Source organism: Pseudomonas sp. 7P_10.2_Bac1, assembly GCF_025465935.1.
GTDB lineage: Bacteria > Pseudomonadota > Gammaproteobacteria > Pseudomonadales > Pseudomonadaceae > Aquipseudomonas.
The window spans coordinates 230,685-288,355 of record NZ_JANLNV010000058.1; the positions used below are offsets into that span (position 1 = coordinate 230,685).

The following is a 57,671-nucleotide window of genomic DNA, read 5'->3' on the forward strand; positions in this document are numbered from 1 at the left end:
GGCTGGGATATTTTGCTGGCCGGCACTGCCTGGCCTGGCAAACCGATCGGCAAGGATCTGGGGCACTTGATGCGCCAGACCCTGGCCGCGGGCCATGAAGTGGGCTTGCACGCGTGGGATCACCACGGCTGGCAGGCCAACACCGGGCGCTGGAGCGAAGCACAACTGATCGAGCAGATTCGCAAGGGTGTCGACACCCTGAGCGACATCACCGGCCAGGCCGTCGAATGTTCGGCCGCCGCCGGCTGGCGCGCAGATGAGCGCGTAGTCCAGGCCAAAGAAACCTTTGGCTTTCGCTATAACAGTGATTGCCGCGGGCACAGTCTGTTTCGGCCAAGGTTGGCCGACGGCAGACTGGGCGCGCCGCAGATCCCTGTTGATTTGCCCACATTCGATGAAGTGGTCGGACCTGAGCTCAGCGCTGCCGATTTCAATTCATACATTCTTGATCGCTTCAGCCCACACAAGCTGAATGCGTACACCATTCATGCAGAAGTAGAAGGGATTCTAATGGCCAATGACTTTCGTCAATTGCTGACGCAGGCCCGTGCCCGCGACATTCACTTTCAGCCCCTGCGGGACTTGCTTCCCGCTGACCTCGACAGCCTGCCCGCCGGCCAATTGAGCCGTGGCGTACTGGAAGGCCGTGAAGGCTGGCTGGGAGTGCAAAAGCCATGACTCAACGCTGGATGATTCCCCTGCTGGTTCTGGCATTCATTGCCTTCTACCTGTTACCCCTGGGTACCCATGGTCTATGGATCCCTGACGAAACACGTTATGCGCAAATCGGTCAGCAGATCCTGGTCGACGGTAACTGGGTTACCCCGCATTTCATGGACATTCGTTACTTCGAGAAGCCGATTGCCGGCTACTGGATGATCGCTATCGGGCAAGCCATTTTTGGCGAAAACCTGTTTGGCGTTCGAATTGCCTCGGCAATCGCCACTGGCCTCAGCGTACTGCTGGCCTACTTGGTTGCTCGCCGCCTGTGGAATGACCCGCGCAAAAGCTTTGCTTGCGCGCTGGTGTACATGACTTTCGGCCTCATCGCCGGTCAAGCCGGGTACTCCAACCTCGATCCGCAGTTCACGTTGTGGGTTAACCTGAGCCTGGTCTCGCTGTGGTTTGCAGTCGACACCCAGGATTCACGTCAGCGTCTGTTCTGCTGGGCACTGCTGGGCTTTGCCTGTGGCATGGGCTTTATGACCAAGGGCTTCCTGGCCCTGCTGCTGCCGGTGCTGATCGCCCTGCCCTACATGATCTGGCAAAAGCGCTTCCTGGAACTGGTCAAATACGGCCTGGTTGCCATGCTGGTCGCCGCCATCGTGTCGTTGCCTTGGGTACTGGCTGTCCACGCCCAGGAGCCGGACTACTGGCGCTTCTTCTTCTGGCACGAGCACATCCGCCGCTTTGCTGGTGAAGATGCTCAGCACGGTCGTCCTTGGTGGTTCTACTTGCCGCTGATCGTAGTCTCCAGCTTGCCATGGGCTGCCCTGCTGCCTGCCACGCTCAAAGATGCCTGGGGCCAGAAGCGCCAGGTGAGCGTGATCTTCGTGCTGATGTGGCTGCTGCTGCCGCTGGGCTTGTTCAGCCTGAGCAAAGGCAAACTCCCGACCTACATCATGCCGTGCATGCTGCCGCTGGCCCTGTTGCTGGGCCATGCCCTGATGGAGCGCGTGGAGCACACCAAAACCTTGTCGCTGCGTTTGAACGGCCTGGTCAACCTGTTGCTCGGCGCCGGTGCCTTGCTTGCCTTGATCTTCTTCCAGATCAAAAAACCGTTTTACGACAACGAACCGCTGCATATCTCGCTGCTGGTCGTAGTGCTGCTGACCTGGATCGTCACTGGGCTGCTGGTTATGTACCGTCCGGTCAAAATGTGGGGCGCTCCAGCCATCGCCATGGGTGTTCTGGTATTGGTCTTGCCAGCCAGCATGCCGAGCAGCGTAGTGCACAACAAAATGCCTGATCAGTTTGTGCTGCATCATCTGGATGCGTTGAAGCCTGCCACCGCGCTGCTGAGTAACGATCTGGGCGCAGCTTCTGCCCTGTCGTGGCGCCTGCGCCGCCCGGACGTGACGCTGTACAACACTCAGGGCGAGGTCAAATACGGCCTGACCTATGACGATGCCAAGGGCAAGAGCATTGGCCTGGATGACATTCAGGCCTGGCTTGCCGACGCGCGCCTCAAAGGCCCGGTCGGTGTCGTCATGCGCGTCAAGGACAGCGACGAAACCCATGAAATGGACATGCTGCCAAAAGACGCCCAACGTTTTGACGAAGGCAACATGGTGATCCTGATTTACCCGCAGACCACTCCATGACCCTGACCCTGCTGTTCATGGCCTGCCTGCTCACATGCGCAGGCCAAGTGGCCCAGAAGTACGCCGTCGAAAGCTGGCGAGGGCCACAATCGGGGATCGCAGACAAACTGCGCTCCCCCTGGTTGTGGTTGGCCCTGCTGTGTCTGGGCCTCGGTTTGCTGGTGTGGTTGCTGGTCTTGCAACGGCTTGAAGTGGGTATCGCGTATCCGATGCTCAGCCTCAACTTTGTATTGATCACTCTGGTAGCACGTTATTTGTTCAAGGAAACCATCGACCTGCGCCACTGGTGCGGGGTTGGCCTGGTGATCGCAGGTGTCGCGCTGCTGGGGCAACACGCATGAGCCTGCGTCGCGGTTTTCTCTTTGCCTCTGGCAGCGTATTGCTGGTCAGCAGTGCCCAACTGGGCATGCGCTGGAGCATGACGCGTCTGCCGGAGCCTACACAATGGCTGAACGCAATCAGCCAGAGTGACGTTTCATTGCCCGCACTGGCAGTCGTGTTTGGCTCGATCATGGCTTACGCGCTGTCGATGCTCTGCTGGCTGCTGGCCTTGCGTGACCTGCCGCTGGGGCGGGCCTATTCGCTGCTCAGTTTCAGCTACGCTTTGGTCTACTTGCTGGCCGCCAGCCTGCCGGTATTCCATGAAAGCTTCACCCTTTCAAAAACCCTAGGAGTGGCCTTGGTCATTCTGGGGGTGCTGACGATCAACTCTCGACGTACCCCAAGTTCCAGGAACAGCGCATGAAAATCAGTGTATTCGGTAGTGGTTATGTAGGCCTGGTGCAGGCAACGGTATTGGCGGAAGTCGGCCACGACGTGATTTGCATGGACATTGATCAGAAAAAGGTCGAGCTGTTACAGCAAGGTCACGTCAGTATTTATGAGCCGGGCCTCTCCAGCCTGGTGCGTGAAAACCTCGAAAACAAACGCCTGCGTTTCACCAGCGACGAAAAACTCGCCGTTGAGCATGGCCAGGTACTGTTTATCGCAGTGGGCACCCCGCCAAGCGAAGATGGCTCGGCCGACCTTAAAGCCGTGTTCTCGGTAGGCGAGGCCGTGGCCCGTCACCGTATCGAGCCGGTAATTCTGGTCGAGAAATCCACCGTACCGGTAGGCACCGGTGACGCACTGACTGCGCACATCAACGAGGCCCTGAGCAAAACCGGTCGTTCTCTGCAGTTCGATGTGGTTTCAAACCCCGAATTTCTCAAGGAAGGCTCGGCGGTCAGCGACTGCCGCCGTCCGGACCGCATCATCATTGGCTGCGCGCGTGAAGAAGTACGTGATGTCATGCGTGACCTGTACGCCCCGTTCAACCGCAACCATGACCGCATCATCAACATGGACCTGCGCAGCGCTGAACTGACCAAGTACGCGGCCAACTGCATGCTGGCGACCAAAATCAGCTTCATCAACCAGATCGCTGAACTGGCCGAACACCTGGGCGCTGACATTGAGTCGGTACGTCTGGGCATCGGTGCCGACACCCGTATCGGCTACCACTTCATCTACCCTGGCTGCGGCTACGGGGGTTCGTGCTTCCCTAAAGACATGCGCGCATTGATCCACAGCGCCCAGCAAGTCAATTGCTCCAGCGACCTGCTGCAAGCCGTTGAAGCGATCAACGAACGTCAAAAACACAAACTGTTTGATCGTATCAATGCCTTCTTCAAGGGTGACCTAAAGGGCAAGACCTTTGCCTTGTGGGGCCTGGCGTTCAAGCCCAACACTGACGACATGCGCGATGCACCTAGCCGCGTGCTGATGGAAGCCCTGTGGGCCGCCGGTGCCGACGTGCGCGCCTTCGACCCCGAAGCCATGCAGGAAACCCAGCGCTTGTACGGTGACGAACCGCGTCTGAGCCTGATGGGCACCCCCGAGTCCACACTGCAGGGCGCCGACGCCTTGATCGTGTGCACTGAATGGCAGCAGTTCAAAGCGCCAGACTTTGACCTGATCAAGCAGCGCCTCAAGACTCCGGTGATTTTCGACGGCCGTAACCTGTACGACGGCGAACGCCTGAGCCGCGTTGGCTTGCAGTACTTCCCTATGGGGCGTGGTGAGTCCATCAACTTGCCGGTCTCCAAAGGCTCAACCGCCGCTTAACGCTTCAACAGCGCCGCCATTGGCAACAATGGCGGCGTTTTTTATGGATGAAATTCGACTGATTACTGTGTAAGTGCGTGTTCGCGATCTTTCAAAAGATCAAAAGCTTGCGCCTACTTGCCCCCTTATTGAGTCAAGGAAACTCGACATGCCGGCTTTCTCTTCTCCCAGCGCTTTACGTGCATTGCACCGACAGTCTCTGCTGCTTGGTGCGTTGACATTACTGCTGTTTATTCTGGGCGACATGCATCAGGCCGCGATCGGCTTTGACTCGCGCTTCGTGCTGTTTGCCAAGGAAATGCTGCGCCATGGCCCGAGCTTTTTCCCGACCACCTATGGCGAGCCATACGCCGACTACAACGCGACCACCACGGTGTTTACCTGGTTACTGTCCCTGCCCTTTGGCGAAGTCAACAGCCTGACCGCCTGGCTGCCCACGGCCATTGCCAGTGCATTGATTGTGATGCTGGTTTATCGGCTGGTTGCCCCGCAGTCCACCACCTGGGCCCTGCTCAGCGTGGCACTGCTGTTGTTGAGCATGACCTTCATCACTGAAACCCGCGCCGTGTCACTCGACCAAATGCTGGCCGCAGTCAGCCTGGGGGCGTTCTATCAGGCATATGCCCACGACCACTTCGATACGCCGCGCCGACATGGTTGGCTACTAGTTTTGCTGGTCCTGGGTTTCGCCATCCGCGGCCCGATTGGCCTGGTGATTCCAACGGGCATGCTGTGCAGCTATTTCCTGCTCAGCGGCCAATGGCGGCGCATGATCAGCGTGGGCTTGCAGGCACTGGTGATCCTGGTGCTGTGCATTGGCCTGCTGCTGTTTTTGGCCTGGCTCAGTGGCGGACACGCTTTTGTCCAGGACGTAATCCGTATGCAGGTCACCGGCCGTATCGACGGCACCGAAGGGGCCAGCAGCACGTTCTATTACTTCACCAGTTCCATGGGCAACTATGCCCTCGCCTATCCGCTGGCCGTGCTAGTACTGGTGGCTATCCTCATCGCCGGGCGTAAACCTTCGACCCCAGCTTTGCATCTGGTCAAATACTGCGCCGCAGCAGGCTTGATCGTGATGATAGGCCTGTCGATTCCGCAAGCGAAAAAGGCCCGTTATGTGCTGCCGATGCTGCCCATGGCAGCGATCATTGCGGCGTATCCATTCCAGGTTGCACACAACCGGGTATTCGCCGTGTTGCGCGTGATTATCCAGGCGATTCTGTTGGCGCTGCCCTCACTGCTCATCGCAGGCCTGGTTGTCGCGAACAAACGCCTGGGCGATCAACTGCCGCCCTTGAACATCATCTACGTCATCCTCGGCGTGTTGCAGGTCATTGCAGTGGGGCTGTTGTTCAAAGCCCACCTGCGGGCCGTTGGCTTGGGTGCCTGTGCGGTACTGGCGATGTGGAGCAGCTACATCCTGGTGCTGGAACCCGCTGAACAAAATGCTTACAACACCCGCGATTTCACCGTCAACGCGCTGCACCTGATCGACCAGGCGCCCGCCCCGCTGGTACTGCATGGCATGGGTAAAGACGCCAAGGCCATCAAATTCATGGTTAACGTGGATCGCGACTTGCTACCGGTATTCACCCAGTCAGCGGTTGAATTGACGGCCTTGCAAGCCCCTGTGTGGATCGTCATGGATCGCAAGGACTACCAGGCACTGCAAGGCACCGAACTGGGCAATATCGTCCCGGCACTGAGCGGCAGTTTCGACAAAAACGACTATGTGTTGTTGCATTTGCCCTGAGCCTTGGGTGAGCACAAAGGCTGCGGCGTTTACGCCGCAGCCTCGAACACCCTGTGGTTATTGACCCGCTGAACGCGCCTGATAGTCGTCGATCAACTTGCGGGTCAACTCAAACGACGACAATTCAGCGGTGCGGCCCGGGCTCAACGGGAATGCCTGCCCAGCCCACAGGTTGATGAAATCCCCAGAGCCGGCGGGCTCAGATTTGGCCTTCAGGGGCAGCAACACTCCGCCAGCCAACGGAAACGCGGGGGCTTGCGGGTTGATCGGCCCAACCTCACGCATTACCCGGTTAAGAATCCCGCGAGCCGGTCGACCGGTAAACAGGTTGGTCAGGGCCGTATCACTTGAGCTGGCTTCGCGCAGCGCGCGGTGATGAGGCCTGGAGATTTTCGACTGCGGGCAAAACAGGTACGCGGTACCGATTTGTACGGCGCTTGCAGCCAAGGCAAAGGCTGCTGCGATACCACGCGCATCGGCGATCCCGCCTGCGGCGATCACCGGCACTGAAACCGCATCAGCGATTTGTGGCACCAATGCAAAGGTGCCGATCTGGCTAGTCCACTCAGTGGTTAAAAACATCGCTCGATGGCCACCCGCTTCATTGCCCATGGCAATAATGGCATCGCAACCATGGCGTTCGAGCCACTGCGCTTCTTCGACAGTGGTTGCCGAACTGAGAATCTTCGCCCCCGTGGCCTTGACCCGCGCCATCAATGCTGGGGCTGGCAGCGCAAAATGGAAGCTCACCACTGCAGGTCGCAGCTCCTCAACCAGCGCACACGTGGCCTCGTCAAAAGGCGCTCGAACGGAAACCGGAGTTGGAGCATCAAAGTCAGCGCCGAGTTCGTCGTAATAATCTTTAAACAATGCCTTCCAGCGCTGAATGTGCGCCTCGTCGTATGCCGGGGCCTGGTGACAAAAGAAGTTCAAATTGAACGGCTGGTCAGTGGCTGCACGAAAGGCTGCGACCTCTTCACGAATCGCGTCATGACTCAACGTTGCACATGCCAGAGAGCCCAGACCACCCGCCTTTGCCACACCGATCATGACATCAGCACCGGCACCGAGCATGGGTGCCTGAATGATCGGGACGCTAATGCCAACCAGGTCGATAAAACGCGAGTCAGGCCATTGAGCCATGGGGATTCTCTCTACGGTCAATAATCGGAATCTGGATAGTAACGTGTACGAGCGAGCTTGCCTCCCGATCTTTTAAAGCAGCAAAAGATCGCGAGGCAAGCTCGCTACCGTTGTGGTCAGCGCTTGCTGCTGAGCGCCGTTATCAGGGCCGGGTCACGGTTGTAGATGTCCGGGGTGTAAATCACTTTGCCGGTTTTATCGGCTTGGGCCGTCCAGTAGGTCATCAGGATCGGCTTGGGGTTGGACAAGCGAAACTCATGGGTTTTACCGGTGCTTAGCAGGTCTTCGGTGCGGCTTTTTTCCGCTGGGGTGACCAGTACGTCGCGCAGCTGGAAGACCGACTCAACGCGCACACACCCCGAACTGAATGCTCGCGGGCCTTTGCTGAACAGCGCCTGGCTTGGCGTGTCGTGCAGGTACACCGAAAACGGATTGGGGAAGCGCAATACAATCTTGCCCAACGGGTTTCTCGGCCCGGCGCCCTGGCGCAGCAAGATATTGCCGGGGCGATCCCAATCGATACTCTGCGGCGAGACTGGCTGCCCGTTGCTGTCAATAACCTGCAAGTCATGCCGGCTCAGGAAAGATGAGTCGCGGCGAATTTGCGGCAGTTTGTCTTCTTTGAAAATCGTCGGCGGGATGGTCCAGGTCGGGTTCAGGGTCAGGCGCGTGACCCGTGACTTGAGCAGCGGCGTCTGCCGGTCTGCACGACCTACCTGAGTACGGGTTTGCCACACCGGCTGGCCATTTTCATAGACCGTCAACTTCGCCGCCGGCACGTTTACCAGCAACATGGATGGCTCTACATCCTGGGCCATCCAGCGAAAACGTTCCAGGTTGACACGCAATTGTTCACGTCGCACCGCCGGGCTGACATTCAGCTCCTTGACCGTGCCTGCACCGATGATCCCGTCCGCCTGCAATGAATGGTTGAGCTGGAAGCTTTTGACCGCTGACGCTAATTCATTGGTGTAGAGGTTGTCGGGGGTTGCGAGTTTGTGGTCCAGATAACCCTCGCCCAACAAGCGCTGGACCAGTACTGGAACTCGAGGGTCCTGCATCCCGGGGCGTAACACTTGGCCATCCGGGATAGTCGGCCATTTGGGTAATGGCTGCAGACGCTCGCGGGCATACACCTGGCGCAAATTCTTATAGAGCTCAAACCCCGGGCGGGCCTGGGCGAACGCTTGCTCAATCGTGTTCAGACCCGATTCGGCAATTGGCAAAATCTGGCTTCTGTCAGGCGGTACTTCATTGGCATGCCAGACTGGCTCGAAGCGGGCTTGGGGCAAGCGGCCAAAGTGCAGGTCCTGCAGGGCTTGCAGGTACTGGCGGCTGGTTTCGATATCGGCGCACAGGTCCTGAGCCTTGGGCAAGGTGTAGTGCTGCGGATCCAGGCCATCGTCCGCTAAGCTCGGCAATGCCGCCTGCAAAGCCGCCAAACGCCCTTTGTCGGCCCAGATTGGCTGGTAATTCTGGCTCTGGTAAAAAGCCTCAAGCAGCGCCTGTGTCGGTTCGTCGATACGGCCTGCCAGGCTCGGGCACGCTTGTGGCAGTTGCGTCAACGCCACTTGCACCGGGCTTGAGAGCTCGACTGGCTGGTCATCCGCCAGTGCGACCAGTGGCGCAGCGAGCAAGGCAAGGGTCAAGTAACATGCGTGTTTTTTGATCAACTGCTTAACTCCAGTCCGTGGCCTTTAGGTGAGGGTCACTGTGTTGCTTGTCGCGTTATACATTCAGGCTAGCATCTAAATCGCGGCTGCTATTGGATCAGCTCAATGTCTTAAGTCTATTTAATGTGGAAACCCTCTTTATATGCTGATTTTCATGCGACGACTTTTTCTGGTCGCCGCGACCCTGGGCACTCTCTGCAGCCCAGCGTTCGCCGCCAACCCTTCCAGTCCGGTGCTTTACAACAGCCTTGCCCAGGCAGCCCCGGAGCTCAATCCCCAAGTTCTTGAAAGCGCTCTTAGCGCCATGCAATGCGCCGTCAGCAATGGCGCCACCCAGGCTCGGCACCTGGCGGTCATCGATTACTCCCTGCCCTCAACCGCCCGACGCTTATGGATTTTCGACCTGACCTCAAAGAAGCTGGTAATGCGTGAACTGGTCGCTCATGGTCAAAACTCAGGTGAAAATTTTGCCACCCGCTTCTCCAACAGCGAGGGCAGCTTTCAGTCCAGCCTGGGGCTGTTTCGTACTCAAGAAAGCTACCAGGGCGCAAACGGTTACTCCTTGCGTATGGATGGTCTTGAGCCGGGCATCAACGATCGGGCCCGTGATCGCGACATCGTGATCCATGGTGCCAGTTATGTGAACCCGCTCTGGAGCCAGCGCCAAGGCCGTATCGGTCGTAGCCAGGGTTGCCCGGCCGTACGTCCACAAGTGGCGCGCCAAGTAGTGGACAACCTGAAGAACGGACAGTTCATGTTTGCCTGGTATCCCGATAAGCGCTGGTTGAAGTCCTCGGCATATCTGAACTGCAAGCCGCAGCTGGTGGCGAGCATCGTTTCGACTAAGTAAAAACTGCCTCTACTACGACGCCTGATCCTCGCGATCTTTTAAAAGATCGCGAGGCAAGCGCCTACAGCCATATCCATTCCCGACCCCATTTCTCTGAAAACGACACCTCACTCGGTCGATGGTTGACTGAGCCTGCGCACATCTATTTATTACTATTTATCCGCATTAATACGATAAATAGAAAACATGCTTAACCGCCCAATTCGCCGCAAACGCCAGAAGCTGTCCGATGTGATTGTCGAGTCGGTGAAGCGTTCGATTGTCACTGACGCTCTCAAGCCCGGCGATCGCCTGCCCACTGAACGCGAGTTGATGGAGAGCTTTCAGTGCTCCAAGGGCTCTGCACGGGAAGCACTCAAGGCGCTGGAGGTCGAGGGCCTGGTCAGTACGCGCACCGGTCCCAGCGGCGGTGCATATCTGAATCAGGCCGGGACAGAGCCCGCCAGTCGTGCCTTGCGCAATTACTTGCACTTCCAGCATCTGGATGGCGAGCAGGTCTATCAGTTGCGCAAGGTGATTGAAGTCGAGTTGGCGGTGTCCGTGATCGGACGTTTGAGCGCCGAGGACTATCAAGCCCTACAGGCCAACGTAGATTTTTGCAGCACCCCTGAAGACAGCGAGGCTGGTCAGCGCGAGCAGCGTCTGGCCGAACTTGAGTTTCATAACCTGCTAGCCCGCGCATGCCCCAACCCGCTGTTAAGTTTCATGGCGCAGTTTCTCAACGACTTGCTGCGCGATCTGGTGGTCCTGAAAAAGGCCTACAAACCAAAGCGCAAGCAGTTCGATGCCGCCAACCTCGATTATCACAAGCAATTGCTGATGGCCTTTCGCGCTGAAGATGAAGCGAAGGTGCGCAGTTTGATGCATGAGCATATGTGCGACGCCGAACACCACATGAGCGCCCTCGAAGGCCAGGTCAATCCGCACTTTTTGCTGGAGTTCGATCACCACCACTGACCCGTTCAGCCATAACCGTGCAATAGATCCCATCCAATAAAAGGCCTGCCCACAGGACCTGATCCGCCGTTTGCCATTGCTACTCCTGCCAATAATTAAACCAGGGAGTTACCCCATGCAACGTCGTACTTTGTTGAAAGCTGGCCTGGCTGCTGCCAGCGCTTTAAGCCTTCCGCTTGGCATACGCCAGGCTTTTGCCGCAGAGCCCTTTACCTTCTATGGGTTGAAGTCCATGTCCGGAGCCTTTGCCAGTTATGGCAAATTTGCCGACATGGGCTCGCGTCTGGCCGTCGATCAATACCCGCAGCTGTTAGGCAGGCCATTGGTCTACAAGGTCATCGATACCGAAGGCAATGCCGGCAAGGCAGTACGCAAGGTTCAGGAAGCAATCGGCCAGGACGGCGCACGTTTTTTCCAGGGTTGTACGCTGTCGTCGTCTGCCCTGGCCGTGGCTAAGGAAGTCAACAAGAGCGGCGGTGTCTTCATGACCCCGGTGGGCGCCGACGAGGTCACCGGCAAGGACTGCAACAGCTCAACGTTTCGCTGGTCGGTGCCCACCTACGGCGCGGTGCGTGAAACCCTGGTACCACTGATCAAACGTCTACCGGAGGCCAAACGCTGGTACACCATTACGCCGCAATACGTGTTTGGTGAAGCTCTGCTCGATGGCACCCGCGAAGTGCTCAAGGAGCATGGCCTGGAGCTTGTCGGCAACAGCTACCACTCGCTGCAAGAGCAGGAGTTCTCCGGGTATTTGACCAACGCCATTTCTGCAAAGCCCGACGTGCTGGTGCTGCTGAATTTTGGCAGCCAATCGAACAATACCCTGCGTCAGGCCGTGAATTTCGGCATGAAAGAGCGAATGAAGATCTTGCTAGTGTGGTCAGCCGGGCTGGATCAATTTCAAGAGCTGGGCAGTGATGTGCTCGAAGGCGTGTACCTCGGCGCCCAATACTGGCACCAGGTCGACTCCCCGCTCAATCGCGAACTGGTTAAAGCCACCCAGGCCAAATACGGTATCAACCCCAATTACCCGCTGGCAGCAGACTTCATCAGCACCAAGGTCATGCTCGACACCATCTCAGCCACGGGCAGCTTCGATGGTCCAACGGTAGCCAAGGCCATGCAGGGCCTGACGTACGAAGGCCCGACCGGCAAAGAAACCATCCGCGCCGGCGACCATCAAGTGATCAAGGATTACTACCTGATGCTGGGCAAACCGGAGAGCGAAATGAGTGACAAGGACGATCTGGCCATGGTGGTCAGCTCCGGTCAGTCGTTTACCCCGCTCGCCGACACCGGCTGTGTGATGCGCTAACCCCCGATTATTTTGCGATTGCTACACGCAGCCGGTCAGACACGACCGCCTGCAGAGGGTATCTGCATGCTCGAACTCTATCTGTTCCAGATTCTCAATGGCCTGGGCCTGGGAATGATCTACTTTCTGATTGCCGTCGGACTGACCATCATTTTTGGCCTGCTGAACTTCGTCAACTTCGCCCATGGTGCGTTTTTCCTATTGGGCGCCTACCTCTGCTACACCGCCGTCAGCCTGACCGGTAACTTCTGGCTGTCACTGCTGATCGCACCATTGCTGGTCGCGGCCCTCGCCTGGGTCATTGAACGAGTGCTGATTCAGCGGATTTACAACCTGCCCCACATGTTCCAGATCCTGGTAACGCTGGGTATTGCGCTGATTATTCAGGAAGCCAGTGTGATGATCTGGGGTCCGGTGGGCAAAAGCGTCGCGGTCCCGCCGTTACTGCGCGGCGTAGTTGAAATCGGCGACTTTATCTACCCCTACTACCGTTTGTTCCTGATCGTTTTCTCGGCGCTGGTGGGTGTTGCCTTGTGGCTACTGCTGGAGCGGACGCGCTTCGGAGCGCTGGTGCGCGCCGGTAGCGAAAGCACCGAGACCGTGTCGTTGCTGGGCACCAACATCTTCCGTCTGTTTTCCATGACCTTCGCCTTGGGCGCAGGGCTGGCCGGCATTGCCGGGGTGTTATTCGCCCCTTTGCGCGGTGCGCAGCCTTTTGTCGGCCCGGAGATTCTCGGCGTGGCCTTCGTAGTGGTGGTCATCGGCGGCATGGGTTCGTTCAGCGGCGCCCTGGTGGGTGGTTTGCTGGTGGGTGTGGTGCAAAGCCTGATGACAACTATATGGCCTCAAGGTGCGAGTCTTATGATCTACGGCGCTATGGCCGTGGTGATTCTGCTGCGACCTTATGGCCTGTTTGGGAGAGCCTGACATGAGCGAGAAAAATCCCCTTCCCTTTGCCAAGACTCAGTCCCGCTCCATGCTGTTATTGGTGATTGCGGTCTTGATCGGCCTGCCGTTGGTGTTGCCATCCGCCACTCTGGCCACTGAAATTCTGATCTTCGCCATGGCCGCGCTGGCCTGTAACCTGCTGTTGGGTTACACCGGGTTGCTGTCGTTCGGGCAAGGCATTTTCTTTGGTGCCGGCTCTTACTGCGCCGCGTTGCTGATGATTCATCTGCAATGGGGCCTGTTCAGCGCGCTGTTGGGCGCTGCCATCGCCGGAGCCTTGCTGGCGTTCCTGGTGGGCGCCCTGGCGATTCGCCGCACCGGCATCTACTTCGTGATGCTGACCCTGGCGTTCAGCCAGATGGCGTATTTTCTGACCTACACCCTGAGCGACTGGACCGGCGGGGACAACGGCTTGCTCGATGTACCACGGCCTGAAATCCGCATCGGTGACACGCTGTTGATGTCACTCAGTGATGCGCGCTACTTCTACGGCTTTGTCGCGGTGCTGTTTCTGCTGATTTTCATAGGCGCACGCCGGGTGATCACCTCGCCCTTTGGCAGCACGCTGATGGCGATCCGCGAGAACGAAACCCGCGCGGCCGCCATCGGCTACGACACCCGTCACTTCAAGATCCTGGTGTTCATGCTCTCGGGCGCTGTCACCGGTATTGCCGGTGCCCTGTACGCCATGCTGCTGCACTTTGTGCCGCTGTCCAACATCGACCTGATGATGTCGGAAAACATTCTGATCATGACCATTGTCGGCGGTACCGGGTCGCTGTTCGGTTCATTGCTGGGCGCCGGGTCAATCGTGCTGCTGGGTGACGTCCTGTCTGATTTGTGGCCGCGCTGGCTGATGCTGCTCGGGCTGATTTTGATCGTGGTCGTGGTGTTTATGCGCGGCGGATTGTGGGGTGGCTTTGCCAGCCTGTTCGAGCGCATCAAAGGTTCGCGCAAACAAAGCCTGCCGATTCAGGAGGAACAGCCATGAGCACCCATACCCCTTATTTGCTGGAAACCGAGAACCTGAAGCTCTCCTACGGCGCCTTCAATGCCGTGAACGGGGTCAATCTGAAGGTCGAGCAAGGCACGATCCACACCGTGATCGGCCCCAACGGCGCGGGCAAGACCAGCCTGTTCCACTGTTTGACCGGCGAACGCCGGGCCACCGACGGGACGATTATGTTTGGCGGCAAAAACATTATCAAAAAGCCGTCCCATGGCCGTGTTGCTTTGGGCATGGCGCGTTCCTTTCAACTCACCAGCCTTTTCCAGAACCTCAGCGTGCGAGAAAACCTGCGCCTCGCCGCACAGGGCCGTGACGGACTGGCCGCACTGAACTTCTGGCGTCGCGTAGACAGCCGCCGCGAGCACGTGGACATGGCAGACCAAGTGCTTGAGCGTCTGCAATTGACCCAACGCGCCAACACCCTGGCGGGCGAGTTGTCCCACGGCCAGCAACGGGTACTGGAGGTGGGCATGTCAATTTGCTCCAAACCCAAACTGTTGATGCTCGATGAGCCGACCTCCGGGATGGGCATTGACGATATTCCGATCATGACCCAACTGATCAGCGACCTGGGTCGCGATCACACCGTGCTGCTGATCGAGCACAACATGAGCATCGTGATGTCCATCAGCCAACGCATCACGGTGATGAGCCACGGCCAGATCCTGGTCGAAGGCACCCCTGAATTCGTGCGCGCCGATGAGCGTGTGCGCACCGCCTACCTGGGAGAAGCCGCCTGATGCTGATCGTCGACGATATCCACTCTTATTACGACAAAAGCCACGTCCTCGAAGGCGTCACGTTGCAGGTCAATCCCGGCGAACTGGTGACCTTGCTGGGCCGCAACGGCGCGGGCAAGACCACCACATTGCGCAGTATTCTGGGCGTTGTCTGCCCGCGCAAAGGGCAGATCCGCTTTAACGGCCAGGACATGGTCGGGCGCAAGATATTCGAAATCGCCCGCGAAGGCCTTGCACTGGTGCCGGAGCATCGCGGCATTTTCCGTTTGCTGAGCGTGGAAGAGAACTTGCGTATTGCCCAGCGCAAAAGCAGCCGCTGGCAATTGGAAGACGTATACGGGATGTTCCCACGCCTCAAGGAACGTCGCAAAAACGCCGGCCATGCCTTGTCCGGTGGTGAGCAGCAAATGCTCGCCATCGCCCGCGCCCTGCTCAATGATCCCAAGCTGCTGATTCTCGATGAACCCACAGAAGGCCTTGCGCCGGTCATCGTCGATGAACTGGTGAAGATCCTGCGCAAGATCAAGGACGACGGTCTGCCCGTGCTGCTGGTGGAACAAAACCTGATGGTCTGCGACAAGCTTGCCGATCGCCATTACGTGCTCGAACAAGGCCGCGTGGTGTACGAAGGCAGCGCCGCCGATTTCCGTGCCAATCCAACGATCAAGAACCGCTACCTGGCCCTTAGCGCCTGAAGGGAGACTCGTGCCCCATGAACAGCCCAATCGTGTTATCCGACCTTTTCAACAGCAACGCAGCGCTGATCAACCGCGACCGCTTGTGGCAATCGCTGATGGATCTGGCCCAGCTTGGTGCCACGGCCAAGGGCGGTGTCTGCCGCCTGGCCCTGACCGACCTCGACCGCCAGGCCCGCGACTTGTTTGTGCGCTGGTGTGAAGAAGCTGGCTGCAGCGTCACCATTGACGGCATCGGCAATATTTTTGCCCGCCGCGCGGGGCGCCAAGCGGATTTACCACCGGTCATGACCGGCAGCCACATCGACACCCAGCCCACCGGCGGCAAGTTCGACGGCTGCTTTGGGGTCATGGCCGGCCTGGAAGTCATCCGTACCCTCAACGATCTGCAACTGACCACTGAAGCCCCGATCGAAGTAGTGGTGTGGACCAACGAGGAAGGCTCGCGGTTTCCGCCCTGCATGATGGGATCCGGGGTCTTTGCCGGTAAATTCGATCTGGACGAAACGCTGAACAAGGTTGATGAGCAGGGCCTGTCGGTCGGTGCCGAGTTGCAGCGTATTGGCTATGCAGGTAGCCGCCCGGTACTCGGGCACCCGGTGGGTGCTTATTTTGAGGCGCATATCGAGCAAGGGCCGGTGCTGGAAGATCGTGACACCACCATTGGCGTGGTCATGGGCTGCCTCGGCCAGAAATGGTTCGACCTGACACTGACCGGCGTCGAGGCGCACGCAGGCCCTACCCCCATGCACTTGCGCAAGGACGCACTGGTGGGCGCCGCACAGGTGATCAGCGCCGTCAACCGGACCGCGCTTGAGCACCAACCCCATGCCTGCGGCACCGTCGGCTGTCTGAACCTGCACCCGGGTTCGCGCAACGTGATCCCCGGTCAGGTGCACATGACCATCGATCTGCGGCACCTGCACGCTGATCAGTTACAAGCCATGGTGGATGAGGTACGTCATGCCATTGAAGTGGCTTGTGCAGAGCACGGCTTGAGTTTTGAGCTGACCCCGACCGCGGATTTCCCGCCGCTGGACTTTAACCCTGGGTGTGTCGAGGCGGTGCGCCAGGGCGCACAACAATTGGGCTTGAGCCATATGGATATCGTCAGCGGCGCCGGGCATGACGCGATTTTTGTGGCCGAACTGGGCCCAGCCGGGATGATATTTGTGCCGTGTGAAGGCGGTATCAGCCACAACGAAATCGAAAACGCAGCCCCTCAGGACCTGGCCGATGGCTGCGCGGTACTGCTGCGGGCCATGGTCAATGCCGCGCAAGGGGTGAAAAAACCATGAGTACAACACCCGACATCGGCCAGATGAACGCCGTCGAACTACTAGCCCGCTACCGCGATAAAAGCCTGTCGCCGGTGGACGTGACAGAAGATGCCCTGCTGCGCATCGAACGCTTCAACCCAGCAGTCAATGCGTATTGCCATGTGGACCCGGAAGGTGCATTGCAGGCCGCGCGCGCATCTGAGCAACGCTGGCTTAAAGGCGCACCGTGCGGAGCGCTAGATGGCGTGCCCGCTTCGATCAAAGACCTGACTCTCACCCAAGGCATGCCCACCCGCAAAGGCTCACGCACGACATCGAGCCAAGGGCCTTGGGAGGTTGACGCGCCATTTAGTGCATTCATGCGTAAGGCCGGCGCGGTATTACTGGGCAAAACCACTACCCCGGAGTTTGGCTGGAAAGGCGTCACCGACAACCCGCTGTATGGCATTACCCGCAACCCGTGGGACACCCGGCTGACCGCGGGTGGCTCCTCCGGCGGAGCTGCAGCCGCTGCTTCGCTCAACCTCGGCGTGTTGCATCAGGGCAGCGATGCAGGCGGCTCGATTCGTATCCCGTGTGCCTTGACCGGGACCTTCGGTATCAAGCCGACCTTTGGCTACGTGCCGCAATGGCCGGCCAGCGCCATGACCATCCTGTCGCATTTGGGGCCGATGACCCGCACCGTTGAAGATGCCGTCCTGATGCTGCAAACCGTGGCGCGGCCCGATGCTCGCGACGGTTTGATCGGTGCCCCGCGCAACACGCCCTGGCTGCACCACAGCGATGACCTCAAAGGCTTGCGCATTGCCTACAGCCCGAACTTCGGCTATGTCGATGTCGACCCGCAGGTCGCCCTGGTCGTGGCCCGCGCGGTTGAACGACTGGCCGAGCTGGGCGCTCACGTCGAGTTGGTTGACCCGGGCTTCAGCGATCCGTTGGCAACCTTCAATACCCTATGGTTCGCCGGTGCCGCACGTTTGGCCAGCCAGCTCAGCAGTGCCCAGCGCGAAATGATGGACCCGGGCTTGCAGCGCATCGCGGGGTTGGGCGAACGCATCACTCTCGAGCAATACAGCAGCGCACTGGAAGCACGGGCGGCGCTGGTTGCGCACATGAACGCGTTCCATGAGCGCTATGACATTCTGGTTTCGCCCATGCTGCCAATCACCGCATTTACCGCCGGGCATAACGTACCGCCCGAGTCCTCAATGACCGACTGGATGCAATGGACCCCGTTCACCTACCCGTTCAACCTGACCCAACAACCGGCGGCATCGGTGCCGTGCGGTCTGGCCGAAAATGGCCTGCCGGTTGGCCTGCACGTGGTCGGCGCCCGATTTGCCGACGATCACGTGCTGCGGGTTTGTCGGGCTTATGAAAAGCACTTTGCACAAAGCCACCCGCAAGCGCCCATAACGCCCGTATAAAACGGTTACCCCTTGTAGGAGCCCACTTGCCTCGCGATCTTTTAAACGATCAAAAAATCGCGAGACAAGCTCCTACAGATCAATAATCGTCAGCCATGGCCAACGCTGCTGATAACTTCTGGCCTTCTGAATAAACAGGTCAGGCTGCGGGTTATTCGGATTAGGGCGTAGCAGCCCCTGCCCGATATCCTCCAGACCATATGGCGCATAGACCTCGCCGGTTTCAGTGCAAAGGCCGACGCAGGTCCCAGCCACCAGATATCGATCAACACCGTCCCGGGCTGTAAGCAACTGCGGATAAGGCCTGCCGAATCGCTCGTGGTACCAGAGATGCACCCGTGCCTGGTTCTTGATATCGACGTTCACTCCAAGGTCTTCAAACAACCGCCGCGACTTGATAATGACCTCGTTCTCTGCCTCCCAGGACAAGTCTTGATCAAAGTAGAAAACGTCATAATCCTTGACCCCAAACGCCGGAGGCAGGTTCGACTGGTGATTCCAGACCGCCTGAAACAGGCTGCCTGCTGTCAGCAAGCACTGGTCAACGCCCAGCTTAGGCAAGCGATCCAAGAGTTCAGCGTTAATCGGGTTGCTCATCGCCAGGCTGATAAAGTGTTCAGGTGTCAAATTCATTGGCAGTCCTTCACTCCAGAGGTCCAGTTGGGAACAACTCTATCCGGGTTCCATGACAGGTTCTATCGACAAGGAGCCAGGTGATTCTGACCGGTGGCCGTCATATGCCGTTACCTATGCCTCACTATAACCACCATGCCTATACGCCCTGCACAACTCGCCCCTGTTTATGAGTACCCTGACCACCTGCGCGCTCAAGTCGATGCGGCACCGCGGGCTCCTGGGGTTTATTTGTTTTATGCGCAAGACGACTCGATGCCACTGTATATCGGTAAAAGCGTGGATATTCGCAGTCGGCTTCTGGCTCACCTGCGAACCCCTGAAGAAGCCCGCATGCTGCGGCAAGCGCAGCGGATCGAATATGTACAAACAGCCGGAGAAATCGGTGCGCTGCTGCTGGAGTCGCGCCTGATCAAAGAGCTGCAACCTTTAAAGAACAAACGGTTGCGCAAGCAGCGGCGCCTGTGCTCGATACGCGTCAGCAACGGAATTGCAGAGATCATCGATACCACCACGCTGAGTGGTCAGGTGCCGCTGTACGGGCTATTTCGTAACAGGCGCACGGCCATCGAAGCGCTGATGCTCATCGCTGACGAGCATCGGCTGTGTCACCACCTGCTAGGCATTGAAAAATCCGCGGGGCGCAGTTGCTTCAGAGCCCAGATCGGTAAGTGTGCGGGGGCGTGTCGAGGTGATGAAAGCCATGACGCTCATTCCGAACGCTTGCTTGAAGCCCTTGCCCAGTGGGCGGTGCACCGCTGGCCATTTCCTGGCGCGATAGCGCTGTACGAACGCTACGGCGAACTGGAGGAATATCACGTAGTGGACGGCTGGCACTACATTGGCACCTATGCCACGCAAGCCGAGGCCAGGCTGGCGCCCAGAATGAGTGCCCAGGCATTCGACGCCGACTGCTACAAGATCCTGGTGCGTCCGGTACTGTTCGAAAGCAGTGTCGTGATCATCCTCAGTTAGCCGGCTGAACGCTCGCTGCACCTGGCGCCTTGACATCACCACTAGCCCCCTGCACATTGGCCGCCCATTCTTTTTCGGCCTCTCTTCAGTGCACCGCCCAGGCGTTAATTCGCGAAGCGGGCATACATGACGCCGGCTCTTAATCATCGGTCGCCAATCACAGGCGCCCCGTACCCAGACCTCAAGAGAAGAAGGATGATTTCATGATCATTCGCAAGGGCCATGCTGCGGACACTGCGCAGTTGCTCAACCTTTGGCTCCGCGCCGTTCGCGCGAGTCATCATTTTTTGCAGGCTTCGGATATCGACGCATTGATCCCTCAGTTGCGAGACATGTATCTGCCCGCTGTCGAACTGTGGATTGCAGTAGATGCTCGAAATTGCCCTCAAGGTTTCATCGGCCTCAGTGAAAACCACGTGGAAATGTTGTTCGTCGACCCAGACCTGCAGGGCCAAGGCATCGGACGCGCCCTCCTGGACTTTGCCCGCACGTCACGGACAACCCTGAGCGTTGATGTCAATGAGCAGAATCCGCAAGCCGTTGGGTTTTATCAGCGCTACGGGTTTATTCAAACCGGCCGTTCCCCTCTGGACGGTGAAGGAAGGCCCTTCCCGCTTTTACACATGAACCTGCCTGACTAAAACGGGCGCCTGGGGACTGTCGGTGTGCATTGATCAAACGAATAGCACCTATAGTTCCCAGGGATATAATTATCCGTGCCAGCAATTTGATATCAACTTGAAAAGTTCCTCATACATTGTCATTAATTATAAAGCGATAGCTCCCACTTCACGGGCGGACGTATATCGGTCGATACGCCGGAGTTAGCGCATGAGATCATCCACGCCATACCCCCGCTGTCATTGATCGCGACACCGTATTTATCGTTCATTGAATTATCCATATTCGCAATCCCGCCAATTTGAGAAGCCATAGTCTAGCCACGAGTATTCAAAAATCTAATTTTTTTTAATACTTGCATTTTGTACAAACGCCTTCTTAACTCACCGCGGCTTCAGGAGTACATCTAAACGTCACACAGGAGATACACCATGAAACGGATAGCCTTCGTTATCGCTGCTACATTCCCTGTTATGGCTTTTGCGGCCTCACAAAACACCATTACTTTCAACGGGCAAGTGTCTGATCAAACATGCCAGGTCTCGGTCAACGGCAATGATGCCAACCCGATAATCTTGCTGCCCACGGTAAGTGCCGCATCGCTGGCTACATCAGGTAACACCGAAGGAGATACAACGTTCACAGTAAGTGTCAGCGGCTGTAACTCACCCACTGCTGCCTTGCCGATAAAAACGGCATTCTTGGGCAATAACGTGACTACACAAGGCAATCTTGGCAATACAGGTAGTGCAGAAAACGTACAAGTGCAATTACTAACAGCACCAAACGGAACAGCTATTGTGCTTGACGGAACAACCTCTGTGCCCGGTCTGGTCTTGCCTATCAATGGCACTTCAACCAGTCACGACTTCGCCGTTCGATATATCAGCGAAGCGGGTGGAGCAACTGCGGGTACCGTATCCGCCAGCGTGCAATACGCTCTGGATTACCAGTAACTGCGTAGTCTTTTCTACCGGGCTGGATGCCCGGTAGTTCTCACCTCCCCTACTTCTCTTTGCACGTCGTGTATGGGTACCTATGTTTCGTCTGAAAAAAGCCTCTGCCGCTCTCGCTGTTTTTCTTTGCAGCCTTTCAATTCATACCGCAAATGCCAGCGTTGTCATGACCGGCACGCGAGTTATATATCCGGCTCAAGCCCAAGAAAAAACCGTGCAACTAAGCAATAAAAATGCACTACCTTATATGATTCAAATGTGGGTCGATAACAAACCCGACAATAACGAGCCGCAAAAGGCCAGTGCTCCCTTCATTGCAAATCCGCAGATTTTCCGGATAAACCCCAATGATGGACAAATGGTACGTCTTATATTTACCGGAAATAATCTGGCCAAAGATAGAGAAACACTGTTCTACCTGAGTTTCCTGCAAATACCGGCGATCAAGGCCAGCGAGATGCAGGCTAATAAGTTATTGCTCAGTATCAACAGCCGGATGAAGTTATTCTATCGCCCCCAACAATTGGCTGGAAACCCTGATGAGCTGAGTCAGTCACTGAGTTTTAAAGTCAAGGGAAACTCAATTATCGCCAGTAATAACAGTGGTTATTTTGCCACCGTGCGCGACGCCAAAATCTTGCATGCAGGTAAGCCCCTGCCCTTGAAACAAGGGGTGATGATCCCCCCTCTGAGTGAGGTCGACTGGACACTTCCATCCAGCACATTGGCGAGTAAAGGCGACACGTTACGCCTGACTTTGGTCAACGATTACGGTGCAGATGTCACCTCTGACCTTCTCCTAAACTGATGGCCCGGGATGAGCGTTTATGCTTGTGCGTCGCGTAGGTGTATTTAAAAAGGATTTTAAAGTATCGGGTTTAGTGGGATTACGCGACTTATTGAGCGCATCAACATTCACGACGCTCAGCTTGCTGTGCCCTGACTTTGTACTTGCAGAACCCGCCGCGTTGGTTGCCGATGACGTGTATGTGTTTGATGACAGCCTGTCGTTCGGGGGTGGTTCGTTATCGCGCTTCAATCGAATCAATGCCATTGAGCCAGGGCAATACAAAGTCGACCTGTTTCTCAACAAGCGTTTCGTGGAACGCGTTGACTTGCGCTTTGTCGACCTCAAGGACGGCGACATCCAGCCCTGCCTGCCGGAAAAAATGCTGGAGGCTTCCGGTGTTCTCAAGAGTGCCATTCGTGCCCCTGAAGACAACCAATGCCTGATCCTGTCCAAGGCCGTGGAGGGCGCCTCAACCGCATTCGACTTTTCGATTTTGAGGCTGGATTTGAGCGTGCCACAAAGCCTGATGATCAATACCCCACGCGGGTCTGTGCCCACACAAAACCTGGACGCCGGCAACCTCATGGGCTTCGTCAACTACAACGCCAACCAATATCACGTGTCACGCACCGGCAGGAACAGCAGCTCCACTGACTCCACTTACCTGGCGCTCAACAGCGGCTTGAACGTCGGCATGTGGCGCTTGCGCCAACAAGGCAACCTGCGCCATGACAATGACAACGGCACCCACTGGAACACCACGCGCACCTACGCCCAGCGCGCACTGCCGGGCATCAAGGGGGATCTGACAGCAGGCCAGGGTTTCACCTCGGGACGTTTTTTTTCGGGCCTGAGTTACACCGGGGTAGAAATCGCCTCGGACGATCGCATGCTGCCTGAATCCCAACGCGGTTATGCACCGACTGTGCGGGGCATCGCCACGAGCAATGCTCAAGTCATCGTTCGTCAGAATGGCAACATCATTTATCAAACCACCGTGACGCCCGGTCCATTCGAAATCAACGACCTTTACTCGACCAACTACAACGGAGACCTGGACGTGTCTGTGATCGAGGCTGATGGCAGCGTCAGTACCTTCACGGTGCCCTTCTCGGCCGTCCCCGAATCCTTGCGCCCGGGCATATCGCGTTACAGCCTGGCGTTGGGGCGAACCCGCGACATGGGTGATCACGACCCGTTTGGCGAGATGACGTACCAGATCGGCGTGAGCAACAGCATCACGGCCAACAGCGGTTTACGCATCGCTGACCGTTATCAGGCGCTGGTGCTGGGTGGAGTGTATACCAGCAGTCTGGGAGCGTTCGGTCTGGATACCACCTATTCACGGGCCGACTTGCCAGACGAAGGCCAACTGGATGGTTGGATGGGACGCCTCTCTTTCAGCCGCACGTTTCAGCCCACCAACACCACACTGTCGATTGCCGGATATCGCTATTCCACAGAAGGCTACCGCGACCTGGGCGACGTGTTGGGGGTACGCCAATCCACCCGCAAGCACGAAAACTGGGCATCGACGAGTTACATGCAACGCTCGCGCTTTGAAGTCTCGATCAATCAGAGCCTTGACGACTGGGGCAACGTGTTCTTGTCAGGCTCCACTCAGGACTATCGCAATGATCGAGAGCGAGACACGCAATTCCAGCTGGGTTGGTCCAACACCCTGAGCAATAACATCAGCCTCAACCTCACGGCATCCCGACAAACCACCGGCAGTTACCTGAACCGCCGAAACGGCTACTACGACGACCCGTATGACAATCTCACCAACAATGGGCTTGGCATCACGCGCACCGACGGCAGAAGCGAAACCGTCACGCTGCTGTCCGTGTCTTTCCCGCTTGGCAGCCCCGCTCGCCCGAATGTGCCCTACCTGAGCAGTTCGGTCACCCACAGTTCGACCTCCGGTAATGTCTACCAAACTTCGTTATCAGGCACCCAGGGAGCTGACCAGACGCTAAGCTACGGCATGGATGCGTCACGAGACACCCAGCAAAAACTCAACGTGTTCAGCGGCAATATTCAAAAGTCCCTGCCCAAGATGTCCCTCAGCGCTACGGCTTCCAAAAGCCAGGATTACTGGCAAGCCTCTGGCAGCGCTCGCGGTGCCCTGGCGATACACGAGGGAGGTGTCACGTTCGGGCCTTACCTGAGCGACACTTTCGCACTGGTCGAAGCCAAGGGCGCCAGCGGCGCACAGATCATGAATGGCCGAGGAGCGACCATCGATAGCCGTGGTTACGCACTGGTAGCGTCACTCACGCCTTACCGCTACAACTCCGTGGTCATCAACCCGGAAGGCATCAGTGAAAAGACCGAACTGGACAATAGCCAGCAGCGGATCGCGCCCTATGCAGGCGCTGCCGTCAAGGTGAAGTTCAACACCGTGATCGGCAACGCGATTCTGGTCAAGGCCTTACGCAGTGGCGGCAAAGCGGTGCCCATGGGCGCCGATGTGCTGGACGACAGCAACAGCGTCATCGGCATGGTCGGTCAAGGCAGCCAGGCCTACCTGCGGACCGACAAGCTCAAAGGCACCTTGACTGCACGCTGGGGAGACGCGCCGCAGGATCAGTGCACGATGAATTTCGACCTGGCTCAACACGATGTCAGCCAGGCCCTGATCAAGGTCAACAGCGAGTGCCGTAACCCATGATGCCGTTTAAAAAGAAGAACACTTCCATGACCTTTGCTCGTACTTTGTTGACGCTAACAATGGCTATGACCTTCGCAGCAGTGATGACCGATGTGCAGGCTAAATGCACCAGAATGTACAACGGCAATCAGACGCGCGACGCTTACTCGGCACAGTTGAATTTCGGCCGTGTCAACCTGACGTCAGTGCACTTGCAGCCCGTGGGCACACCCCTTGGCACCGTTGTGGTTTCACCCGCTTCCGCCCCCGGCCTCAACAGCGAAACCGTCATGTGGGAGTGTGATCTCTCGGATGCAGATGACCTTCACGAACTCTTCGCGACCAATGGTGACGACCGAGTAGGCGGCTTTTGGGACATCGGTACGGCTGATGGCCTGCCGAATTACTACGCCACCTGGTTTCCTTATGTGGCGGTCAGACTGACCCATGTGAACTCAGGCCAGGTTTACACTCGCTACTGGCAGCAAGCCAAGATTACGGAGTATGACACCGTAGGCGCCAAGATTCAGATCAAGGCTAAGCACTTGAGCATGATTCAAGCCGAGCTCATTCGTGTATCAAGCCTCCCGCCCACTTCGGGTGCTGTCACTAACTATTGCGGGGGTATGGCCCCAACTACCGGGAACGGAAACTACTCCTATACCTGTACGCAGCCCAACGGTTACACCCAATTTCAAGGCGGCGGCATCGTATCCGACAATGTTGGGGAAGACTCCATGAACCATTACAAATTCTGGTTTGACAGAAACGGGGTCGGCTTTGGTATGCGCAGCGCCTCTTCTATCAGTTACGCCGCAACCTGTGTGGCCAGAAACGTCACACCAGTCGTCACTTTTTTGCCAGTTACCGCCGCAGAGCTTAACCAGGGCGTCACACGCAGCAATGACTTCACCATCGATCTTGAATGCGATAACGCGGTTAACTCCGGAACCGCCAACAACCAGACTGCACTGGGTATTCAGGTGGCTCAAGGCACCTATGCACAAGCGCAGTCCATGGGCCTAGTGACCAGTGGCGGTGCAGTCACGCACTTACTCTCCAACGGCTATGGAACCGACCCGTCAATTGCGACCGGCGTAGGGATCAGTTTGCGCAATGCCGCCAACGGTTCAGCCATGAACTTCCTGGGTTGGTCGGGCACCAGTTCGGGCGCCTCCAGCGGTTGGTACCCGGTATTGGCAGGTGCGCACAACACGGGGAGCACCACACAGAACTACACCAACTACTCACAGACCATCACCGCCACCCTCAGCACCTTGCCCGGCATGACAGCCAAACCGGGCAAGGTCAACGCAACGGCTTATGTTTTGGTGAAAGTACAATGATTATTCGCACACTCACGCAATGGATGGTCTGGGCGAGCTTGATAGCAAGCGCTTTACAGAGCGCCCACGCTGGCATCATGCCGGAACGTACACGGCTGATTTTCCATGAAGGACAATCCCAGCGATCGCTGATGCTGGCCAATACCAACGCCTATCCCGTGGTGGTGCAAGCCTGGATCGATAACGGCGAAGGCAACCAGGCTCCGGAAAATGCCGTTTCGACCATGGTCGCCCTGCCCTCGGTCTTCCGACTTCAATCTGGCGCCATACAGGGATTGCGCATTGTTCAAGATGCTCGTTCGCTGCCCAAGGATCGGGAGTCCGTCAGTTGGCTGAATCTCTACGAGATACCACCGACCAAAGCCGTCGCCCCGCTGATTGCGACGCAAGTCGCCGTGGCCATGAACACCCAGATGAAAGTGTTCTATCGCCCGGCCAACCTGCCCATGCCTCCCGAAAAAATGGCCGCGGCGCTCAGTTTCAGCCTTAAACAACAGGCCGGTGCCTGGGTGCTGGTTTGCCACAACCCGACCCCTTATCACGCCTCATTCTCCTCACTACGAGTCACAGCCAAAGGGCTCGACGCTGTCAATGCGAAAACACTCGACATGATGACCCCGCCCCTGAGCGAAAAAACCTACCCACTGGAATCGCTCAACTTCAACGGCCAGTCGAGCCTGGCGGTGAGTTACACACTGATCGACGATGAAGGGCACTATCACGACGGCAGTACAGACGTGCAGGTGCTCTAGAAACGATTGACAGCAAACAGCTCCAGCACTTTTTGCGCCGGGGCTGAACCGGACATGGCCTGCGCCAGTAACAGCCCTGTACCAACAGCCCCTGTCAGCCCCAAGTGGCCATGGCCAAACGCACACCAAAGCCCTTTGTGCTCAGGCACTTGACCAATCAGCTTCAACTGGCGGCAAAGCCGTGCAGAGACCGACAATTCCTGAACCGATGACGACGACCTCTGAATTGCGATCTTGAATGTCTGGCATTGCCTGAATCGCTCTTGAGTGATGATGGGAGCATAACGTGGGCTAGCGCTACCGCGGGATTCTCCATGACTTAAGTCAAGCCACGGTGAATCCTGATAAATTCCCGCCCATTGCGCCACAGCCAAACGTGCGGCCCGCCCGCTTTCTTGTTTTTAGCCTTTCTCACCTGCATCGTCCGGGCAAAAAATCTCAATGATTTTAAGGGTTTGGGCGTTGTAGCAAAATTTCAACAACCCTCGGCATTTTAAGCAAAGCCACATCCGTTCAGTCCGCCCAATCAGAGCCAGAACGGGCAGCTTGTTGTGCCCTTCCCAAGTTTCCTGCCGCCCATTACCTGCAGTCGAGCAACCCGCGCCCGCCAAAACATGGTAACGAATTGAAAAATATGAGTTTTATCTGGAGCTTTCTGCAATCCAAGAGCCATAGATACACATGAGTGCCTGAGGCACTCACGCAAAAGGCACACACGGTATTAACCCTATCTACCCTCAGACAGAGACTTTTTGATCTCCTCCCTCAAGCCTGGGTCAACCACGTAAATAAAAACACCCCTCTTGGCCCGCGTCAGAAGCACGTAATAAATATTGCGAATGGCTCTCGCAAAATTGTCCCTTCCAGCAGAGCGTAGGGATGCCTTAAGGGCTGGATACTGTTGGACTGGGGGGCGGACTCTAAGGCTACCATCTGTATAAACGAGATCCTCACCAATGATGACGCCTACATAGTCGTACTCGAATCCCTGTACGGTGTAGATCGCACCCACCTCCTCGTGCAGACCTGGCTGACGGCTCCATAGTGCATAAGACTGGTTGGCATTCCAGCGTGCTTTCCAGTCTCCGATCTCAATGTCATGCCCTCTGCCCGGTGTATCTCTGGTTTCCCAGTGCCAGCAGTAGCCTGCGACAATTCGGCATGTAGCATTACCCAGAGCTCGTGCTTTCAGAAGCTCGGTCATGACTTGCGGTGAGTCGACTATTTTGACCTCATAGCTTTCCGGAGTCTTGAGCTTGGTAATTTCACCTTGGTTTATGAAAGCATCGACCCAAGCAATGTATGCGTTTGCATCCTGGCACCGCAGCTGTTTGGCCAAAGAAAGCTCAAGTACAAACTGGCCGGCATCTTCTGCAACCTGCTTGATTTCGTGGCTACGACAATTCTCTTTCGGTTGGAGCCACTGATTGTCGTCAATGAAGAAAACGGTAAGTCGTTTATCGTTAACCAGTTGAGGCAATCCTGTTGTTCTAAGGCGGTGAGCCTCATCAACTACCAGGTATTGGGTTTTCGCACGGCCACTGGAGAAGAAATCCAGTTCCTGTATGCAGGCTTTGATGGCAGCTGACAGGACGTAATACATTGGCTGTTTACCTCGCTCCATCAGATGCCTGATCAACAGCATGGCCAGCACGGTTTTACCTGTCCCGACAATGCCCTTGACGATCACACAGGTAGGATGGTCTACCTGATCCAGGGTAGCCGCAATCGCCCTGAAGGTCTGGACTTGCTCAATCGAAGGCTCAAACAGGGCGCTGCAATTGAGTTTATTGCTGAAGTTAGCAATAAAGGCCCCTGAATATTTAAGCGTTGGCGACACCAGACACTCAAGCAGCGGACTTGCATATTGGAGCTTACCTAGTATCTGCTCTGCTGCTTCAAGCCCGTGACTTCGGGTCAGCAAATGCGTGTGTTGAAGATGTTCCGCAAACTGAGGCTGTCGCAGTAACTCATTGCTGGTTTCTTCGTATTCATGTAGATACGCCAGCGTATGGATCTCAGGCTTTTGCTCACCAAAATCAAGCAAATGCTCAAGTGCCGAACGATAAACGTGTGCTTGCTCGCAAGGATGGTCAGCGCTGTAAGGATTCTTGGCTTCGACCGTTAGCCAGCCCATATCAAAGCGATCGTTAATATGAACCCGGCCTTGAGACCACTGTTTGAGCTCAACCACAATAATGTGGGTGCTGCCTGAACCGTCAGCTCCAATCAGCAGGCAATCCGCACGCCGCGTACCCAGAGGCATTGGATATTCGATCAGAATATGGCCATCAATAGGTAACCTCTCGAGTAATTTGGCTAGTTTGGGCAGAGAGCTGGCCCAAGAGGTTTTCTCCGAGTCAGAAAGTTTGCTTTGACCAAATACGCTGGGGAAACGCGCTTCAAGTGCACATGCAAAATTATCTCGTTTTGCGGCGGTGCAAAACTCCTTGATGGTTAACTGTTCCAGAGCCGCCATACGCTACAGACCTCGCTCGAATTTAAGCGCCAGCGCCTCAACACTTGGTGCAAAAGCCCGATTGGCTGGGAATGTGATCTGTTGGCCTTGGTATTGCTCGTAAACGGTACCGTAAAGCGTTTCGTGAAGCTGAACTTGTCCTTGTGCCGTAATCTTCAATTCGCCCAAATCAAACAAAGTGTGAATATCTGCGCGCAGCAATAGCCCGTTCTGTACAGTATTGGACTCCTTCCCGAGATAAGGAGCGATATGAGCAGCCTCCAACACGCTCTCTACGTCACAGCCTGTCACCGCACATGTTTTGCCATAGGCGACAAGCAATTCTTTGCGGAACTTGGGCTGGCCTTGACGACGCACAACTTCTTGAAGGACTTTTTTGCGTCCATCGACCATGTCTTTGGGGGTAAAAGCAACTGACGCATCGGCTTCTCTTTCAGCCTGCTCAATCTCACGTTCAATATGGCCCGCTGGAATATGGGCTTGGAAAACCTGCTTCACGAAGCTATCCAGGCTGCCAAAATCTTTGACAATGGTTTGAACCTTGTCATCCGAGATCCGGGTAAAACCCCGATAGCCTTTGTTCAGATAATCAACTGCGGGAGAATTCAGTACGTCGGTAGTAATGCTTTGCGGTTGGCTGAGCAGGTACATGTACTCCCACGTATTGCCCTCCTCGTCCTTGCCCCAAATTCGACTGGACAAAGCTTTATTATGGAGTTTGCCAATGACCGTGCTCAAGAAGTGGTATTTATTGGCGTATACCGTGAGTACCAAATCTCCCGCCTGCATGGCTGTCCATGTGCGCTGGTTAACAGGTCCTGGCACCGCACCCCAACAATGGAAGCCCTGCTGATCAGGTATCAGTGATTGGTAATATTGGGTTTGCTCCTGCCCTAAAGCCTCGTGCATCCGTTCGAATACAACCGGTTTTAGGATCGAATCATCCAGGTGGACACGGGCTTTTTTGTCGCCGGCGGTGAAGATAAAAATCTGGCGCATCCGTCAGTACTCCGAGTACTTGTAAGACTTGCCCTTCACAACGCCTGCAGGGTACTTGGCATCATTAAGCTTGAGCTTTTCCTCGGCCGCTTTGAGGGGATCAATGCCCGTGACAGAGCAAAAACGCATCAAATAGATAAATACGTCGGCAACTTCATGAGCAACAGCTTCTTTCTTACTATCAGCCAACAGGGCAAAGTCCTCATTGCCATCTTGCCACTGAAAGATTTCCATCAACTCTGACGCTTCCACACTCAGGGCCATGCTGAGATTCTTTGGTGTATGAAATTGCTCCCAATCCCTGACTTCAGAAAAACGGTCAATCTCAAGACGCAGAGCAGCGAAATGATCGACCGAGGTGGTGTGGTTACTCATGTACGAATCCTATGGGTCAAGCTTGCAGCGCTGTCCATGTGCAACTGAACGTGTGCTGACAACGGTATTGGGCAAGATAGAGAAGTAACTTAATGAATTAAGTGCCAGCTCAGCGGATGGCCAAACGATATCTCGTAGCCATCATCTCGTCCACCGCACACTGTTCCCACGGTTTGGAAAAACAACAAACGATGAAGGAAGGAGTTTTGCCAGGATGCATGCCACTCTAACGAGCAACTGATACATCTTGTGCGTAGACCTACCGGGCATGCAGAGCGATCGGTACTTGATGACCATCGCCGGTGATGCCGATAATTCGTTGAGCATGCGCAGCGGCAAGTTGGGCTCTACAGAAGCTATAAACCACGTTGGTGGCATGTATAGTGGCTTGCATTGGGTAACAGCCAACTGATTTCGCGGCGTAAAGGAGGGTTTACAGTCGCTGCAAGGCGGTCATGCAGACAGGTTTGATTGTTTTTTAATCGGCCAAGACTCTATAGTCGGCTTGATCGCTGACTATCAATCATTGTTCAAGGGTAAAGCGCGCGCCCTGCTCTTCCAGAATTAGCGCGGAGTTGAAGTTGGCGGCCCGAGTAAGTACTGTTTGATGTTCTGAATTCAGATCAGCTAGTTGCTTGCCGTAACGCTAGGCGTCCGCTTTCCACGTGGCAAAACAATCAATGATCTGCAGCATCGCTAGGCCTAGCCAGCGGGCCGAGTTCATACCAGCACTTGCGAAGCTGGCTCATACTGCTCACCGCGCTCTTGATGGCCGAGGAGCAGGAGAGCCCGCGTTAGTCAATCAGCTTCACTCCGAGAAGCCGGTTAATATGTTGTGCTCGATATTTGAAGTCACCCCATCTTACTACTACGCGTACTGTCGATAGCCCCCCCCCTGATCGGGTGATTCAAGGTAAGTAAGTTGATGCGCGAGATGAACCTAATCAGAAAACAACCGAGCTCCCATACCAACACAAAGCCACCGTGGTGCGACCTGAGATCCCGAACATAATTGATCGAAAGTTAAGCGTGGTATCCCTAACACCCAACTGCGACTAGCGCTAACGCGCCAATACCTGGACAGCCTGTTTACGGGCGAAAGTCTGGCTCTCTTGGTAGACTTGCACTCCGTCGCGCTTGATGCGGATCTGAGCCGTATAGCTCACCGTCCCATCTGCCAGTTTTCTTGCCCTGATGGTCGCCATATCGAGAGTGGTACGCGTCAGTTTTTGGGTGGTACATCGTACCACCGAGCCCCCAAAAACGCCTGAAAACGCCCCAAAACACGCCCAGAACACGTTGAATAAAATGCTAGATAAACAGAGCTATAGCCCAGCAGAATCAAGCCCTGCGCTGTCCCGCCGCTTTAGCGTTGCGCCCATGATGGACTGGACTGATCGTCATTGCCGCTTCTTTCTGCGTCTGATGTCCAAACATGCGCTGTTATATACCGAGATGGTTACCACAGGTGCTTTGCTGCACGGGGATGCCGAGCGGTTTTTGCGGCATGACGAGACTGAGCATCCGCTGGCATTGCAATTGGGCGGTAGCACACCGGCTGATTTGGCGGCGTGCGCACGCCTAGCACAGGCTGCAGGGTATGACGAGGTGAATCTCAATGTCGGCTGCCCAAGTGATCGTGTGCAGAACAATATGATTGGCGCCTGTTTGATGGCCCATCCAGCGCTGGTTGCCGAGTGTGTGAAGGCGATGCGCGATGCAGTGTCGATTCCAGTGACGGTCAAGCACCGAATCGGGATCAATGGCCGCGATAGCTACGACCAGTTGTGCGATTTTGTCGGCACGGTGCGTGATGCTGGTTGTACAAGCTTTACCGTGCATGCGCGCATCGCGATTCTGGAAGGGCTTTCGCCTAAAGAAAACCGTGATATTCCGCCGTTACGCTACGACGTGGCTGCTCAGTTGAAGACTGATTTCCCCAACCTGGAGATTATTCTCAACGGTGGCATCAAGACCCTGGAAGCTTGCCGATCGCATTTAGACGTGTTTGACGGGGTGATGCTGGGCCGTGAGGCGTATCACAACTCGTACCTGCTGGCCGAGGTTGATCAACAGCTGTTCGGCAGCACCAAGCCGGTTATTAGCCGTGCACAAGTGCTTGAGCAACTGCGCCCTTATATTGCTGCGCATATCGCTTCGGGCGGTGCGATGCATCACGTCACCCGGCATATTCTGGGCTTGGGCCAGGGCTTTGCGGGCGCACGACGTTTCCGTCAGTTGCTCTCAGCTGACATTCATAAAGCCAAGGATCCTCTGGCACTGCTGGATCAAGCCGCAGAGCTGCTGCAAGGCCGGTAAATCACAGGCAAGCAAAAGGGGCCGATCCAACCAAGGACGGCCCCTTTTTGCTGTGTGCTACCCCAGATTCAATGGCGCTCGAGAGCATTCACCAAGTCGTGAAAGGCTTCGCGATTGGAGTCGTTCAAGCCCATCAGGATTTTGTGCGCTTCGAGCACTTTGACCCGCACGATTTCTTCAGACGCATCTTGCGACGGCAAGTCCGTCAGGCACTCGGGGCAAGGAATAGGTCTGTTGATGATGTTGAAGACCTGATCGAAACCCATCGACTGCAGCAACCGTGTGATGTCTTCATGGGTGGTCACGACGGTCGGCAGCAGGCCTATTTTCTGACGCGACAAAATCGACAGCTTAGCCAGCAAACCCAAGGTAGTACTGTCGATACTGCGGGTTTCTGTCAGATCAATCACGATGGCGGTGAAGTTGCGCGCCGTGAAAATCCTTTCGATTGTCGCATCCAGTGCCGAACACAGTGTCAGACGCACTTCACCCACAAATTTCAGGACAAAGGTGCCATCCTGTTCGGCGAACTGAATTCTACCGGTACTCATGTAAGATTCCTGCTCAACACCAACAGGGCGATATCATCCGGCATCTCCCCTAGCGTAGCTAATCCAAAAACCTGGCGCAGACCATCCAGGCTGCCACCCGCCGACTTCACCAATTGAGGCAAAGCGGCTTCTTTCTCTTTGAGTGTCTGCTCGGGCAAAAGGTCCAAAATTCCGTCAGACAGCAACGTCAGGCTGAACGCCTCGGGCAATTTCAGCACCTGGTCTTCGTAAGTCGCCTCGTTAAACAAGCCAACGGGCAAACCTCGACCCTCCAGATAAGAGACGCCATCCGGCGTGTAGAGCACCGGCAAAGGCAAGTGCCCACCAATGCTGTAGGTGAGCAGCCCGCTCTCTTGGTCTATCACACCGCCCACCATGGTCACATGCTTGCCCAGCTTGCAGTTGATAAGGCCGCGGTTGATGTGCGCGAGCACCTGGGACGGCTTGAACTCTGGCAAGGTGCCATTGCGCTTGGACTCAAACAGCAGACGCGTGGTCATGAATTTGAGCAGCACGGTTACGAAAGCTGAAGACGCACCATGACCGGAAACGTCAGCCAGGTAAAACGCTACTCGCCGCTCGTCGACTTTGAAGTAATCGACGAAATCGCCCGACAAGTACAACGACGGAATGATCTGGTGCGCAAAATTAAACCCGTCGAGCGACCAAGGGCTGGTCGGCAACATATTCATCTGCACCTGCCGGCCTGCGTTCTGGTCTTCCTGCAATAAATGCAGGCTGGCTTCCAGTTCGCGGTTGGCAGACTCCAGCTTCTCGCGGTAGCGCTGGTTCTCGAGCAGCAAGCGGGCACGATCCAAGGCTCGGTGCACGGAGTGCTCCAGCACGGCCAGGTCTTCGAGCGGCTTGATCAGGTAGTCCGCTGCGCCCAAACGCAGCGCTTCGACCACATCACTCATCACGCCAGCCCCCGAGATGACAATCACCGGAGTCTGCGCCGAGCGCTGTGCAACCTGGCGAATCAACTCAAGACCGCTCATTTGCGGCATGCGCAGATCGCAGATCACTAAGTCCGGTTGCTCTTGCTCGAACACCTTGAGACCTTGCACGCCATTACTGGCCTGCAGGACGCTGAAGCCGCTGTCTTCCAAATAGGCTGCCAGACTGGCACGCACTACTTCGTCGTCATCAATGATCAGCAGCGTGGCACTGGTTTTTTGCATGTGGGCAAACGGCGCCAGAATTAGGTTTGCGTCAAAGCTCGAACACATCGGGCTCAACGACTGAATTGGCTTTTGAACAACGCTGCCAGAACGATTGTCGTGCTCGTTCCTACAAAGGTGCTCGTGTAAGGCGCAGACGGTACTCCCATCTGCGGGGGGTTTCAAGCTCAGGCCGATAGTGGCCTTAAGTGTTCACCCGCTTAAATTCCGTGGGGTTATAAGAACATCGAAAACAGCCACTAAAACTTTGATTTAAACGCCCACAAAGATGCCTTTTTTTCATGGCTCACAAAGCAGAAAACGGCCCTGAGGCCGTTTTCTGTGGGCAACACGAATGACTTAAAAGTCGTCTTCGATCTCGCCGTCCTTGATTTTGAATTCACGGTTTTGCAGGTAAGCGTTACGAATGAAGACGTACTTGTCGCCGGTAATCAGCTTCTCAGCAGACAACAGACTGGCACGTGCATCGATCACATCCATCCCGATCGCCATGTTACGCGCCGGAATATCGTTCATGTAGCGGTAAGGCTTGGTGAAGGAGTCTGGGTAAATACCGGCTGCGTCACGCACGGTGCTTGGGCCCAGAAGCGGCAGAACCAGATAAGGACCACTTGGCAGGCCCCAGCGACCGAGGGTCTGGCCGAAGTCTTCATCATTGCGTTGCAGACCCATTTTGGTGCCCACATCAAAGAAACCACCGATGCCGAAAATGGTGTTCATCAGCATGCGGGAAGTGTCGACACCGGCTGCATGCGCCTTGCCTTGCAACAAATCGTTGGCCAGGTTGCGCACATCACCGATGTTTCGGTACATGTTGTGAATGCCGTCCTGCAGGAATTGCGGCGTAATGAACTGATACCCCTGAGCAATCGGCTTCAGGGCATAGGTATCAAGCGTGTCGTTGAAGGTGAACATGGCACGGTTGAAACCTTCCCATGGGTCATCCTCGGTGGCTGCGTTGGCAGCAAACGGAGCCATGGTCACAGTGGCACACAGGCACATTTGAGCAAGACGCTTGGTCCAGCGCATAGCAAAACTCCTTGAGAATACTTATCACTTGGGCGCTACGCCCCGGGGTCAGGCGATGAGTATAACGGCAATTGCATTTTTGGCAGCCCCCTCATGCAACGCATCAACGGGCTCACCTGCCAGGCGTGACGATACATTTGTATTGATTAACTTGCGATAGATCGTAACGGTTCATCCCCAATCCCCTCAGAATCAGGCCAAAAAATAGCCGCATACACGAAATACCCAGTTACAAGGCGGGGACTGCGTTCTCATGGATTAAATTGCAGACTCCTGCGCTCAAATAACTGACCAGGGATAGATAGACGCCATGAACAGAAGAGTTATCAACCCTCCCACTGTTTTCAACTCCCTGCAATACGGCTTCAGCCAAGCCATCGAAGTACGTGATGGCCGACGCCTGCTGCTATCCGGCCAAGTTGGCGTGGACGCCAACGAACACACCATCGGCCCAGGCATTGCCGAACAAACCGAACAATCGCTGAATAATATCGAGTCAATCCTTGCTCATGCGCAAGGCAACCTGGCACACGTCATCATGTTGCGAATCTATATCGTTGAATCTGCCCGCGATCAACAAGAACCCATTGCCGCAGCTCTACGCAGACGGTTCCCAAACAACCCGCCGCCTTCTTCCTGGATTATTGTCAGCGGATTATCACTTCCCGAATGGTTGATTGAAATCGAGGCAGAGGCGTTGATACCTGACTGATCAAACGCTAGCAATCCGTTTGGGGCTTGGTATCGCAGTCGCCCGGCAGCAATTGTGAGACAGATCATGCACTGCCGGCACGACTGGATTAATCTAGGCACCCGCTTATAGATCTTTTGCGCTACTCGAAGGTCTACAACAGTGCCTATCAATAAAGGATGAATGCTATGCCTGCCCGCGAACTGCAAGAACAACTCGTCACCTTGCGCGAGCAACTGGATCAAAATCCACCGCTCAATGAAGCTGACCGTCAGCATCTGCACGAACTCGCCAGCCAAATTGAAGCCGAGATCGCTCTGGAGAAAGCCTCCAATGACACCAGTCTTTCTGACAGCGTTAACCTCGCCGTTGAACGCTTTGAATTAGAGCACCCTTCCCTCGCCGGTAGCCTGCGCAACATAGCCATAACCCTGGGCAACATCGGGATCTAACAAGCCGCCAAGCCCTAAAACCAAAAAGCCCCGGCTCAGTTCAACTGAGCCGGGGCTTTGTTTTACAGCTCAGGCTGTCAGAGGCCTGTTTGACCGCTCAACGCCAGGTCAAGCAACTCACGGTTGGCCACGGCATACATCGCGTAGTCGTTACCCGAAGCTGCACGCAGGTCCACCAACATCGACCGCCAGCGCTCAACCATCGACTGGTTCTGCTCAAGCCACAAGGCCACACGAGCCTCGATTTCGACCGGAGCATCTGCCATCTGCAGCACCGACACGGTAATTGCACGTTGCTGCCAGTCGATATCGTCACGGAACGCCTCGCGAGCCAGTGCCTGCCAGTTGTTCTCGACCGGCAAGCTGCTGATCTGTTGCAGGTACCAAGTCAGGTCCAGCGCGCTACCTACGGCGAAATAAGCCTTGGCCACATCCGCCGCATTCTGGCCCGTCACGTCAGACGCCTCAATGATCGGCAGCAAGGTGTACAAGTGCGTGGTGCCAGCCACCATGCGTGACAGCAACTCCGGCACGCCTGCATCTACGTACGCCTGATAACGAGTTTCCCAGCCTTCGCGAGTCGGACCTTCCAGCAGTTCATTGAGCTTGAGACCCAGCGCAGCCAGATGCGGCCCAAAGTGCGCAACATCACGGGCGGCGTCCAGTTCGTTGCGACGGCTGCGCAAGAACCAGCGCGTAGCACGGCGGCCCAGACGCATCAGTTCATCCATCAGGGCCAACTGAATCTCGGCAGGCACCTGATAGTCCAGCGCTTCGATCTGACGGAACCAGTGCGGAAGGTGGAAAATATCGCGCACGATGACATAAGCCCCGGCCACGTTGGCCGCACTCATGCCGGTCGACTCTTTCAGGCGCTCCACAAAGGTAATGCCCATGTGATTGACCAAGTCGTTGGCGATCTGAGTGCTCACAATTTCGCGCTTCAAGCGGTGACGACGCATGGCCGCCGCGAACTTGTTGACTAGCATCGGCGGGAACGCCGTTTCCATATCACGGGCCAGGTAGTCGTCATCCGGCACCTGGGAATTGAGCAACGCCTCCTTGAGGTCGATCTTGCTGTAAGAGATCAAGACCGACAGTTCAGGGCGCGTCAGGCCATGACCAGCAGCGACGCGCTCATTCAACTGTTCTTCAGAGGGCAAGAACTCAATGGCGCGGTCCAGCTTGCCACGGGCCTCCAGATCGCTCATCAGGCGCTTGTATTCGGCAATGCGCTCATAAGCGCGACGCTCGGCCAGCGAAATGGCCTGTGTCTGCTTATAGTTGTTGCCCAATACCAGTGCGCTGACTTCGTCGGTCATGCTGCCGAGCAACTGGTTGCGCTGCTTCTCGGTCATATCGCCAGCCTGCACCACTTCATTGAGCAGGATTTTGATATTCACTTCGTGGTCAGAGCAGTCAACACCGCCCGCGTTATCAATAAAGTCGGTGTTGGAGCTCCCCCCGTTGAGGCCGAATTCGACTCGACCCAGCTGGGTCATACCCAGGTTACCGCCCTCGCCTACCACCTTGCAGCGCAGCTCGTTACCGTTGACGCGCAGCGCATCGTTAGCCTTGTCACCCACATCGGCGTGGCTTTCGCTGCTGGCCTTGACGTAAGTCCCGATACCGCCGTTCCACAGCAAGTCCACCGGCGCCTTGAGCAAGGCATTTAGCAACTCGGTTGGGGTCAGCTTGTCGGCTGTGATTGCAAAGCGCTCTTTCATCTCGGGCGAGATGGCAATGCTTTTCGCACTGCGCGAGAAAATACCGCCGCCGGCCGACATGATGCCGGTGTCGTAGTCGCTCCAGGCCGAACGCGGCAAATCGAACAAACGTTGACGCTCGGCAAAACTGGTGGCCGGATCCGGATTCGGGTCAATAAAGATGTGCAAATGGTTGAAGGCTGCGACCAGCTGCAGCTTGTCGGACATCAGCAAACCATTGCCGAACACGTCACCGGCCATATCGCCGACGCCGACCACACTGATGCTGTCTTGCTGAACGTTGATCCCGCGCTCTCTGAAGTGGCGCTGCACGCCAACCCAGGCACCACGGGCGGTAATACCCATTTTCTTGTGGTCGTAACCGGCAGAACCGCCGGACGCGAACGCATCGCCCAGCCAGAAGCCGTAATCAATGGCGATGCCGTTCGCAATGTCCGAAAAGGTGGCCGTGCCTTTGTCGGCAGCCACGACCAGATACGGGTCATCGTCGTCGTGGCGCACCACGTTCGCCGGCGGTACCAGCGCACCGTCCTTGAGGTTGTCGGTGATATCCAGCAACCCGGAAATAAAGATCCGGTAGCAAGCAATCGCCTCAGCCTGGACCTCGTCCCGGCCTCCGCCCAGCGGCAGGCGACGCGGTACAAAACCTCCCTTGGCGCCGACCGGCACGATGACCGAGTTCTTCACTTGCTGGGCTTTTACCAGCCCTAATACCTCTGTACGGAAATCTTCTTCACGGTCTGACCAGCGCAAACCACCACGGGCCACGTTGCCGAAACGCAAATGCACCCCTTCCACCCGCGGCGAATAAACGAAGATTTCAAACTTCGGCACCGGCTTGGGCAACTCGGGAATCAAGTGCGGGTTGAACTTGAAGCTGAAGTACGAACGGTTGTGGCCGTGGGCATCCGGCTGATAGAAGTTGGTGCGCAGCGTGGCTTTGATCAGGTCCAGATAACGGCGCAGGATACGGTCTTCGTTGAGCACCTGAACGTCGTCGAGTGCGGTCAGAATCGCCTGTTCCAGGCGCTGCTGCTTGTCTTCAAGATCATCGGCTGTCAGTTTGCGGGCCAGATAGAAGCGGGTTTTGAACAACCGGGTCAGCTCGCGGGCGATATCGGTATGGTTGTTCAGGGTGCTGGCGATGTAACCCAAGTCGAAGCCCAGGCGGATTTGCTTGAGGTAGCGAGCGTAAGCACGCAGCAAAGCCACATCGCGCCATGGCAAGCCAGCGGTCAGCACCAGACGGTTAAAGGCATCGTTTTCAGCGTCGCCCTTGACGATATGCACGAAGGCATCCTGCAGCGTGTCATTGAGCTGCTGAATGTCCAGGTTCAACCCTTCGCCAGCGGTAAAGGCGAAGTCATGGATCCAGAATTCACGACCATTGGCGTGGCGCAGGCGGTACGGGAACTCGCCCAGTACGCGCAAACCGAGGTTCTCCAGAATCGGCAGGACGTCAGACAGCGCCAACGGCGTGTCTGCGTGGTACAGCTTGCAATGCAGCTCCTGCCCCGCGCTTTGGCCCAACGGCTGATAAAAACTCATCACCAGCGGTTTCTTTTCGCTGAGATTCGACAAATGCTGCATGTCGACAACGGCCGAATGCGCGGCGAAACGCTCGCGGTAACCTGCCGGGAAGCCTTTCGGGAAGTCCGCCAGCACTTTGGTGCCATTGGCTTCACCGAAGCTTTCAACCACCAGGCTGGCGTAGTCGTCGTTCCAGCTGCGGCACGCCTGAACCACTTCTTTTTCCAGCAACAGCGGGTCGATGTCGATGCGGTTTTTAGGATCAACCCGCAGAATCAACTGGACGCGTGCCAGCACCGATTCCGAGAAGAAGGTCCAGAATTCGCAATCCGATGCCTGCAGACGTTCCATCAGCACTTGCTGGATCTTCTGGCGCACCTCGGTGGAGTACACATCTCGCGGTACGTAAGCCAGGCAGTAGCAGAAACGCCCGTACGGATCTTTACGCAGGAACACGCGGATCTTGTTGCGCTCCTGGATTTGCACAATCGACATTACGGTGTTGAACAGTTCGTCAACTGGCGTCTGGAACAAGTCATCACGGGGCAGGACTTCAAGGACTTGCGCCAACTCCTTGCCCAGGTGAGCCTTGGGCTGAAAGCCCGAGCGACGCTCGATCTCGTCCACTTTGCGACGAATGAAAGGAATGACGCGCACGCTCTCGCCGTACACCGACGAGGTGTACAAGCCCATGAAGCGGCACTCCTTGATGACCTTGCCATCGGCGTCGATCTGGCGAATCGACACATAGTCGGGGTACGCCGGGCGATGCACACGGCTGGGGTGCGCGGCTTTGGTGAACGACAGCAGCGTCGGCTCACTCAAGTAGCTCACTGCATAATCTTCGATGCGCAGGTCTTCGGCGCTCAAGCCTACCCGCAGCAGCTTGGTCAGGCCCAGGAACGACTGCGGGTCATATTCGATATGCCCTCCCTCGGCCTCGTCACGCACCACAAACTCTTCATAGCCCAAGAACGTGAAGTGGTTGTCCAGCAGCCACTCCAAAAAGCTCTTGATCTCGGCTTTTTCACCGGCATCCACGGCGTAAGGGCAGCTGTCGACGCTGGCAAGCAGTTGCTGCACCTTGGCCTTCATCGGCTCAAAGTCAGCCACGGCGATGCGCACCTCACCCAAAACCTGTTCCAGTTCCTTGCTCAGCACATTCAATTCAGCGGCATTGGAGCAACGGTCAATCTCCAAATACATCAGCGATTCTTGCGAAATACCTTCGCCGGCGGTGCCTTTGGGCAGGATTTCCAGCAGTTCGCCCTTGCTGCCGCGACGCACGCTCAGCACAGTGGTTTGCAGGGTATGAATGCTGTAGCCACGCCGGTTCAGCTCGGTGCGTACCGAGTCCACCAAAAATGGCAGGTCGTGATGCAACACTTCAACCGCGGTGTGGGTGGATTGCCAGCCATGTCGCTCGTAGTCCGGGTTGAAAACCCGCACTTGGGGCTGGGCCGAATCAAAACGTTCCAGCAGCCGCCAGGCCGATAACGTACAACCGGCGAGGTCGGACATACGCCGTTGGGTGAGCTCATCGAGGGAAATGATGCCGAAGAATTGCTCAGCAAACAGGGCTATTTGTGGCAGTGCCTGTTCGCTGACGTGCTGGGCGAGTGCAGATTGCAGTTGATGCTGGAAGTCGGCTTTGCTGGCTGCGGTGAAGAACGCCATCTGTGGTACTCCGCTTGGGCTTGTTATTGAGAGAAGCGTCGCGTGCTATTCCCGCTTGGGGAGTTGCCCCACTGTGCTCAATCTTCAAGAACACAGCGTGACAGGGAGGTGAAGCTGACAGTGACCCTGGGGTCACATCCTCATTCCGGGATGGCTATCGGTAAAAAACCGCCCCATTCATGGGCTGGATCTTTAGGGATAACGATCTGCAATGCAGCTTAACGACTGCATCGCCCGGCCTGCTTGCGGTGCGGCGACATATTCGGTCATGGGGAGGTAATCTTGCGGCCCGGTCAGGAACAACCCTAGCAGTCTGTATTCATAAAACTTCATGAAAATGCCTTAATTTCTCTCGCTAGTATCAGAAATGACCTACACAAAATAAAAGGCCATGAGCCATACACCAAGATTGAGCCAGCATAAAAATGCGCGGGCTGGCAAAATTGCCGTTTGTTCAGTTATTAGATGCGCCCAGCGCCAGGAATTCCCCAACATGCAAATGACCACCGCCTTGCTCATGGCCAACCCGTGTGACGACGAAGAAGACAACATGGCCATGTTGTGCTGCCACAGCGATAAGGGCGAAATGTTTCTGATGACCCGTTATCCGGACGAAGACGAACTGGAAATCACCCTGGATGATGAACCTGCGACCCTCGATGGCGTGAAGGTCACGCTCAGCCCCACCCGCCTGCTGATCGAAGTGCCCCCCGCAGATACGGATGCCCTGAATGGCGCCGATCATCTTGAAATCATCCATAGCGCCGACGCCGATGAGCTCGCCGAAATTGAACAGACTCTGATCAACATACTCGACGGCACCGGCACCTACATCAGCGAGCTGAACTAACCCGCAACTGCCCACACCCCGACAGGTAGGAACACCATGCGCCAACTCTTCGATGCCCACTGCCACATCATCGACAAGGCTTATCCGCTAATACCTAACAACGGCTATTTGCCAGACTTTTTCAGCGTTGATGACTATCTGGCGCGCACCCGGGAGCTGGGTATTGTTGGTGGTGCAGTGGTTTCAGGTTCGTTCCAGGGTTTTGATCAAACCTACTTGATTGAAGCGCTCAAACGTCTTGGCGCAGGCTTTGTGGGCGTCACCCAACTGCCCGCCAGCGTCACCGATGAAGAACTCGAAGAACTGAATAAACACGGCGTGCGTGCCCTGCGCTTCAACCTCAAGCGCGGCGGATCGGAACAGCTCGATCAACTTGAAACACTGGCCAAACGCGTTCACGAATGTGTGGGCTGGCACTCGGAACTGTACATCGACTCCCGCGAACTGGCCCCGCTCTACGAACGCCTGTTGCGTTTGCCTGCGCTGAGTATCGATCACCTGGGGTTGAGCCAAGAAGGCTTGCCGAGCCTGTTGCGCCTTGCCGAACACGGCGTACGCATCAAGGCCTGTGGCTTTGGCCGGGTGGATTTTGACGTGGCGCACGTGCTTCAAGTCATCCACAACGCCAACCCCAACGCCTTGATGTTTGGCACAGACTTACCGTCAACTCGCGCACCAAGAACCTTTGAAAACAATGATATAGCCATCATAGTTAATGCTTTGGGTGAACCAGCGGCGCAAAAGGTTCTTTGGCAAAACGCTCGCGACTTCTACCGCCTGGATTAACACTCGCCCATTGTTGTTGATGAGACGTGAGGCCGCGACTACGCGCGCTCACGGCTCATCGCAATCACACTGCCCAACACAATCGCAGCCCCTGCCACCACACCGGCTGACACTTCGCTGCCCAGCACCGCTGCCGCCAACACCATTGCAACCGGCGGGATCAAGTACATCACGCTGACCGAGCGACTGACCTCGGTGTGGTTGAGCACAAAGCCCCACAACAGATAGGCCAGCGCACTGGGAAACAACCCGAGAATCAGCACCGCCACATTCACCCGCACCGGCGCCTTGAGCACTTCATCCGTCAGCCCGGGCCAGTAGACACAGAGCAATAGCGTGCCGCACCAGATCATGTAGCAAACGATGGTCAACGGGGTGTAGCGCGTAGATATGTGCTTTTGCAGAACAAAATAAATACTCCAAGACAACGCTGCCAATAACAGCACCAGCCCCTGCGGGTGAAATGCTCCAACGCCTTTGTCCCCCCAGATCACTACCACGACCCCGACCAGTCCGACTGCCACCCACAACCAGCGCCAGCCGCTGACGCGCTCCTTCAGGCACACCGCCGCAATAAAGGTACTGAACAAGGGCGCCGTCTGTGCCAGCACACTTGAGGCACCGGGGCTGACCCAGCGCTGCCCCATATTCAGCGCCATGTGATGCAGCGCCACCGCGAACAACCCCAGCAACATCAGCCAGGGCACATCACGCACCCGCGGCAGGCCAATACCGCTGAACAAGGCAATCAGCGCCATAAAAGCCGAAGCAATCAAAAAGCGCAGCAAAGCCAAATGCCCCGGTGAATAGTTTTCAAGACCGATATGGATGCCAATCGGTGAGTAAGCCCAACACAACACGACGGCCGCCATGGCCGCGACAAGTTTGAGAGGTAGCGACACGTAAACAATCCCGAACCATTAAAGAGGTCATCAGTGTTTATCGCGCTCACGCAGGGCCACAAGTGAGATATAAAGAGCCCAGAATTCATCAGGAGTGAACAATGGAGCTCAGCCAGTTGCGCATGGTCAAGGCCGTGGCAGAGTGCGGCAGTATTGCGCTGGCCGCCGAACAGTTGCACTGCGTGCCGTCGAACATCACCACACGTATCAAACAGTTGGAAAGCGAGCTGGGCACCGCGCTGTTTACCCGCGCCGGTCGCGGCTTGCGCATCAGTGCGGCCGGACAGGTTTTTTTGGGCTACAGCGAGCAGATCCTGGCGCTGGTCGATCAGGCCAAGCGCGCCGTCACCCCACACGCCGTGCCCAGCGGCAAGCTGCGTATCGGCGCCATCGAATCGTGTGCCACCGGTCGACTGCCGCCGTTGCTGGCTGAATACCATCAACGGTATCCGCAGGTCACTTTGGAGCTGGTCACTGGCAAGTCGCGGCAATTACTCGAGGACGTTAAACACCATCGCCTCGACGGGGCAATGGTAGCCGGCGCCATAACCTCACCAAAACTTTCAAAAACAATGCTTTACAGTGAACAGTTAGTGTTGATTGCGAGCCCGAAAATCGCACCACTCACGCAATTGACCGATGTACACCAGCACACCGTGTTTATGTGGCCGCCGGGTTGCCCCTACCGGGCAGCATTGGAAAACTGGGTCACCGAAAACACGCTCGAAGTGATCAAAATCGATTACGCCAATTGGGGCAGCATCATCGGTTGTGTCAATGCTGGCGCGGGGTTAGCGCTGATACCTGAGGGAATGCTTGAACAATTTGGCGCCTGTGCAAACCTTACGGCCTATCGATTCCCGGAACTGGCCCCCATGCCCAACTCGTTTTTCTGGCACAGCGACACCGGTGTGCACGCTGCACGGGATGCGTTTGCGGCGCTGCTGGCCGAGCATTTTGCCAATTAAACCGCCAACCCCTGAAGTCGTAGCCTCGTCTACGACTACAAACCCTATACAGATGAGCACCATTCTCAACAACCCGGCTGTTTTGGGCTTTTTCCACAAAAAGCCCGCCTGCGATTAGTCCCAAACCCTCGCAATGGATTAAAGTAACGCCCCCGGCAATGGCGTAATTCATACGCCGTTGCAGTCCTATTCAGGAACAGTCATCGATGGAACATCGTGAAGCGCTACTGGCGCTGCGAACCTTTCTTTCAACGCAGATTCTCGGTCAAGAAAAGCTCATTGACCGTTTGTTGATCGCGTTGCTGGCTGACGGCCATATGCTGGTCGAAGGCGCGCCCGGCCTCGCCAAGACCAAAGCCATCAAAGAGCTGGCCGAAGGTATCGAGGCACAGTTCCATCGTATTCAGTTCACCCCCGACCTGTTGCCTGCCGACATCACTGGCACTGAGATCTATCGTCCAGAAACCGGCAGCTTTGTGTTCCAGCAAGGGCCGATCTTCCACAACCTGGTGCTGGCCGACGAAATCAACCGGGCTCCCGCCAAGGTACAGTCTGCTCTGCTCGAGGCCATGGCCGAACGTCAGGTCAGCGTCGGGCGCAGCACGTATGACCTGTCCCCGCTGTTTCTGGTCATGGCCACGCAAAACCCCATCGAGCAGGAAGGCACCTACCCGCTGCCAGAAGCCCAGCTCGACCGTTTTCTGATGCACGTCAAGATCGGCTTCCCGGATGCCGCCGTTGAACGGCGAATTCTGCAACAGGCCCGTGGCGAAGCCCTCAACGGCGAAACCAAACCCGAGCGGCGGGTCAGTCAGCAGGCGATCTTCGCAGCGCGCAAGGAAATCCTGGGCCTGTACATGGCCGATGCGGTTGAGGAATACCTGGTGCAGTTGGTGATGGCGACCCGCACGCCGGGCAAATTCGACGCCGAAATGGCCGAATGGATTGCCTACGGCGCCAGCCCCCGCGGCTCGATTGCCCTGGACCGCTGCGCGCGGGCCCACGCCTGGCTCGCCGGTCGCGACTTCGTCAGCCCCGAAGACATCCAGGCGGTGCTGTTCGACGTGCTGCGCCACCGGATAATTTTGTCCTTTGAAGCCGAGGCGGCTGGCATCGACCAAGATCGCGTGGTCCAACGCATCCTTGACGTTGTTGCTGTTGCCTGACGATGAACACCCCCCTGCCCGCCGAACCCGGCATTCGCGTGACCCTTGCCGAACTTATCGAGATGCGGCACCGCGTGCGTGAAGTGCAACTGTTTTCGACCCCGGGCCACCGCAGCCCGTTGGTCGGCCTGCATCACTCCAAACTGCGCGGGCGTGGGGTCGACTTCGACCAGGTGCGCATCTACCAGGCCGGCGACGATGTGCGCACCATAGACTGGCGCGTCACCGCTCGCACCCAGGAACCGCACACCAAGATGTTCCATGAAGAGCGCGAACGGCCGATCTTCATTCTTGCCGAACAAAGCCGCCGGCTGTTCTTCGGTTCGGGGCTCATGTTCAAGTCAGTACTCGCTGCCCAGGCCGCGAGCCTGATTGGCTGGGCAGCGCTGGGCCATAACGACCGTGTCGGCGGCTTGGTGTACGGCGACCACGAGCACTACGAAATCAAGCCGCGACGCAGCAAACAAAGCCTCTTGCAGTTGCTCAATCGTCTGGTGCGGGTCAATCAGTCGCTGCACACCGAGGGGCAGTCTGACCGCGATGCGCTGGGCATGGCGTTGATCCGTGCTCGAGAAGTGCTGCGTCCCGGCAGCCTGGTGGTGGTGATTTGCGATGAACGTGCACTGACCGACGCCGCTGAGCAGCAATTGAGCCTGTTGTCACGCCATTGCGACTTGATTCTGCTGCCGGTGTCCGACCCTCTGGATCATGCATTGCCTGCTGCAGGGCAGTTGCGTTTTGCCGAACGCGGCGCTCAGTTGGAGCTGGACACTCTCAACTATGACTTGCGTCAGGCCTATCGCGCGCAGGCCGAGGCGCGTATCGCCCGCTGGGAACTGCTCGCGCAAAAGCTGCGGGTGTTACTGATGCCCCTCAGCACACAAAGCGAAATGATCGAACAGCTGCGTGAGTTCCTCAACGCCAAACGCCCTGGCAAACCGTTATGAATGAGTTAGAACACCTGCAACCGCTGATCACCCCACCCGCGATTGGCCTGTGGCCGCCTGCGCCAGGCTGGTGGCTGCTGTTGGTGCTGGTTGCGCTGCTGGGTTGGGGATTGTGGTGGTTGCGCCGCTACCTGCCAGCCAAACGCGAGCTGATAACCAGCGAGCAGCCTTTGGACCCGGTGCGCATGGCCGCCCTTGAAGAGCTCGCACGCTTCACCAAACCTTACGACGGCGCCCCGGCCGGGGCCTGGCTACAACAACTTAACGGCTTGCTCAAGCGCTTATGCCGCAGCCATTACCCGTACAGCCAGAGCCACACACTCAATGGTCGCAAATGGCTCGCCTTCCTCGACAACCGTTGCCCGGCCGCGGGCCTGACTCGCTGGATGGTGCTGGTTGAAGGCGCCTATAAACCCGAATGCAAGCTCGATGACAAGGCCATCGCCGGGCTTAATCAAGCGGTTGAAACCTGGATTCGCAAACATGTTTGAGTTCGCCTGGCCCTGGCTGTTCGCCTTATTGCCTTTGCCCTGGGTGATGCGCCTGGTACTGCCGCCTGCCGACAGCGGCGAAGCGGCGCTGAAAGTCAGCTTTCTGGGTGATCTCGAGGAGCTGGCGCGGCGCAAGGCCCGACCTACGTTGCCTTCCTTGCGCCAACAAATCCCATTCGTGATGCTCTGGTTGTTGCTACTCAGCGCTGCGGCTCGCCCGCAATGGCTTGGCGAACCGCTGCCCATTGCGGCCAGTGGCCGCGATTTGCTGGTAGCAGTGGATGTGTCAGGCTCGATGGATTACCCCGACATGCGTTGGCACAACGAAGACATCACCCGCCTGGACTCGGTGAAAAAACTTCTGGGCGACTTTCTCGAACACCGCGAAGGCGACCGTGTGGGGCTCATCCTGTTTGGCAGCCAGGCGTATCTGCAAGCGCCGCTGACCTTTGACCGGCACACCGTACGCACCTGGCTCGATGAAGCGCGCATCGGCATCGCCGGTAAAAACACCGCAATCGGCGACGCCATTGGTCTGGCTCTCAAACGCTTGCGTCAACGCCCGGCACAGAGCCGTGTGCTCATACTGGTTACTGACGGAGCGAACAACGGCGGCCAGATCGATCCCTTGACGGCGGCTCGCCTGGCGGCAGAGGAAGGTGTGAGGATCTATCCGATCGGGGTAGGTGCCGACCCACAGGAAAACACCGCCAAGGGCTTGTTCAGTATTAATCCGGGGGTTGACCTGGACGAACCGGCCATGCAAGAAATCGCCAGAATCACCGGTGGACGGTACTTCCGTGCCCGCGACGGTAACGAACTGTCCGCCATCAAAGACACCATCGACCAACTCGAGCCCGTGGCCCAGCAGCCCACTCAAGCTCGCCCGGCGCAAGCGCTCTACAGCTGGCCATTGGCGGGCGCCTTGTTATTGAGCGTGCTGTTGGTGATCCGTGAACTGTGGCCCAACCATCCGCTGCAACGCATATTGCGCAAGGAACACTTTCTGCCACAAAGCCCTGAATGGCGCTCGCGACTCAAACGCCTGCGCCTGCGGAGACGCCGATGAGCGCGCTCTGGCCCCATTGGTTTCGCCCAGAATGGCTGTTGACCTTGCCATTGCTTGGCTGGCTGCTCTGGAAACTCTGGCACCGGCAAAAACGTGCGGGCCGCTGGCAGATGATCCTGCCCGAAGCCTTTCATCGTGTGCTGCTCAGTGGCGGCAATGGCCGCGATAGCAAACTGCCCTGGATCGCCCTCGGCCTGGCGTGGTTGCTGGCCCTCTTCGCCCTGCTCGGCCCCAGTTGGGAGCGCGTTGAGCAATCGGCGCAAAAACCTGCCGACCCGCTGGTGGTCATGCTGGAGTTGACGCCCGAAATGCTTGCCACCGACAGCCAGCCCAGCCGGCTGGAGCAAGCACGGCGAAAACTCTACGACCTGCTGCAAAACCGCAGCGATGCGCAGACCGCGATCATTGTGTACGCCGGCAGCGCCCATACGCTGGTGCCGCTGTCTGATGACATGGCCACCAGCCGCAACCTGCTTGAGGCTGTCAAACCCTCAATCATGCCGCAACCCGGCAATCGCGCTGACCTGGCCGTCAACAAAGCCTTGAAACTGCTGGATCAAGGAGCGCTGGGTGAAGGTCGCCTGCTACTGGTCGCCTCCTCACTCAGCGAGCAGGAGCGCGCCGGTATTGAGCGTGAACTGGACGGCCATACGCCGCCCTTGCTGATACTCGGTGTCGGTACCAGCGAAGGTTCGCCAGTGGTCGAAGAAAACGGCGAGTTTCTCAAGGATGCTCAGGGCGCTATCCTTCTGCCGCGCCTGGACAGCCCGAGCCTGCGTGCTTTTGCCCAAGAGGTCGGCGGCAGTTATCGGCAAGCGCAACTGGATGATAACGACCTGCGCAGCCTGGGCCTGCTCGATGGCCCGCAACACTTGCGCGATGATGGCCAGACCCTGCGCCTGGACACCTGGTCTGATCAAGGGTACTGGCTACTGCTGCCACTGCTGCTTTTGGCCGCCTGTGCGGGGCGTCGTGGCTGGCTGTTCTGCCTGCCCCTGTTATTGATGCTGCCCCAACCCAGCTATGCCCTGGGCTTCACCGATCTGTGGTTACGCCCCGATCAACAGGGCCAGCGTCTGCTTGAGCAGAAAAAACCGTTACAAGCCGTCGAACACTTTAGAGACCCACTGTGGCAAGGTTTGGCGCTGTACCAGGCCGGTGAGTACAACGCCGCAGCCCAGCGCTTTGCCGAGGTCAACACGGCCAGCGCGCACTACAACCGCGGCAACGCCCTGGCAATGAGTGGCGAACTCGAAGCGGCGATTGACGCCTATGAGCAAGCACTGGAGTTGCAGCCGGACCTGCAAGTGGCAACACAGAACAAAGCTCTGGTCGTGCAGTTGCTTGAACAAAAACGTGAACAAAACATCCCGCCGCCGGACAAGGCGCCGGAAAAAACCACGGAGCCTGATCAAGCCGAGCCCTCAGTCAGCAGCAGTAGCGCCACGACCACAGGTGAAAACGGTCCGCATGAAGAGAGCAGCACCGCCACCGATCCGGCCGCCCATGCAAACTCCGACGATTCACTCGAGCCGCCGCCTGCCGCCGCTACCCAGCCTGACAGCGGGCCAGACGACGAATCGACCACCCAGCCACCTGCGCCGCCCTCAAGCGATGTACTGGATGACGAACAGCATCAGGCCCTGGAGCAATGGCTCAGACAGATTCCCGATAACCCCAGCGAACTCCTGCGACGAAAATTTTGGTACGAACAGCAGCAACATCAGGACACGCCTCAATGAATCGCTTTTGCGTTTTGCTATTTTTGCTCTGTTGCTGGACCTTGCCTGCCCACGCATCGGGGCTGGTCGCCAGTGTCGATCGCGATCAGCTCAACTCCGGTGAAACCGTCGAGTTGACGCTGGAGACCAACGACGCCACGTTATTCGGCAAGCCCGACCTTACGCCTCTGGACACATTGTTCGAGGTGCGCGGCACGCGTCAGGTCAACCAACTGACCACGCTCAATGATGACAACAAGGCCACCACTCGGTGGATTATCACCCTGCAACCCAAGCAAACCGGCACGGTGACCATTCCAGCCCTGCAAGTGGGCGACTACCACAGCCTGCCGATCAACCTCACGGTGACGCAAAGCAGCGCCAGCCAAACCGAGCTGGCCCCCGTGTTCATTGAAGCCAGCCTCGACCAGCCAAGCGTTTACGTACAGGCCCAGGCGATCCTGACTTTGCGGGTTTACCATTCGGTGGCGCTGTATGACGACAGCAACCTGACCCCGCTGCACCTGCAGGATGCCATCGTCGAACAGCTAGGCGATTCGCGTACCTACGAAAAGCTGATCAATGGCGTGCGCCATGGCGTGATCGAAGTGCGCTACGGCATCTACCCACAACACAGCGGCGAGTTGCAGATACCCGAGCTGACCTTTAGCGCCACCCAGGTCGACAGCCAACCGGCCGATTCACCGGCTCCCGGGAGCCCAAAGCCCGGAAAAATGGTGCACGTGACATCATCCCCGATTCCATTACAGGTCAAGCCCAAACCGGAAGACTACCCCGCTACGGCCCCCTGGTTGCCGGCGCGAAGCCTGAGCCTTAGCGAAAGCTGGAACCCCGAGCCGGATCACACCAAGGTGGGCGACTCGCTCACCCGTACCTTGACCCTCAAGGCCGAGGGCCTGTCCAGCGCCCAGTTACCGCCGCTGCCTGCCACCGATGTGAGCGGCCTGCGACGCTATCCGGATTTGCCGCAACTGAGCAACCAGGTCACCGACAACGGCATGCTTGGCAGCCGCGAAGAGCGTGAAGCGCTGGTGCCGACCCGTGTGGGCCAACTCGAACTGCCCGCCGTTGAAGTGGTGTGGTGGAACACTCACGAAGACCGCCTGGAGCGCAGCTACCTGCCTGCCCGCACCTTGCAGGTGGCGCCTAGCACTACACTGGCAGCAGACACCCCGAGTAGCGCTGAACCCATTGCACCGGCCGATGACTCGACGCTGTGGCTGTGGCAACTCAGCACCTTCCTGCTGGCCCTCACCACGCTGATTGGCTTTGCCCTGTGGTGGCGCGCGCGCTGGCAACCGGCAATTCTGCGTGCGACGCAGACCGGCCCGAGCCCGCGGACGCTGCTTGACGACATCAAGCGCGCCTGTTTGGCCAACGACCCGCAGGCGACGCGCCAGGCGCTGGATGCCTGGGCACGGCAACAACCTGAAACCCTGGCCCAAATGGCGGCACGTTTTGTACTGTTGTCCGATGCACTGGACGGCCTCAATGGCGCGCTGTACAGCGAAACCGGCCATTACTGGCAAGGTGAAGAGCTGTGGAAAGCGATTCGCAGCATTCCGGCCGCCGAGCGTGAGCAAGACACTGCCAGCGAGTCCAGCAGCCTGCCGCCGCTCTACCCCAAATAATCACGGGTAACGACTAAATCCGCAGGAGCGAGGTTGCCTCGCGATCTTTTGATTGTTAAACAGATCGCCAGGCAAGCACACTCCTACAGATCAGGCGTTACCCTTTTAAACGGATTTTGTTATGCGCCTGTTTCACACTTCCGACTGGCACCTGGGGCAAAACCTCCACGGCCAGGAACGCGACTTCGAGCATGCCTGCTTCCTGAGCTGGCTGCTGACCCAACTGGCCGTTGCTCAGCCCGATGTCCTGCTGATCGCCGGCGATATCTTCGACACCGTCAACCCCCCGGTCAAAGCCCAGGAGCGTCTTTACGACTTCATCGTCAGCGCCCACGAGCAGCAACCCAAGCTGACCATCGTGATGATCGCCGGCAACCATGATTCTGGCTCGCGGATCGAATTGCCCGCACCGCTTATGCGCCGTTTGCGCACCCACGCGCTGGGCCGTGTATTGTGGCTTGATGATGGCCAGTTGGATGCCGAACGCTTGCTTATTCCACTGCCAGACGCCACCGGCCACATTGCTGCCTGGTGCCTGGCCCTACCATTTTTACGGCCTGCAGAAGTCACCGGCGCGCATTTAGGTGATGACTACCTGCGCGGTATTGGCCAGGTTCACGAGTGGCTGATCGAGGCCGCCAATGCCAAACGCAAGCCAGGCCAAGCATTAATTGCCATCAGCCACGCGCATATGGCGGGCGGCTCAGTGTCCGAAGACTCCGAACGTAGCCTGATCATCGGCAATGCCGAAGCCCTGCCCGCCAGTCTGTTCGGCCCCAGCATCAGCTATGTAGCGCTGGGCCATTTGCACAAGCCGCAACGGGTCAACAACGAAGAGCGCATCCGTTATTGCGGCTCGCCTATCCCGCTGTCGTTTTCCGAGATCAGCTACCAGCACCAGATTCTCGAGGTCACCCTCGACGGTGAAAGCCTGGTCAGCGTTGAAACGCGCCTGATCCCGCGGGCCGTTAACTTGCAACGTATCGGCCCGGCGCCTATGGCAGACATTCTCAGCCAGTTGACCGATCTGCCGGATATCGACTTGCTGGCCGATCTTCAACGCCAGCCCTGGCTCGAAGTGCGAGTCAAACTGGATGAACCACAGCCCGACTTGCGCCAGCAAATCGAAAGTGCCTTACAGGGTAAAGCGGTCCGCCTGGTGCGTATCTCTGCCGAATACGCGGGTAACGGCGGACGGTCCGCAGACGATGACGGCGCGCGCCTGATCGAACTCGATCAATTGACTGCGCAGGAGCTGTTCAGCCGCGCCTGGCAAGACAATTACGGCAGCGAAGCCGACGAGCAGACCCTCAAGGACTTTGCCGTCCTGCTACAGGAAGTACAGTTGGAAGGTGAACAGCCATGAAGATTCTCGCCATTCGCCTTAAAAACCTGGCGTCACTGGCCGGTCCGTTTGAACTGGACTTCACGGCCGAGCCCTTGGCCAGCGCGGGGCTGTTTGCAATTACCGGCCCCACCGGCGCTGGCAAAAGTACTTTGCTCGACGCCTTGTGCCTGGCCTTGTTCGGCGCAGTGCCGCGTTTGAACCACACCGGCCGCGATGCCAAAGTCCCGGATGCCGACGGCGAGATTGCCACGGGGGACCCACGTACCCTGCTGCGCCGTGGCACCGGCGAAGGCTATGCCGAGGTCGATTTTGTCGGCATTGACGGTCGCCGCTATCGCGCCCGCTGGGAAGCCAACCGCGCCCGCGAAAAAGCCAATGGCAAGCTGCAAGCCAGCCGTCAAAGTCTGCGTGATCTGGACAGCGATCAATTACTGGCCAGTCAAAAAGGCGATTACAAAGTGCAGTTGGAGTCACGCCTGGGGCTGAACTTCGAACAGTTCACCCGTGCGGTGATGCTCGCTCAAAGCGAGTTCAGCGCGTTTCTCAAGGCCGATGACAACGAGCGCAGTGAACTGCTGGAGAAGCTCACCGATACCGCGTTATACACCCGCCTCGGCAAACGTGCGTTTGATAAGACCAAAGAGGCCCGCGACGCCCACAAGCAACTGCAAGATCAGGCCGTCGGGGTGACCCCGCTGGAGCCCGAAGCACGGGCAGAGCTGGACCAGCGCCATAACGAGGCGCAACACCTGCTCAAGACCCGGCAAAGCCAGCTTAAGCAACTTGAACAGCAACACATGTGGCTCAAGAGTCTTCGTGAGCTACAAGAACAACACCACAGCGCTACCGAGCAATTGCAAGAGGCGCAAACCCTGTGGGACGGTCTAGCCGAACAACGGCAAACCCTCGATTGGCTTGAGCAACTGGCGCCCCAGCGCCATCAGTTCACGCGCCTGGCCGAACTGGACGCGCAACTCACCCCGCTGGCCGAACAGATCGCCGGGTACTTGCAACAGCAAGTCGAACTGGGTCAACGCCAAACTCAGCTGGAGCACGCTCTCCAGACTGCGCAGCAGGCGGCCGATCAGGCACAGGCCGGGCTGCGTGATGCCGCACCGCAGTTGCAAAAAGCCCATCTGGAACAAGCCAACCTCAACCGCCTGACCCTGGCTCTGGATGCGCAGCAAGCCCTTAAAAAGCAGGCTGAAGACACCTGCGCCGAAGGGCAAAAAGCCTTGAACGGCTTGCTTGAGCGCCAACAGCAAGGCACAGAACGCTTGGCGCACATTGCTGCGCAACTGGAACTCAGTGCCGATCTCGCCCCCTTGGCCAATGCCTGGGACGGTTACCGTCGCAGCCTGCAGCAATTGGTGCGCCTGAGCACTACGCTGAACAAAGGACGCGAAGAATTACCGGCTCTGGAACAGCGCGCCAGCCAGGCGGCCCAACAGCTCACGGAGCTGCGCAACAGCCTGGAAATCCTATTCCAGGAAGCTGGCGCCGAACCCCACGCCGTCAATGAACAGATCCAGACTCTGGGCAGCCTGCTGACTGACAACCGTCAGCAACAACGTGCCTTTGAAGACTTACAGCGCCTGAGCGGCAGCCAGTTGGCCCTTGAGGCGCGTTTGCAGGCGGTGCAGCTCAAACTGCACAACCTGCAAGCCGAGCGCGAGGAACTGATCAAACAAGGGACGCAGACCAAGAGCGCCTTTGAAGCCGCCGAACAAGCTTTGCGCGTGACCCAGCAACTGCTTGAACGCCAGCGCCTGGCCCGCAGCGCCAGCGTCGAAGAGCTGCGCGCACAGCTTCAGGACGACCAGCCCTGCCCCGTCTGCGGCAGCCATGAGCACCCCTATCATCAGCCTGAAGCGCTGTTGCAGAGCCTGTCGCGCTTTGACGAGGAAGAAGAGGCCAACGCACGCAAGACGGTCGATACCCTCAAGGAAACACTCAACCAATTGCGTGAGCAACTCGCCGGGGTTAACGCGCAGCAACGCGAATTGATTCAGCAGCACCAGCAGCTTGGCGAAGAGCAACAGGCACTGGCGCCAGGCCTGGAAGCCCACCCGCTGTATGCACAATGGCAAGCGCAAGAACCGGCCAAGCGCGAAGCCTGGCTGACTCAACGCTTGAGCCAGCTACAGCACAGCATCAGCCAAGACGAACAACGTCAAAACGCCTTGCTCGCCCTGCAAAAAGAAGCCGCCACATTGCAGCAACACCTGCAACGCAGCACCGAAGCCAGCCAGCAAGCCCAGCAACAACTCAACGAGCAGCAACAACACCTCAAAGCCGACACCTTGCGCTTTGATGAAGAGCTTGCCGGGTTTGTCAGCCTGCTGCCCGAGACCACTCTGGCGGCGTTGCGTGAAAACGCATCCGCGAGCTTCATGCAGCTTGATCAACAGGTCAGCCATCGCCTTGAACAACTGGAAGAGCAGCGCGATGAACACGCTGAACAAACCGAGCGCGCCAGCCGCATCGAGCGTGAGCAGTATCAGCAAGCCACTCATACAAAGGCACTGGACGCCCTGCAACACAGCGTGACTGAACTGCTCGAGCAACAGCAGGCAGGCCAGCAAAGCCTCATGCACCTACTGGGCGATCACACCAGCGCCGAACAGTGGCAGCAGCATCTGGAACAGGCGCTTGAGCAGGCTCGCAACGCCCAGACGCACGCCAGCGAAACGCTGCAAGCCACCGCCCACCAATTGGTGCAACTGGCGGCCCAGCTCAAGGCGCAACAAGATCGCCTGCACGCCCTGCACACTGAACACAGCAGCTTGAACGAACAGGTCGAGCAATGGCGCGGGCAACACTCAGCCCTCGACACTGACCGTTTACAACAATTGCTGAGCTTCGACGACACGCACATCCGCGACCTGCGTCAGCACCTGCAAGCCAGCGAAAAAGCTGTAGAACAAACCCGCGTCCTGCTCCAGGAACGTGAGCAACGCCTCAAGCAGCATCAAGCTCAGGCCAATGGCAACCTTGATGCCCAAGCGCTTGAGGGTGCCCTGAATGAATTGAACGAGCTGCTCGCCGTCAGCGAGCAAAATGTGGCAGAACTGCGGGCGCAACAGGCAGAAGACCAGCGTCGTCAGGACGCCAACCACGCGCTCGCGCAACGCATCGCCCAAGCCTATGACGAATGGCAACGCTGGGCGCGTCTGAGCGAGTTGATCGGTTCGGGCACCGGCGACAAATTCCGCAAGATCGCCCAGGCCTACAACCTCGACCTGCTGGTGCACCACGCCAACGCCCAATTGCGCCAACTGGTTAAACGTTATCGCCTCAAGCGCGGCGGCAGCATGCTCGGTTTGCTGGTGATGGACACTGAAATGGGCGACGAACTGCGCTCCGTACACTCGCTGTCCGGTGGTGAAACCTTCCTGGTGTCGTTGGCACTGGCGTTGGGGCTGGCGTCGATGGCGTCCAGTACGCTGAAAATCGAGTCGCTGTTTATCGACGAAGGGTTTGGCAGCCTCGACCCCGAATCCCTGCAATTGGCAATGGATGCCCTCGACGGCCTGCAAGCCCAGGGACGCAAAGTTGGGGTAATTTCCCATGTGCAGGAAATGCATGAACGCATTCCGGTACAAATCCAGGTGCAGCGCCAAGGCAATGGCTTGAGCACGGTGCAAGTGAAATGACCGCGCCAGTGCTGTATTCCTTCCGCCGTTGCCCGTATGCCATGCGGGCGCGCATGGCACTGCGTTACAGCGGCGTGCCATTGTCGATTGTAGAAGTCAGCCTCAAGGCCAAACCGCCAGAAATGCTTGAGCTGTCGCCCAAAGGCACTGTGC

49 protein-coding genes and 1 pseudogene (2 of these 50 cut by a window edge) are annotated in these 57,671 nt (G+C 57.2%); 37 read left to right on the forward strand and 13 right to left on the reverse strand.

The window, feature by feature from the left end; translation table 11 throughout:
• The 6 genes from arnD to NTD86_RS10770 form a co-directional block, all read left to right on the forward strand.
• A protein-coding gene (gene arnD, locus NTD86_RS10745; RefSeq protein ID WP_262202186.1) for a 4-deoxy-4-formamido-L-arabinose-phosphoundecaprenol deformylase crosses the window boundary here: on the forward strand, window positions 1–678 show its 3' portion. 207 nt of this gene lie to the left of the window's left edge; 678 of the gene's 885 nt are visible here — the last part of the coding sequence; its start codon lies beyond the left edge, outside the window; its stop codon occupies window positions 676–678.
• Window positions 675–2,324 carry a lipid IV(A) 4-amino-4-deoxy-L-arabinosyltransferase gene (gene arnT, locus NTD86_RS10750; protein ID WP_262202188.1) on the forward strand — a complete coding sequence of 550 codons (1,650 nt, stop codon included), beginning with the start codon at window positions 675–677 and terminating at the stop codon, window positions 2,322–2,324. The genes arnD and arnT overlap by 4 nt, the downstream gene beginning before the upstream one ends.
• On the forward strand, window positions 2,321–2,665 hold the full coding sequence (gene arnE, locus NTD86_RS10755) for a 4-amino-4-deoxy-L-arabinose-phosphoundecaprenol flippase subunit ArnE (RefSeq protein ID WP_262202189.1): 345 nt from the start codon (window positions 2,321–2,323) through the stop codon (window positions 2,663–2,665). The genes arnT and arnE overlap by 4 nt, the downstream gene beginning before the upstream one ends.
• Complete coding sequence (gene arnF, locus NTD86_RS10760; RefSeq protein WP_262202190.1) at window positions 2,662–3,069, forward strand: 4-amino-4-deoxy-L-arabinose-phosphoundecaprenol flippase subunit ArnF; 408 nt, start codon at window positions 2,662–2,664, stop codon at window positions 3,067–3,069. Before arnE ends, arnF begins: the two co-directional genes overlap by 4 nt.
• Entirely contained in the window at window positions 3,066–4,430 is a 1,365-nt protein-coding gene (locus NTD86_RS10765) for a UDP-glucose dehydrogenase family protein (RefSeq protein WP_262202191.1), read from the forward strand. The genes arnF and NTD86_RS10765 overlap by 4 nt, the downstream gene beginning before the upstream one ends.
• Before the next feature lie 148 nt (window positions 4,431–4,578).
• Window positions 4,579–6,186, forward strand: a complete 1,608-nt coding sequence (locus NTD86_RS10770) for an ArnT family glycosyltransferase (RefSeq protein ID WP_262202192.1) — start codon at window positions 4,579–4,581, stop codon at window positions 6,184–6,186.
• A 57-nt stretch (window positions 6,187–6,243) separates the two neighbouring features.
• Here the strand turns inward: NTD86_RS10770 and NTD86_RS10775 are convergent, their stop codons facing one another.
• Together NTD86_RS10775 and NTD86_RS10780 are read right to left on the reverse strand one after the other, a co-directional pair.
• A complete protein-coding gene (locus NTD86_RS10775) occupies window positions 6,244–7,329 on the reverse strand; it encodes an NAD(P)H-dependent flavin oxidoreductase (protein WP_262202194.1) in 1,086 nt (361 codons plus the stop codon).
• 116 nt (window positions 7,330–7,445) lie between these two features.
• Window positions 7,446–9,002: a murein L,D-transpeptidase gene (locus tag NTD86_RS10780; protein WP_262202195.1), complete on the reverse strand. Its 1,557-nt coding sequence runs from the start codon at window positions 9,000–9,002 to the stop codon at window positions 7,446–7,448.
• A 142-nt stretch (window positions 9,003–9,144) separates the two neighbouring features.
• On the opposite strand from NTD86_RS10780, the gene NTD86_RS10785 reads away from it, so the two are divergent.
• The 9 genes from NTD86_RS10785 to NTD86_RS10825 all read left to right on the forward strand — a co-directional run bounded on the left by NTD86_RS10785 (window position 9,145) and on the right by NTD86_RS10825 (window position 18,226).
• Entirely contained in the window at window positions 9,145–9,852 is a 708-nt protein-coding gene (locus NTD86_RS10785) for a murein L,D-transpeptidase catalytic domain family protein (RefSeq protein ID WP_262202196.1), read from the forward strand.
• A gap of 186 nt (window positions 9,853–10,038) precedes the next feature.
• Window positions 10,039–10,809, forward strand: coding sequence for a FadR/GntR family transcriptional regulator (locus NTD86_RS10790; RefSeq protein ID WP_262202197.1), 771 nt, complete (start codon window positions 10,039–10,041; stop codon window positions 10,807–10,809).
• Between the two features lie 115 nt (window positions 10,810–10,924).
• On the forward strand, window positions 10,925–12,127 hold the full coding sequence (locus NTD86_RS10795) for an ABC transporter substrate-binding protein (protein WP_262202199.1): 1,203 nt from the start codon (window positions 10,925–10,927) through the stop codon (window positions 12,125–12,127).
• A gap of 66 nt (window positions 12,128–12,193) precedes the next feature.
• The gene (locus tag NTD86_RS10800) at window positions 12,194–13,054 is read left to right on the forward strand and encodes a branched-chain amino acid ABC transporter permease (RefSeq protein WP_262202200.1); all 861 of its coding nucleotides are present in this window, start codon (window positions 12,194–12,196) and stop codon (window positions 13,052–13,054) included.
• A 1-nt stretch (window position 13,055) separates the two neighbouring features.
• On the forward strand, window positions 13,056–14,066 hold the full coding sequence (locus NTD86_RS10805; RefSeq protein ID WP_262202201.1) for a branched-chain amino acid ABC transporter permease: 1,011 nt from the start codon (window positions 13,056–13,058) through the stop codon (window positions 14,064–14,066).
• On the forward strand, window positions 14,063–14,824 hold the full coding sequence (locus NTD86_RS10810) for an ABC transporter ATP-binding protein (RefSeq protein WP_262202202.1): 762 nt from the start codon (window positions 14,063–14,065) through the stop codon (window positions 14,822–14,824). The genes NTD86_RS10805 and NTD86_RS10810 overlap by 4 nt, the downstream gene beginning before the upstream one ends.
• Window positions 14,824–15,519: an ABC transporter ATP-binding protein gene (locus NTD86_RS10815; RefSeq protein WP_262202203.1), complete on the forward strand. Its 696-nt coding sequence runs from the start codon at window positions 14,824–14,826 to the stop codon at window positions 15,517–15,519. The genes NTD86_RS10810 and NTD86_RS10815 overlap by 1 nt, the downstream gene beginning before the upstream one ends.
• A 17-nt stretch (window positions 15,520–15,536) precedes the next feature.
• Window positions 15,537–16,817: a Zn-dependent hydrolase gene (locus tag NTD86_RS10820; RefSeq protein ID WP_315974739.1), complete on the forward strand. Its 1,281-nt coding sequence runs from the start codon at window positions 15,537–15,539 to the stop codon at window positions 16,815–16,817.
• On the forward strand, window positions 16,814–18,226 hold the full coding sequence (locus NTD86_RS10825) for an amidase (protein ID WP_262202204.1): 1,413 nt from the start codon (window positions 16,814–16,816) through the stop codon (window positions 18,224–18,226). The genes NTD86_RS10820 and NTD86_RS10825 overlap by 4 nt, the downstream gene beginning before the upstream one ends.
• A 72-nt stretch (window positions 18,227–18,298) precedes the next feature.
• On the opposite strand, the gene NTD86_RS10830 is transcribed toward NTD86_RS10825, so the two are convergent.
• The gene (locus NTD86_RS10830) at window positions 18,299–18,859 is read right to left on the reverse strand and encodes a nucleotidyltransferase family protein (RefSeq protein ID WP_262202206.1); all 561 of its coding nucleotides are present in this window, start codon (window positions 18,857–18,859) and stop codon (window positions 18,299–18,301) included.
• A gap of 135 nt (window positions 18,860–18,994) precedes the next feature.
• Between NTD86_RS10830 and cho the strand changes: the two genes are divergently transcribed.
• From cho to NTD86_RS10865, 7 genes are all read left to right on the forward strand, one after another.
• Entirely contained in the window at window positions 18,995–19,834 is an 840-nt protein-coding gene (gene cho, locus NTD86_RS10835; protein WP_262202207.1) for an excinuclease Cho, read from the forward strand.
• 203 nt (window positions 19,835–20,037) lie between these two features.
• A complete protein-coding gene (locus tag NTD86_RS10840; RefSeq protein ID WP_262202208.1) occupies window positions 20,038–20,475 on the forward strand; it encodes an acetyltransferase in 438 nt (145 codons plus the stop codon).
• A 411-nt stretch (window positions 20,476–20,886) separates the two neighbouring features.
• Window positions 20,887–21,411, forward strand: a complete 525-nt coding sequence (locus NTD86_RS10845; RefSeq protein WP_262202209.1) for a fimbrial protein — start codon at window positions 20,887–20,889, stop codon at window positions 21,409–21,411.
• Window positions 21,412–21,493: 82 nt separating this feature from the next.
• Window positions 21,494–22,219 carry a molecular chaperone gene (locus NTD86_RS10850; protein WP_262202210.1) on the forward strand — a complete coding sequence of 242 codons (726 nt, stop codon included), beginning with the start codon at window positions 21,494–21,496 and terminating at the stop codon, window positions 22,217–22,219.
• A 91-nt stretch (window positions 22,220–22,310) separates the two neighbouring features.
• The gene (locus NTD86_RS10855) at window positions 22,311–24,875 is read left to right on the forward strand and encodes a fimbria/pilus outer membrane usher protein (protein ID WP_262202211.1); all 2,565 of its coding nucleotides are present in this window, start codon (window positions 22,311–22,313) and stop codon (window positions 24,873–24,875) included.
• A gap of 59 nt (window positions 24,876–24,934) precedes the next feature.
• Window positions 24,935–26,200: a fimbrial protein gene (locus NTD86_RS10860; protein WP_262202212.1), complete on the forward strand. Its 1,266-nt coding sequence runs from the start codon at window positions 24,935–24,937 to the stop codon at window positions 26,198–26,200.
• Window positions 26,197–26,952 (forward strand): molecular chaperone, encoded by a 756-nt coding sequence (locus tag NTD86_RS10865; RefSeq protein WP_262202213.1) that lies wholly within the window; start codon window positions 26,197–26,199, stop codon window positions 26,950–26,952. Before NTD86_RS10860 ends, NTD86_RS10865 begins: the two co-directional genes overlap by 4 nt.
• On the opposite strand, the gene NTD86_RS10870 is transcribed toward NTD86_RS10865, so the two are convergent.
• From NTD86_RS10870 to NTD86_RS10890, 5 genes and pseudogenes are all read right to left on the reverse strand, one after another.
• A complete protein-coding gene (locus NTD86_RS10870; RefSeq protein WP_262202214.1) occupies window positions 26,949–27,149 on the reverse strand; it encodes a hypothetical protein in 201 nt (66 codons plus the stop codon). The two genes, NTD86_RS10865 and NTD86_RS10870, sit on opposite strands and share 4 nt — an antisense overlap.
• Before the next feature lie 530 nt (window positions 27,150–27,679).
• Window positions 27,680–29,431, reverse strand: coding sequence for a DNA/RNA helicase domain-containing protein (locus NTD86_RS10875; protein ID WP_262202215.1), 1,752 nt, complete (start codon window positions 29,429–29,431; stop codon window positions 27,680–27,682).
• Window positions 29,432–29,434: 3 nt separating this feature from the next.
• Window positions 29,435–30,430: an HNH endonuclease gene (locus tag NTD86_RS10880; RefSeq protein WP_262202217.1), complete on the reverse strand. Its 996-nt coding sequence runs from the start codon at window positions 30,428–30,430 to the stop codon at window positions 29,435–29,437.
• Between the two features lie 3 nt (window positions 30,431–30,433).
• Entirely contained in the window at window positions 30,434–30,805 is a 372-nt protein-coding gene (locus NTD86_RS10885) for a nucleotide pyrophosphohydrolase (protein WP_262202218.1), read from the reverse strand.
• A 1,064-nt stretch (window positions 30,806–31,869) separates the two neighbouring features.
• Window positions 31,870–32,010, reverse strand: a pseudogene (locus NTD86_RS10890) (site-specific integrase); the annotation flags it as partial.
• 103 nt (window positions 32,011–32,113) lie between these two features.
• Between NTD86_RS10890 and dusA the strand changes: the two are divergent.
• The gene (gene dusA / locus NTD86_RS10895; RefSeq protein ID WP_262202220.1) at window positions 32,114–33,124 is read left to right on the forward strand and encodes a tRNA dihydrouridine(20/20a) synthase DusA; all 1,011 of its coding nucleotides are present in this window, start codon (window positions 32,114–32,116) and stop codon (window positions 33,122–33,124) included.
• A 68-nt stretch (window positions 33,125–33,192) separates the two neighbouring features.
• Here dusA and rssC read toward each other — a convergent pair whose 3' ends face one another.
• The 3 genes from rssC to NTD86_RS10910 all read right to left on the reverse strand — a co-directional run bounded on the left by rssC (window position 33,193) and on the right by NTD86_RS10910 (window position 35,885).
• Window positions 33,193–33,675 carry an anti-sigma factor antagonist RssC gene (gene rssC, locus NTD86_RS10900; protein ID WP_262202221.1) on the reverse strand — a complete coding sequence of 161 codons (483 nt, stop codon included), beginning with the start codon at window positions 33,673–33,675 and terminating at the stop codon, window positions 33,193–33,195.
• Window positions 33,672–34,856: a two-component system response regulator RssB gene (gene rssB, locus NTD86_RS10905; RefSeq protein WP_262202222.1), complete on the reverse strand. Its 1,185-nt coding sequence runs from the start codon at window positions 34,854–34,856 to the stop codon at window positions 33,672–33,674. Before rssB ends, rssC begins: the two co-directional genes overlap by 4 nt.
• A gap of 339 nt (window positions 34,857–35,195) precedes the next feature.
• Complete coding sequence (locus NTD86_RS10910; protein ID WP_262202223.1) at window positions 35,196–35,885, reverse strand: VacJ family lipoprotein; 690 nt, start codon at window positions 35,883–35,885, stop codon at window positions 35,196–35,198.
• 310 nt (window positions 35,886–36,195) lie between these two features.
• On the opposite strand from NTD86_RS10910, the gene NTD86_RS10915 reads away from it, so the two are divergent.
• A complete protein-coding gene (locus NTD86_RS10915; RefSeq protein ID WP_262202225.1) occupies window positions 36,196–36,597 on the forward strand; it encodes a RidA family protein in 402 nt (133 codons plus the stop codon).
• 167 nt (window positions 36,598–36,764) lie between these two features.
• Complete coding sequence (locus NTD86_RS10920) at window positions 36,765–37,028, forward strand: DUF4404 family protein (protein WP_262202226.1); 264 nt, start codon at window positions 36,765–36,767, stop codon at window positions 37,026–37,028.
• A gap of 77 nt (window positions 37,029–37,105) precedes the next feature.
• Here the strand turns inward: NTD86_RS10920 and NTD86_RS10925 are convergent, their stop codons facing one another.
• A complete protein-coding gene (locus NTD86_RS10925) occupies window positions 37,106–41,962 on the reverse strand; it encodes an NAD-glutamate dehydrogenase (protein ID WP_262202227.1) in 4,857 nt (1,618 codons plus the stop codon).
• Window positions 41,963–42,455: 493 nt separating this feature from the next.
• Here NTD86_RS10925 and NTD86_RS10930 point away from each other — a divergent pair, with 493 nt between their 5' ends.
• Window positions 42,456–42,812: a hypothetical protein gene (locus NTD86_RS10930; RefSeq protein ID WP_262202229.1), complete on the forward strand. Its 357-nt coding sequence runs from the start codon at window positions 42,456–42,458 to the stop codon at window positions 42,810–42,812.
• 36 nt (window positions 42,813–42,848) lie between these two features.
• Complete coding sequence (locus tag NTD86_RS10935) at window positions 42,849–43,598, forward strand: amidohydrolase family protein (RefSeq protein WP_262202230.1); 750 nt, start codon at window positions 42,849–42,851, stop codon at window positions 43,596–43,598.
• A gap of 38 nt (window positions 43,599–43,636) precedes the next feature.
• Here NTD86_RS10935 and NTD86_RS10940 read toward each other — a convergent pair whose 3' ends face one another.
• Window positions 43,637–44,470 carry a DMT family transporter gene (locus NTD86_RS10940; RefSeq protein ID WP_262202288.1) on the reverse strand — a complete coding sequence of 278 codons (834 nt, stop codon included), beginning with the start codon at window positions 44,468–44,470 and terminating at the stop codon, window positions 43,637–43,639.
• Between the two features lie 131 nt (window positions 44,471–44,601).
• Here NTD86_RS10940 and NTD86_RS10945 point away from each other — a divergent pair, with 131 nt between their 5' ends.
• The 10 genes from NTD86_RS10945 to NTD86_RS10990 form a co-directional block, all read left to right on the forward strand.
• The gene (locus tag NTD86_RS10945) at window positions 44,602–45,468 is read left to right on the forward strand and encodes a LysR family transcriptional regulator (protein WP_262202231.1); all 867 of its coding nucleotides are present in this window, start codon (window positions 44,602–44,604) and stop codon (window positions 45,466–45,468) included.
• Between the two features lie 206 nt (window positions 45,469–45,674).
• Entirely contained in the window at window positions 45,675–46,634 is a 960-nt protein-coding gene (locus NTD86_RS10950; RefSeq protein WP_055104651.1) for an AAA family ATPase, read from the forward strand.
• A 2-nt stretch (window positions 46,635–46,636) separates the two neighbouring features.
• Window positions 46,637–47,581, forward strand: coding sequence for a DUF58 domain-containing protein (locus NTD86_RS10955; RefSeq protein WP_262202232.1), 945 nt, complete (start codon window positions 46,637–46,639; stop codon window positions 47,579–47,581).
• A complete protein-coding gene (locus tag NTD86_RS10960; protein ID WP_262202233.1) occupies window positions 47,578–48,072 on the forward strand; it encodes a DUF4381 domain-containing protein in 495 nt (164 codons plus the stop codon). Before NTD86_RS10955 ends, NTD86_RS10960 begins: the two co-directional genes overlap by 4 nt.
• Window positions 48,065–49,141: a vWA domain-containing protein gene (locus tag NTD86_RS10965; RefSeq protein WP_262202234.1), complete on the forward strand. Its 1,077-nt coding sequence runs from the start codon at window positions 48,065–48,067 to the stop codon at window positions 49,139–49,141. The genes NTD86_RS10960 and NTD86_RS10965 overlap by 8 nt, the downstream gene beginning before the upstream one ends.
• Window positions 49,138–50,883 (forward strand): tetratricopeptide repeat protein, encoded by a 1,746-nt coding sequence (locus NTD86_RS10970; RefSeq protein WP_262202235.1) that lies wholly within the window; start codon window positions 49,138–49,140, stop codon window positions 50,881–50,883. Before NTD86_RS10965 ends, NTD86_RS10970 begins: the two co-directional genes overlap by 4 nt.
• Window positions 50,880–52,514, forward strand: a complete 1,635-nt coding sequence (locus NTD86_RS10975; RefSeq protein ID WP_262202236.1) for a BatD family protein — start codon at window positions 50,880–50,882, stop codon at window positions 52,512–52,514. Before NTD86_RS10970 ends, NTD86_RS10975 begins: the two co-directional genes overlap by 4 nt.
• A gap of 121 nt (window positions 52,515–52,635) precedes the next feature.
• The gene (locus NTD86_RS10980) at window positions 52,636–53,880 is read left to right on the forward strand and encodes an exonuclease SbcCD subunit D C-terminal domain-containing protein (protein WP_262202237.1); all 1,245 of its coding nucleotides are present in this window, start codon (window positions 52,636–52,638) and stop codon (window positions 53,878–53,880) included.
• A complete protein-coding gene (locus tag NTD86_RS10985; protein ID WP_262202238.1) occupies window positions 53,877–57,518 on the forward strand; it encodes an SbcC/MukB-like Walker B domain-containing protein in 3,642 nt (1,213 codons plus the stop codon). Before NTD86_RS10980 ends, NTD86_RS10985 begins: the two co-directional genes overlap by 4 nt.
• On the forward strand, window positions 57,515–57,671 hold the start of the coding sequence (locus NTD86_RS10990) for a glutathione S-transferase (protein WP_262202239.1). It continues 434 nt past the right edge of the window; only the first 157 of its 591 coding nucleotides appear in the window; the start codon lies at window positions 57,515–57,517; its stop codon lies beyond the right edge, outside the window. Before NTD86_RS10985 ends, NTD86_RS10990 begins: the two co-directional genes overlap by 4 nt.

What these genes read in the sequence shown, in the direction of transcription:
- NTD86_RS10875 (WP_262202215.1), bottom strand. Translation starts at nt 29,431, where the DNA reads ATGGCGGCTCTGGAACAGTTAACCATCAAGGAGTTTTGCACCGCCGCA.
- NTD86_RS10955 (WP_262202232.1), top strand. Translation starts at nt 46,637, where the DNA reads ATGAACACCCCCCTGCCCGCCGAACCCGGCATTCGCGTGACCCTTGCC.
- NTD86_RS10840 (WP_262202208.1), top strand. Translation starts at nt 20,038, where the DNA reads ATGATCATTCGCAAGGGCCATGCTGCGGACACTGCGCAGTTGCTCAAC.
- NTD86_RS10925 (WP_262202227.1), bottom strand. Translation starts at nt 41,962, where the DNA reads ATGGCGTTCTTCACCGCAGCCAGCAAAGCCGACTTCCAGCATCAACTG.
- arnF (WP_262202190.1), top strand. Translation starts at nt 2,662, where the DNA reads ATGAGCCTGCGTCGCGGTTTTCTCTTTGCCTCTGGCAGCGTATTGCTG.
- NTD86_RS10985 (WP_262202238.1), top strand. Translation starts at nt 53,877, where the DNA reads ATGAAGATTCTCGCCATTCGCCTTAAAAACCTGGCGTCACTGGCCGGT.
- NTD86_RS10970 (WP_262202235.1), top strand. Translation starts at nt 49,138, where the DNA reads ATGAGCGCGCTCTGGCCCCATTGGTTTCGCCCAGAATGGCTGTTGACC.
- dusA (WP_262202220.1), top strand. Translation starts at nt 32,114, where the DNA reads ATGCTAGATAAACAGAGCTATAGCCCAGCAGAATCAAGCCCTGCGCTG.
- NTD86_RS10825 (WP_262202204.1), top strand. Translation starts at nt 16,814, where the DNA reads ATGAGTACAACACCCGACATCGGCCAGATGAACGCCGTCGAACTACTA.
- NTD86_RS10810 (WP_262202202.1), top strand. Translation starts at nt 14,063, where the DNA reads ATGAGCACCCATACCCCTTATTTGCTGGAAACCGAGAACCTGAAGCTC.
- NTD86_RS10805 (WP_262202201.1), top strand. Translation starts at nt 13,056, where the DNA reads ATGAGCGAGAAAAATCCCCTTCCCTTTGCCAAGACTCAGTCCCGCTCC.
- NTD86_RS10790 (WP_262202197.1), top strand. Translation starts at nt 10,039, where the DNA reads ATGCTTAACCGCCCAATTCGCCGCAAACGCCAGAAGCTGTCCGATGTG.
- NTD86_RS10950 (WP_055104651.1), top strand. Translation starts at nt 45,675, where the DNA reads ATGGAACATCGTGAAGCGCTACTGGCGCTGCGAACCTTTCTTTCAACG.
- NTD86_RS10775 (WP_262202194.1), bottom strand. Translation starts at nt 7,329, where the DNA reads ATGGCTCAATGGCCTGACTCGCGTTTTATCGACCTGGTTGGCATTAGC.
- NTD86_RS10960 (WP_262202233.1), top strand. Translation starts at nt 47,578, where the DNA reads ATGAATGAGTTAGAACACCTGCAACCGCTGATCACCCCACCCGCGATT.
- NTD86_RS10785 (WP_262202196.1), top strand. Translation starts at nt 9,145, where the DNA reads ATGCTGATTTTCATGCGACGACTTTTTCTGGTCGCCGCGACCCTGGGC.
- NTD86_RS10820 (WP_315974739.1), top strand. Translation starts at nt 15,537, where the DNA reads ATGAACAGCCCAATCGTGTTATCCGACCTTTTCAACAGCAACGCAGCG.
- NTD86_RS10795 (WP_262202199.1), top strand. Translation starts at nt 10,925, where the DNA reads ATGCAACGTCGTACTTTGTTGAAAGCTGGCCTGGCTGCTGCCAGCGCT.
- NTD86_RS10980 (WP_262202237.1), top strand. Translation starts at nt 52,636, where the DNA reads ATGCGCCTGTTTCACACTTCCGACTGGCACCTGGGGCAAAACCTCCAC.
- NTD86_RS10940 (WP_262202288.1), bottom strand. Translation starts at nt 44,470, where the DNA reads ATGGCGGCCGTCGTGTTGTGTTGGGCTTACTCACCGATTGGCATCCAT.
- NTD86_RS10930 (WP_262202229.1), top strand. Translation starts at nt 42,456, where the DNA reads ATGCAAATGACCACCGCCTTGCTCATGGCCAACCCGTGTGACGACGAA.
- NTD86_RS10915 (WP_262202225.1), top strand. Translation starts at nt 36,196, where the DNA reads ATGAACAGAAGAGTTATCAACCCTCCCACTGTTTTCAACTCCCTGCAA.
- NTD86_RS10830 (WP_262202206.1), bottom strand. Translation starts at nt 18,859, where the DNA reads ATGAATTTGACACCTGAACACTTTATCAGCCTGGCGATGAGCAACCCG.
- NTD86_RS10815 (WP_262202203.1), top strand. Translation starts at nt 14,824, where the DNA reads ATGCTGATCGTCGACGATATCCACTCTTATTACGACAAAAGCCACGTC.
- NTD86_RS10885 (WP_262202218.1), bottom strand. Translation starts at nt 30,805, where the DNA reads ATGAGTAACCACACCACCTCGGTCGATCATTTCGCTGCTCTGCGTCTT.
- rssC (WP_262202221.1), bottom strand. Translation starts at nt 33,675, where the DNA reads ATGAGTACCGGTAGAATTCAGTTCGCCGAACAGGATGGCACCTTTGTC.
- NTD86_RS10975 (WP_262202236.1), top strand. Translation starts at nt 50,880, where the DNA reads ATGAATCGCTTTTGCGTTTTGCTATTTTTGCTCTGTTGCTGGACCTTG.
- NTD86_RS10860 (WP_262202212.1), top strand. Translation starts at nt 24,935, where the DNA reads ATGGCTATGACCTTCGCAGCAGTGATGACCGATGTGCAGGCTAAATGC.
- NTD86_RS10880 (WP_262202217.1), bottom strand. Translation starts at nt 30,430, where the DNA reads ATGCGCCAGATTTTTATCTTCACCGCCGGCGACAAAAAAGCCCGTGTC.
- NTD86_RS10850 (WP_262202210.1), top strand. Translation starts at nt 21,494, where the DNA reads ATGTTTCGTCTGAAAAAAGCCTCTGCCGCTCTCGCTGTTTTTCTTTGC.
- NTD86_RS10910 (WP_262202223.1), bottom strand. Translation starts at nt 35,885, where the DNA reads ATGCGCTGGACCAAGCGTCTTGCTCAAATGTGCCTGTGTGCCACTGTG.
- NTD86_RS10800 (WP_262202200.1), top strand. Translation starts at nt 12,194, where the DNA reads ATGCTCGAACTCTATCTGTTCCAGATTCTCAATGGCCTGGGCCTGGGA.
- arnE (WP_262202189.1), top strand. Translation starts at nt 2,321, where the DNA reads ATGACCCTGACCCTGCTGTTCATGGCCTGCCTGCTCACATGCGCAGGC.
- NTD86_RS10965 (WP_262202234.1), top strand. Translation starts at nt 48,065, where the DNA reads ATGTTTGAGTTCGCCTGGCCCTGGCTGTTCGCCTTATTGCCTTTGCCC.
- arnT (WP_262202188.1), top strand. Translation starts at nt 675, where the DNA reads ATGACTCAACGCTGGATGATTCCCCTGCTGGTTCTGGCATTCATTGCC.
- NTD86_RS10935 (WP_262202230.1), top strand. Translation starts at nt 42,849, where the DNA reads ATGCGCCAACTCTTCGATGCCCACTGCCACATCATCGACAAGGCTTAT.
- NTD86_RS10845 (WP_262202209.1), top strand. Translation starts at nt 20,887, where the DNA reads ATGAAACGGATAGCCTTCGTTATCGCTGCTACATTCCCTGTTATGGCT.
- NTD86_RS10765 (WP_262202191.1), top strand. Translation starts at nt 3,066, where the DNA reads ATGAAAATCAGTGTATTCGGTAGTGGTTATGTAGGCCTGGTGCAGGCA.
- rssB (WP_262202222.1), bottom strand. Translation starts at nt 34,856, where the DNA reads ATGCAAAAAACCAGTGCCACGCTGCTGATCATTGATGACGACGAAGTA.
- cho (WP_262202207.1), top strand. Translation starts at nt 18,995, where the DNA reads ATGCCTATACGCCCTGCACAACTCGCCCCTGTTTATGAGTACCCTGAC.
- NTD86_RS10920 (WP_262202226.1), top strand. Translation starts at nt 36,765, where the DNA reads ATGCCTGCCCGCGAACTGCAAGAACAACTCGTCACCTTGCGCGAGCAA.
- NTD86_RS10865 (WP_262202213.1), top strand. Translation starts at nt 26,197, where the DNA reads ATGATTATTCGCACACTCACGCAATGGATGGTCTGGGCGAGCTTGATA.
- NTD86_RS10770 (WP_262202192.1), top strand. Translation starts at nt 4,579, where the DNA reads ATGCCGGCTTTCTCTTCTCCCAGCGCTTTACGTGCATTGCACCGACAG.
- NTD86_RS10945 (WP_262202231.1), top strand. Translation starts at nt 44,602, where the DNA reads ATGGAGCTCAGCCAGTTGCGCATGGTCAAGGCCGTGGCAGAGTGCGGC.